Origin of the sequence: Carboxydothermus islandicus (genome assembly GCF_001950325.1) — a bacterium.
GTDB lineage: Bacteria > Bacillota > Z-2901 > Carboxydothermales > Carboxydothermaceae > Carboxydothermus > Carboxydothermus islandicus.
This window is the reverse complement of sequence record NZ_BDJL01000001.1, coordinates 111,658-169,328: the sequence shown is the minus strand read 5'-3', so window position 1 is coordinate 169,328 and position 57,671 is coordinate 111,658. Positions and strand designations below refer to the sequence as shown.

The 57,671-nt window shown below is 39.4% G+C and carries 42 protein-coding genes and 3 pseudogenes (2 of these 45 only partly in view); 11 read left to right on the top strand and 34 right to left on the bottom strand.

Annotated features, from left to right (window positions below; genetic code table 11):
- Together ciss_RS00915 and ciss_RS00910 are read right to left on the bottom strand one after the other, a co-directional pair.
- Positions 1-1,058: the 5' portion of a transglutaminase domain-containing protein gene (locus tag ciss_RS00915; protein ID WP_075864448.1), read on the bottom strand. The gene continues 385 nt to the left of window position 1, outside the view; 1,058 of the gene's 1,443 nt are visible here — the first part of the coding sequence; its start codon is at positions 1,056-1,058; its stop codon lies beyond the left edge, outside the window.
- A 133-nt stretch (positions 1,059-1,191) separates the two neighbouring features.
- The gene (locus tag ciss_RS00910; RefSeq protein WP_075864447.1) at positions 1,192-8,661 is read right to left on the bottom strand and encodes a cytochrome c3 family protein; all 7,470 of its coding nucleotides are present in this window, start codon (positions 8,659-8,661) and stop codon (positions 1,192-1,194) included.
- A gap of 263 nt (positions 8,662-8,924) precedes the next feature.
- Here ciss_RS00910 and ciss_RS00905 point away from each other — a divergent pair, with 263 nt between their 5' ends.
- Both ciss_RS00905 and ciss_RS00900 read left to right on the top strand, forming a co-directional pair.
- Positions 8,925-12,572 carry a 5'-nucleotidase C-terminal domain-containing protein gene (locus ciss_RS00905; RefSeq protein WP_075864446.1) on the top strand — a complete coding sequence of 1,216 codons (3,648 nt, stop codon included), beginning with the start codon at positions 8,925-8,927 and terminating at the stop codon, positions 12,570-12,572.
- A gap of 145 nt (positions 12,573-12,717) precedes the next feature.
- A complete protein-coding gene (locus ciss_RS00900; RefSeq protein WP_075864445.1) occupies positions 12,718-13,038 on the top strand; it encodes a hypothetical protein in 321 nt (106 codons plus the stop codon).
- Between the two features lie 56 nt (positions 13,039-13,094).
- On the opposite strand, the pseudogene ciss_RS00890 reads toward ciss_RS00900, so the two are convergent.
- Positions 13,095-14,609: pseudogene (locus ciss_RS00890) on the bottom strand (HD-GYP domain-containing protein).
- A 97-nt stretch (positions 14,610-14,706) separates the two neighbouring features.
- Positions 14,707-15,948: a methyl-accepting chemotaxis protein gene (locus ciss_RS00885; RefSeq protein ID WP_075864442.1), complete on the bottom strand. Its 1,242-nt coding sequence runs from the start codon at positions 15,946-15,948 to the stop codon at positions 14,707-14,709.
- Positions 15,949-16,255: 307 nt separating this feature from the next.
- On the opposite strand from ciss_RS00885, the gene ciss_RS00880 reads away from it, so the two are divergent.
- Entirely contained in the window at positions 16,256-16,660 is a 405-nt protein-coding gene (locus ciss_RS00880) for a coiled-coil domain-containing protein (RefSeq protein WP_075864441.1), read from the top strand.
- A 126-nt stretch (positions 16,661-16,786) separates the two neighbouring features.
- On the opposite strand, the gene ciss_RS00875 is transcribed toward ciss_RS00880, so the two are convergent.
- The 5 genes from ciss_RS00875 to ciss_RS00855 all read right to left on the bottom strand — a co-directional run bounded on the left by ciss_RS00875 (position 16,787) and on the right by ciss_RS00855 (position 23,545).
- Entirely contained in the window at positions 16,787-18,256 is a 1,470-nt protein-coding gene (locus ciss_RS00875) for an ATP-binding protein (protein ID WP_439951257.1), read from the bottom strand.
- Between the two features lie 344 nt (positions 18,257-18,600).
- Positions 18,601-20,217, bottom strand: a complete 1,617-nt coding sequence (locus ciss_RS00870; RefSeq protein WP_075864439.1) for a S1C family serine protease — start codon at positions 20,215-20,217, stop codon at positions 18,601-18,603.
- 421 nt (positions 20,218-20,638) lie between these two features.
- On the bottom strand, positions 20,639-21,679 hold the full coding sequence (locus tag ciss_RS00865) for an XRE family transcriptional regulator (RefSeq protein WP_075864438.1): 1,041 nt from the start codon (positions 21,677-21,679) through the stop codon (positions 20,639-20,641).
- Positions 21,680-21,859: 180 nt separating this feature from the next.
- Positions 21,860-22,585 carry a DUF5131 family protein gene (locus ciss_RS00860; RefSeq protein WP_075864437.1) on the bottom strand — a complete coding sequence of 242 codons (726 nt, stop codon included), beginning with the start codon at positions 22,583-22,585 and terminating at the stop codon, positions 21,860-21,862.
- A 66-nt stretch (positions 22,586-22,651) separates the two neighbouring features.
- Positions 22,652-23,545: a three-Cys-motif partner protein TcmP gene (locus ciss_RS00855; RefSeq protein WP_075864436.1), complete on the bottom strand. Its 894-nt coding sequence runs from the start codon at positions 23,543-23,545 to the stop codon at positions 22,652-22,654.
- 584 nt (positions 23,546-24,129) lie between these two features.
- Between ciss_RS00855 and ciss_RS13895 the strand changes: the two are divergent.
- Together ciss_RS13895 and ciss_RS00845 are read left to right on the top strand one after the other, a co-directional pair.
- Positions 24,130-24,228: pseudogene (locus ciss_RS13895) on the top strand (type II toxin-antitoxin system HicA family toxin); the annotation flags it as partial.
- 45 nt (positions 24,229-24,273) lie between these two features.
- Complete coding sequence (locus tag ciss_RS00845; protein ID WP_075864435.1) at positions 24,274-24,687, top strand: type II toxin-antitoxin system HicB family antitoxin; 414 nt, start codon at positions 24,274-24,276, stop codon at positions 24,685-24,687.
- 557 nt (positions 24,688-25,244) lie between these two features.
- Here the strand turns inward: ciss_RS00845 and ciss_RS00840 are convergent.
- Both ciss_RS00840 and ciss_RS00835 read right to left on the bottom strand, forming a co-directional pair.
- Entirely contained in the window at positions 25,245-25,823 is a 579-nt protein-coding gene (locus ciss_RS00840) for a Uma2 family endonuclease (protein ID WP_075864434.1), read from the bottom strand.
- A gap of 114 nt (positions 25,824-25,937) precedes the next feature.
- On the bottom strand, positions 25,938-26,117 hold the full coding sequence (locus ciss_RS00835) for a hypothetical protein (protein WP_075864433.1): 180 nt from the start codon (positions 26,115-26,117) through the stop codon (positions 25,938-25,940).
- A 923-nt stretch (positions 26,118-27,040) separates the two neighbouring features.
- On the opposite strand from ciss_RS00835, the gene ciss_RS00830 reads away from it, so the two are divergent.
- From ciss_RS00830 to ciss_RS00815, 3 genes are all read left to right on the top strand, one after another.
- Positions 27,041-27,358, top strand: coding sequence for a hypothetical protein (locus ciss_RS00830; protein ID WP_075864432.1), 318 nt, complete (start codon positions 27,041-27,043; stop codon positions 27,356-27,358).
- A 546-nt stretch (positions 27,359-27,904) separates the two neighbouring features.
- Positions 27,905-29,785 (top strand): hypothetical protein, encoded by a 1,881-nt coding sequence (locus tag ciss_RS00820; RefSeq protein ID WP_075864430.1) that lies wholly within the window; start codon positions 27,905-27,907, stop codon positions 29,783-29,785.
- Between the two features lie 56 nt (positions 29,786-29,841).
- Positions 29,842-30,174, top strand: a complete 333-nt coding sequence (locus tag ciss_RS00815; protein WP_075864429.1) for a hypothetical protein — start codon at positions 29,842-29,844, stop codon at positions 30,172-30,174.
- 140 nt (positions 30,175-30,314) lie between these two features.
- Here ciss_RS00815 and ciss_RS00810 read toward each other — a convergent pair whose 3' ends face one another.
- The 7 genes and pseudogenes from ciss_RS00810 to ciss_RS00780 form a co-directional block, all read right to left on the bottom strand.
- A complete protein-coding gene (locus ciss_RS00810; protein ID WP_075864428.1) occupies positions 30,315-30,788 on the bottom strand; it encodes a hypothetical protein in 474 nt (157 codons plus the stop codon).
- A 226-nt stretch (positions 30,789-31,014) separates the two neighbouring features.
- Positions 31,015-31,243, bottom strand: a pseudogene (locus ciss_RS00805) (IS21 family transposase); the annotation flags it as partial.
- An 82-nt stretch (positions 31,244-31,325) separates the two neighbouring features.
- Positions 31,326-31,700, bottom strand: a complete 375-nt coding sequence (locus ciss_RS00800; protein WP_075864427.1) for an ASCH domain-containing protein — start codon at positions 31,698-31,700, stop codon at positions 31,326-31,328.
- Positions 31,675-32,742: a GNAT family protein gene (locus tag ciss_RS00795; RefSeq protein ID WP_075864426.1), complete on the bottom strand. Its 1,068-nt coding sequence runs from the start codon at positions 32,740-32,742 to the stop codon at positions 31,675-31,677. The genes ciss_RS00800 and ciss_RS00795 overlap by 26 nt, the downstream gene beginning before the upstream one ends.
- A gap of 69 nt (positions 32,743-32,811) precedes the next feature.
- Complete coding sequence (locus tag ciss_RS00790) at positions 32,812-34,659, bottom strand: ATP-binding protein (protein WP_075864425.1); 1,848 nt, start codon at positions 34,657-34,659, stop codon at positions 32,812-32,814.
- A 99-nt stretch (positions 34,660-34,758) separates the two neighbouring features.
- A complete protein-coding gene (locus tag ciss_RS00785) occupies positions 34,759-35,970 on the bottom strand; it encodes an MBL fold metallo-hydrolase (protein ID WP_075864424.1) in 1,212 nt (403 codons plus the stop codon).
- A 367-nt stretch (positions 35,971-36,337) separates the two neighbouring features.
- On the bottom strand, positions 36,338-38,335 hold the full coding sequence (locus tag ciss_RS00780; protein ID WP_075864423.1) for an AAA family ATPase: 1,998 nt from the start codon (positions 38,333-38,335) through the stop codon (positions 36,338-36,340).
- A 319-nt stretch (positions 38,336-38,654) separates the two neighbouring features.
- Here ciss_RS00780 and ciss_RS13760 point away from each other — a divergent pair, with 319 nt between their 5' ends.
- A complete protein-coding gene (locus ciss_RS13760) occupies positions 38,655-38,924 on the top strand; it encodes an IS110 family transposase (protein ID WP_077177378.1) in 270 nt (89 codons plus the stop codon).
- A 366-nt stretch (positions 38,925-39,290) separates the two neighbouring features.
- On the opposite strand, the gene ciss_RS13755 is transcribed toward ciss_RS13760, so the two are convergent.
- Positions 39,291-39,506 (bottom strand): SH3 domain-containing protein, encoded by a 216-nt coding sequence (locus ciss_RS13755; RefSeq protein ID WP_369689000.1) that lies wholly within the window; start codon positions 39,504-39,506, stop codon positions 39,291-39,293.
- Between the two features lie 63 nt (positions 39,507-39,569).
- Between ciss_RS13755 and ciss_RS13145 the strand changes: the two genes are divergently transcribed.
- Entirely contained in the window at positions 39,570-39,812 is a 243-nt protein-coding gene (locus tag ciss_RS13145) for a hypothetical protein (protein ID WP_143298445.1), read from the top strand.
- A 185-nt stretch (positions 39,813-39,997) separates the two neighbouring features.
- Here ciss_RS13145 and ciss_RS00770 read toward each other — a convergent pair whose 3' ends face one another.
- The 3 genes from ciss_RS00770 to ciss_RS00760 form a co-directional block, all read right to left on the bottom strand.
- Positions 39,998-42,709: an Ig-like domain-containing protein gene (locus ciss_RS00770; RefSeq protein WP_075864422.1), complete on the bottom strand. Its 2,712-nt coding sequence runs from the start codon at positions 42,707-42,709 to the stop codon at positions 39,998-40,000.
- A gap of 537 nt (positions 42,710-43,246) precedes the next feature.
- On the bottom strand, positions 43,247-46,216 hold the full coding sequence (locus ciss_RS00765; RefSeq protein ID WP_075864421.1) for a carboxypeptidase regulatory-like domain-containing protein: 2,970 nt from the start codon (positions 46,214-46,216) through the stop codon (positions 43,247-43,249).
- A gap of 396 nt (positions 46,217-46,612) precedes the next feature.
- Positions 46,613-47,416, bottom strand: a complete 804-nt coding sequence (locus ciss_RS00760; protein ID WP_075864420.1) for an LCP family protein — start codon at positions 47,414-47,416, stop codon at positions 46,613-46,615.
- A gap of 163 nt (positions 47,417-47,579) precedes the next feature.
- On the opposite strand from ciss_RS00760, the gene ciss_RS00755 reads away from it, so the two are divergent.
- A complete protein-coding gene (locus ciss_RS00755) occupies positions 47,580-47,831 on the top strand; it encodes a hypothetical protein (RefSeq protein WP_075864419.1) in 252 nt (83 codons plus the stop codon).
- Positions 47,832-47,976: 145 nt separating this feature from the next.
- Here the strand turns inward: ciss_RS00755 and ciss_RS00750 are convergent, their stop codons facing one another.
- From ciss_RS00750 to atpA, 12 genes are all read right to left on the bottom strand, one after another.
- The gene (locus ciss_RS00750) at positions 47,977-48,993 is read right to left on the bottom strand and encodes a rod shape-determining protein (RefSeq protein WP_075864418.1); all 1,017 of its coding nucleotides are present in this window, start codon (positions 48,991-48,993) and stop codon (positions 47,977-47,979) included.
- A 345-nt stretch (positions 48,994-49,338) separates the two neighbouring features.
- Entirely contained in the window at positions 49,339-49,593 is a 255-nt protein-coding gene (gene spoIIID / locus ciss_RS00745) for a sporulation transcriptional regulator SpoIIID (RefSeq protein ID WP_075864417.1), read from the bottom strand.
- 107 nt (positions 49,594-49,700) lie between these two features.
- Positions 49,701-50,000, bottom strand: a complete 300-nt coding sequence (locus ciss_RS00740; protein WP_075864416.1) for a nucleotidyltransferase family protein — start codon at positions 49,998-50,000, stop codon at positions 49,701-49,703.
- A 431-nt stretch (positions 50,001-50,431) separates the two neighbouring features.
- Positions 50,432-51,403, bottom strand: coding sequence for a stage II sporulation protein D (gene spoIID, locus ciss_RS00730; protein ID WP_268874185.1), 972 nt, complete (start codon positions 51,401-51,403; stop codon positions 50,432-50,434).
- 51 nt (positions 51,404-51,454) lie between these two features.
- Entirely contained in the window at positions 51,455-51,871 is a 417-nt protein-coding gene (locus ciss_RS00725) for a putative toxin-antitoxin system toxin component, PIN family (protein WP_075864413.1), read from the bottom strand.
- Positions 51,859-52,140: a type II toxin-antitoxin system Phd/YefM family antitoxin gene (locus ciss_RS00720; protein WP_075864412.1), complete on the bottom strand. Its 282-nt coding sequence runs from the start codon at positions 52,138-52,140 to the stop codon at positions 51,859-51,861. The genes ciss_RS00725 and ciss_RS00720 overlap by 13 nt, the downstream gene beginning before the upstream one ends.
- 132 nt (positions 52,141-52,272) lie before the next feature.
- Entirely contained in the window at positions 52,273-53,532 is a 1,260-nt protein-coding gene (murA, locus tag ciss_RS00715; protein ID WP_075864411.1) for a UDP-N-acetylglucosamine 1-carboxyvinyltransferase, read from the bottom strand.
- Between the two features lie 14 nt (positions 53,533-53,546).
- Positions 53,547-54,125, bottom strand: a complete 579-nt coding sequence (locus ciss_RS00710; RefSeq protein ID WP_075864410.1) for a hypothetical protein — start codon at positions 54,123-54,125, stop codon at positions 53,547-53,549.
- A 74-nt stretch (positions 54,126-54,199) separates the two neighbouring features.
- Positions 54,200-54,604, bottom strand: a complete 405-nt coding sequence (locus tag ciss_RS00705; protein WP_075864409.1) for a F0F1 ATP synthase subunit epsilon — start codon at positions 54,602-54,604, stop codon at positions 54,200-54,202.
- Between the two features lie 2 nt (positions 54,605-54,606).
- A complete protein-coding gene (gene atpD / locus ciss_RS00700; RefSeq protein WP_075864408.1) occupies positions 54,607-56,028 on the bottom strand; it encodes a F0F1 ATP synthase subunit beta in 1,422 nt (473 codons plus the stop codon).
- Positions 56,029-56,045: 17 nt separating this feature from the next.
- Positions 56,046-56,894: an ATP synthase F1 subunit gamma gene (gene atpG, locus ciss_RS00695; protein WP_075864407.1), complete on the bottom strand. Its 849-nt coding sequence runs from the start codon at positions 56,892-56,894 to the stop codon at positions 56,046-56,048.
- Between the two features lie 19 nt (positions 56,895-56,913).
- Positions 56,914-57,671, bottom strand: the 3' portion of a protein-coding gene (atpA, locus tag ciss_RS00690; protein WP_075864406.1) for a F0F1 ATP synthase subunit alpha. Its footprint extends 748 nt past the window's final position; the window shows 758 of its 1,506 coding nt (coding positions 749-1,506); its start codon lies off the right edge, out of view — the gene reads right to left on this strand; the stop codon is at positions 56,914-56,916.

The following is a 57,671-nucleotide window of genomic DNA, read 5'->3' as shown; positions in this document are numbered from 1 at the left end:
TCATGGATAGCTTTAACCCTGGAAAGGTCGTCGGTAAGATCTTTTGTCAATTCATAAGCAATATGTCTTATCGTTTCATTGTCGCTGTCCACAAAGCCAGAAGGCAAAAGATCTCCCTTATCGGTAATGCCGCTTACATTAATTTTAACAACCTTTTCGATATACACTCTTCCCATACTGGCCTGACGGTAAAAGAGAAGATAATAGCTGCCGCTTCCATAGCGGAAGTAAAGTTTTTCCCCGCTTATTGTGGAACCGGAAAACTCCTTAATGGCATATATTTTATCTATGCCCTTCGGCTTAAATCCAAAATCAGCACTCATTCCGGAAGGAATTCCGGTAATTTCCACCGGTTGTATTTCTTCTCCGGGCTTTAAAGCTAAGTTATAAGTGTTAATCTCCGGATAAGCCAAAAGGGCACTATAATCAAACTTCAGTCCTGAATTTAAATTAACGGCTGCATCGGTAACCTCACGGCTAATTTTTATTGTTTTGGTGGAAACATTACCAAAACTATCCCTTGCTTTAATGGTAAAGGTGTTAATCCCCGGGTTTAAGGTAACTTTTATTGACGTTTGATAAGAATAAACCGGGGTTGACAATAAATTATGGCCGCCTATTTCCAGCCTTACTACCCTGGAAGGATCTTTAACGGAAATTTTTATTTCGGCAGTGCTTCCCTTTACCGAATTCGGGGCAGATACCGAAAGCTCCGGAGGAGTTCTGTCAACGTAGGTAATATAAAATTTCTTTACCGTATATTTCCCCCGCCGGTCTACTACTTTAACAACGATTAAGTTACTACCTTTATTTAAGCTTACCTTTACCGTTTTAACTACATTTTTAGTCCCGGGAAGAGCATAATTATTATTATTTACCGTTAAATACTTTAAAGGATAAGGTCCCGAAGCTTTAGCGGTAATAACCGCCGCAGGTGAATAAACAACTTTCGGCGCAGAAATTTTAAGGGTTGGGGTGTCACCGGCATAAGTTACGCCATTAAATATTACCATAAAGGTTAAAACAAGTAGCAACAGGAATCCTAATCTTTTTCTCACCGCCAAACCCTCCTTTCTTATTTATTTTTTTCTATAAAATATTATAATCTTTTCGTCAAATTTCGGCAAAAGCAATATCCGGTAAAAAAAAACGCAGGCCAAAGCCTGCAAAAGCATTCCTTAATTAATTATCTTAGTACCTTAACTCCACCGGCGGATTTAAAATTAACTCGGGGTAAATAAAGCTTTGCATAAAGCGATGGCTTCTTAAAACTGCTCCGGTATCACCATCTATCTGGTAGGTATACGGCATATAGCGGTCTATATCCAGATTGTTTATATGGCAGACGCCGCAAATCGACTTTTTCGAAATCTTCAGCCGGCTCCCATTGCCATGCATATTATGACAGGTATTGCAAGCTACACTGCTCCCCATCTTGCTCTGCAGATAATCGTTGTACTCCATCTGGTGGTACCGGACCGTGCCGTCAGGGTAAAAGAGGCCCGGATTTGCAATAGTTTCGTAGCCATTTATTTGACTACCATCTCTGGTATAAAGGTAAATCTTATCCAGTAAACTCTGGCCCGGAACAAAGTTTATCAGGTAGTTAACACCCTCCGGTGTCTCCCCTCTACTATGGCAACTGCCGCAAAGGTCGTTTTGCCGCAAAAGGGAAAGCCGCAGCGGGTTTACGATGTTTAACGAAGACGGATTTTTCACGTGATTTTCACCGGGACCGTGGCACTTTTCGCAGCCCACGCCCATTTCCACGTACCGGGCAGCCGCACTATTCGTATTCCCATCCCAGCCAGTAACGTGGCAGGCAAAACATTCGGTAACTTCGGTCCTGGTATTATAAGAAATCCAGCCGTAACGCTGTAAGTCTACCAGACCAAACCGGGCTTTATCGCCGAAAGTTAAATACTGCTTGGTACCGTCCGGATAAACATAAGCTTGCTTTTTCTTAAAACCTATAACGTAGCTTACCTCCCAGGGCATAAGGCCATTTTTAAACATTGAGCTTTCGTTCCAGGTTTTTAAAGCCCCGGGTAAAATATTTGTAATAGTATAGGTGATTTCCAGAATCGTATTATTTTTCAAAGTCACCGTAACTTTTTGACCGGCTCTTCCCAGAGCATTCTGGCTAAGCCAGGCTTTATAAAAGTTTTCGTCATAAACCACCTCAAAAACCCCGGTCTCCTTGTGGTATACCACCGTTACCGTTAAATCAAAACTGCTCCAGCCTTCTTTGGCATGGCACTCCAGGCACCTATCACTGCCAACGTATTTCTGCCCTAAAGTAAATACGCCATCTTTAAGGTATGTTACCTGCAAAATTGTTTGCCCGGTATTGGCAAGGTAGCCTTCTCCCGCACTTCCCTTCTGGTGGCAAACTTCGCACACCGCCATATTGGGTGCCCGCTTTAAGGCTGATGATCCGGCAATTTCTTTTAAGTCATTATAGGTAAAGCCTGCCCAGTATTTTTTGGCCTCGTTATTATAAACATTACCAATTAAAGTTTTCTCCCAGAAAGTTCGATTAGTTCCGTGAGCATAATGGCAGGTTTCACAGGTGGCCACTTCCTGCCCATTTTCTTTCTTTTCATAGGTCAAATTAGCAGTAGAAAGGACACCTTTAAAATCCTCAACTTTAAACCCAACCTGATGGCGGTAAGCTTCGGTATAGGTGCCGGTTAACCTGCTCCCTGCACCGGTATTTTGGGCTATATCACTCTGCTCGTTATTATAATCGGTATGACAGGCTCCACAGAAACGGTTTAACCCATCCACATGCTGGATTGTTTCATCGGCCTGCAGGTAGTTACTTATTTTCATTTTTACCACTAAGGCCGGATAGAAATCCGCCGTAACCGTACCCGCAACCGGCTGGCTAAATTTAATTACAGTGTAACCTCCGGTACTGTCAAGAGTATAGTCTCTTCCTTCAACTTTTAGTTCACCATTAACTTTAACCCTTGTACCTTTAAGATAAGGATAGCTCCTAAGCCACTGGTATCTCTGTCCATCGGCAGCTACATAACCCCCTACTGCCCCGCTGTAGATATATTGGATATTTGTTTTGTAGTTTAGTAAAGCATAGTTATTGACATTGGGGTTTAAGATCCGGGCATTACCCGCAAGGCCGTGAGGATTATGGCATGAAGTACAGCCAAACTCTAAATCCCAGGCCAGAACCTTACCAAAATCCGGAGTATCGTTTTCTTCAAAAAATCCTGTGATGTTCCCGCCGGGAGCAGCAAAAATATTTACCGCTCCGATTACATTGTGGTTGGACAGGTCCTCTTCCGTTCCAGTACCAAAGGCCCCGCCGTAGGTAGGATGGCCGGTAGTCCCTATCTCACCGGCAACCACATTGTAAGTGGTGGAAACGGTTCCATCGTGACACGCCATGCAGGTATCATATACCGAAAACCACTGCAACAAAGTTTTGCCCACCGCTGTATGGGTCCGGTGGCAGGAAGCGCAGGCATCGGTATTTTTCGTATAGTTACTGTGAATGCGGTAATTTTCCGGATGCCGTTCGTTGGGTAAGTAAATTTCGTTCCAGTAGCGGGTACCATTATCTACCACCAATTTCTTGTAAGTTGGTGGTGGCATCGGCTTATCGCCGGAAGTTTCAATTGTTCCCAAAATGGTGTACTGGCTAAAGTGGGTTACTTCTGCCGTTACCGTATGATTTTGCTTGTCTACAATGCTATCAAGTTTTTCCCATTGCCCCTTTTCAGGATTAAAATAATATATGGCCAGGCTATCTTCATTGATACCAATGACCTTTTCCGGCTGATAGGCAATGGTCAACTTTACCGGCTGTGCAGGCTGACTGGTTACATTAATGTCGTAGATGGGAACGATATATCTTAGTTCGGCCGAAAGGGGAACTATTTCATCGGGGTATTCCAAAATTAGGACTTTAATGACCTCCAGCGGAGTAAAGGCTCCGGAAATCCCTGATAATTTAAGCTTTCCTGCATCAAAGGAAATTTTATCATCACTACCCATTACGTAAGTTTCATCTTTACGGTCAAAAATCACCACTTCTTTAATGTAAAAACTTCCAAACTCAACTTTTTCCGCAAAAACTACCTTCGGCCAGGAAATTACCGGTGAAAGCAGGGGATTACTTGACCTGTAAAGTTCAACCTTTCCTTTACTGCCCGAATAAAAGTTTAAATAATACCTCTCCTCCCGGTACTCGACAAAAACAATTCCTCTCTCGCTAACTTCAAAACGCGCTGGTCCAATAAAACTTAACTTTATTTCTTCCTTCCCGGAACTGGGTTCCAGGCAAACCACCTCGTTGACATAGGCCGACGTATCCAGATAGTAAAGGTACCCTCCACTAAATTGAGGATATATTTGCTCACCGCTTTGCAGTCTTAAGCTCCGGTAACTCCCGGTATTAATATCTATTGCTCCCAGGTCATATTGTCCGTAATTATCAAAGCTTAAATATATTTCCTTTTCGCCCAGGGCTATGGAATGAATATCAGTAAATTTCTGCTCAAAATTAAGTTTTTGGCCGTTTTCAAGGTTATATATACTAATACTACAGGTATGATCGGCATTTTCTTTTACGTAGGCCACTTTACCGTCCTTTATATCCACGTGAACTTTATCCAGGTAAGCTTTATCCCCGACCGTATCAATTAACAGTTCTCTATCTTTATCTACAAGATATAATTTTCCTGGCTGTCCATAAACCTTTCTTATCACCGCTAATTTTTCTGTTTCCCCGTCAAAAGCAAAGTTTACCACTTCACCGGAAGATATGGAGTTTTGCAAAAGGTCTATAAGTATTCGCTCTCCAAAACGGTTATCGGTAGCAATAATCCCTTCTTTTCCGGCAGTAAGAACTTTTTCTGTGAGATTTCCTGTAAAATCAAACCGGTGGAAATAACCGAGAATCTTTACTAATTCCTTATCCCCTTTAAGAATTTTTTGGTAATAAACGGTCTTTTCGCAACTTTTTTCCTTTCCACTAAAATCACGCAGGATATAAGTGATCTTATGCTCCCCTTCCCGCTCAAAAGCCTCCCGGGGTACGAAAACCGCTTCATTGTCCCCTTGAAAAGATAAGAAAGCTTTTTCCCCATCAACCAGCACTTCCAGCTCTGCAAGGGTCTTTTTTCCGTAATAAACTACTTTAATAAGGGGCTGGTCAAAGCTTGTGTAATCATTGGGACTAACTATAACCGGTAATACGGGATCAAAGTAGACGTTATAACTTACCTTAGCAAAATTTCCCGCCAAATCATAAGCTTCAATATCCACCGTATTTTTCCCGGTAGAAAACTCATCATGGAAAATTTCAAAAATATTTTTCTCTTTCTTTTGGTAAGAACACGGTACTCCGTTTAAGTAAAACTTAAGTTTATTTTCATCCAGGCCGGCAATACTATCATAAACCTTAAACCATAAGGTAAGTAAGGAATTTTTGGTAACACCACCATCCAAATTATAAATATCTTCAATAACCGGCGAAACCGGGTCATAAATATAGCTGATAACTGTTTCGGATAAATTACTTGCTTTATCGTACCCCAGAACCTTAATATTCCCCCGTTCGCCAGGAAGAGGTCGTCCTGGAGCTCCCCCCTTAAGGGTAACTGTTTGTTCAACTCTGTTACCATTTATTACAGGTAAGTAAGGAACTTCATCAACAAATAGATTAATTCCATTTGTGCTAACACCGGAAAAATTATCATAAACGTTAAAAACTATTGTGGGATGAGCAGTATTAAGATAACAGTTTAAAACCGAAGGGTAGATAAATTCTGCCCAGATCCCATCAAAATCAAAGGGAGCTTCTTTTAAGTAAATATCAGTAGAACCGTAAAAAGGTGGAAAAATATCATCAATTTTTCCCGCAAAATAGTTTAAGTTATTTTTGAAGAAAATGTCGGAAACATCGAGGGGATCAATAAGGGTTATATTTCTTGATTTTTTATAAAAACTAAATAGATAGGTGTTATTTAATAATAAGTAATCATCAAAGCGCAAAGCCCCGGCCCCATTGGGCTTCTCTACCAAAAACAGGGGAAAGGAGCTATTCCAGGAATAATTCGTTTGACTAATAATCTTACTGGTGCCCCCGGCTAATAACTTCTTTCCGGGCACCCAGTTATAGTTTAAACTGGTTTCCAGGGAAGCCGCTTGAATCTCAAAGCCAATATTGGCCCCTTCTCCCTGGGAGGTTAATAAGGAAATCCTGGCATAGTTTAAAGTTTTCCCGGAATCCAGAGGAATTTCGGTATAAAAGAAATGTCCATTATAAAGGTCGTTTGCCTCCTGGCGGGTTAAGAAAGAAAACTGCCGGGGTAGGTCAGTACTATGCCGGCAGGCTCCGGCTTTCTCCGGATTCTCATAATCCCACTCCGCCGTATTTACCCCCGCAACAAAATCCACCGTCTGAGCCGTTCCATCGGTGTAATAAACCGTAAACCTCGCAACCGTTGTACCGTTGGGCAGTGAAAATGCCCCAACCAAATTGTGCAATAAATATAGTTTGCTTCCCTGTAAACCACTTAAATTTATATAATCGTTTAAACGTTCCATTTTCCCCTGGAAATACTGTATTTGTTTGACGTTAGCTAAGCTTCTATCAGTTATAAGGTCAAACTTATTTCCACTGGAAATCAATTTTTTTATTCTAAAGGGAATATTGTCAAAATAAAAAAGTTCTCCAGTACCGATGTTAAGAAACTTTTTCTCCCTTGGTCCCGCAATAAGCGGTTTAAAGCTAAACTCCGGAGCTTTTTCCAGGGTTACACCGGTCAAATATAAATTCACATTGGGGTCATTATAGGTATAGAGAATTTCCACTTTTGACACAGGTTTTAAGCTGGTAGAAACAGTGGTTAAATACATCCTTTTTTCGGTAAAATTATTTCCATCAACCACCAAATCCCACCAGAAATTGGGTACCACTTTTCGCTGTTCATCCCTTTGTTTATCTACAAGATAATTTCCGGTATTTTCTCCGGCAATTAAATCCTTTGCTGTAAAAGTACCGTCGGTATAATAAACTCTGAGCTCTCCAACCTTGGTAGAGGTAGGTATCAGCTCACCGTTGTATAATGCGGTCATAAAATGGACGGCAGCGGCAATTTGTCCCTTTAAGTTTACCGTTTGCACCGGTTGTGTTGAACTGGCTTTATAGCTATTCGTCGTAAAGTCCCTACAAAAGTAAAACGGTATGTAGTTAAAATTATAACGAAAATCACTGCTAACCCGGTACATAAAATCGTTAAACCCCGGTAACTGAATAGGTTCATAAGATGGTGACTCTCTAAAAACAAGGTTAACCGGATCGGAAGAATAGGTATCGGTCCAGATATTATAATAGCGTACTGTTACATAGTTAACCCCCTCCACCAGCAGGTCAGAAATATCCAGTGGACCCACTTTGCGCGGTGGCCCATGGACATCAATACCATCTCCCCTGGGAGAGCTTGAGTCAAAATATTTGCACGCCCAGGTATTATCTTTGGGATGAAACACTCTAACTTCGATAACATCATCTACAGTAAATCCCTCGTACCCAAAACTATCTTTACTTAAAACAACATCCTTTTTGGTATCTTTGTCATAAATCAGGTAAAATTCTTTATACAGGAATGTGAAAAAGAGCGCATACGCACCACCCATTGTGCTGCTAATAGAAAAATACTTTTGATCCGGATATTTACTGTAAATAATATTTTTCTGCGGCCCGGTGTACGTAACACCATTATAAATTGCTGTTACGGTAAAAGGATTATACCAGTAATAAAAATTACTTATTTCCGCACTTCCAAAAGCAATGCCATTATTTTGATTTACTGTTACAAGATTAATGCCGTCTAAACTTAAGGTACCATTTCCGGGGTAAGATTCAAAATTTATGTACGTACGGGTATTGTTATCCTCATCTTTTATTTCGGTAAAATCCTTCACCAAAAAATAATTCCAGTCAGAAGCCTCAACATTGGGTTCGATAGTTAACGAATCAATATTTATGCCAAGGTTCTGGGATTCCCGGTCAATTGAATCGTACTTTACCCATAACTCAATTGCTTTAATCCGCCGATTATGTAAATTTAAACTTTCAAGTTCAATAGAATAATAATATTTCCTTGCTATATATGGACTACTGCTATCAATTGTAGTCTGCCATTCCATCCCAACTGGAGCCAGACCATGGGAAGGCGGTGGATCTTTAAGTCTATCGTAAGCCCACTCGGAAATATTTTCCCCTAAATTAATTTTGAATTCCCGGTAATTGTTTAAATTTGCAGGATCATTCGGGTCTTCAAAAATAATTCTAATTTTACCTATTTCCCGTTTTGAAAGATAACCCGACCATACCGAATACCACAAAAAGTGCAGCTTTTTGGCTTTTATGCCTCCTAAATACAGGGAATCGGAAAGCTTGTTCCCGATATTTCCCGCTTCCGCCAGGTAAGTATTTAAAAGAGGATAATTAGTGTTAAACTGGCTGATAAAAGGGATTCCCTGCTGTGAAGTTACGTAATTATTTCCCTGACCAAAATAAATATACCTTACAGTACTCCGGGCAAAAGTTTGTTGATTTAATCCAAAAAGTAAAAGGATAAGAAAAATTAATGACGTTAGAAATAGTTTTACCTTAAATTCCTTCAAAATGATCTCCCTCCACCGCATTTAGATAAAATATATCTCATTTCACCATTTTCCAATATTTCCAGTCTTTTCTCTATTCTGCATAATTTTTCTTTTTCCTTCTACTTAAAGTTATAAAATTATTTTATATAAACAGCATTTGATTAAGTTTTCATCGTTGGTCTAAAAACTTTTAATAATTTTTAATAAATTGACAATGGTAAGAATTTACCTTACAATTAAGCTATCAATTGTATACAAAATTCTTAAAAAGGAGGGTTTTCATGTTAAAATTGCAGAAGCTCCGTTTTCTGGCAACAGTGCTGGTCCTGGCTCTAATCTTTAGTTTTGTAAGCCCAGGACTATCCGTTACCTTTGCCAGCACGCCAAAAACGGTAGATTTGCTGGAAGTCACCGACTTCCACGGCTATTTAAAGTATGACACAACTTTAAACGGCCAGCCATTAGAGCAGAAAATCGCTGCGGTCTTGGCTAAAAAGCTAAAAGACATTAAAGCTTCCAACCCCAACACCGTCATCCTCGCCGGTGGTGATATGTTCCAGGGAACCCCCATTTCCAATGTCCTCAGGGGCAAGCCGGTAGTTGAGTTTATGAACAACGTCGGCTTTGACGCCATGACCCTGGGCAACCACGAATTTGACTGGGGGTTAGACGCGATAATTGATTACAGCACCAACACTATTAAAGGAGCAAAATTCCCCCTTTTAGCCGCCAATATCGTTTATAAGGCCGATAATACCCGTCCTCCCTTTTTCAAACCTTACACCATCATTGACAAAAACGGCATTAAAATAGGAGTAATCGGCCTCGTTTCCACCGAGTTTCCTACAGTAATCATGCCAGCCTACATAGAACCTTTTAAAATATTAGACCCAGTAGCAACGGCTAACGCTTTAATCCCGGAAGTAAAAGCTGCTGGAGCCGATATCGTCGTCATCCTGGCTCACATTGGTGCCTATGATTCCACTCTCACCAAAGCTGACAGCAAAGATAACGAATTAATCTATCTCGCCAAAAACGTCACCGGCGCCGATGTAATTTTCGGTGGCCATACCCATACCATTATCGCCGGCAAAGTAAACGGTATCCCGGTAGCGGTAGCCCAGAACAACGGCAAAGGCTTTGCCCGGGTAACCCTTACTTTAGACGAAAATAACAAAATAATCGACAGCACCGTTAGTTTTGTAAGTATTGTCAACGATTACAACACCCCGACGCCGGTAATTGACCCGGAAGTAGATGCTATCGTGGAAGCCGCCAAGGCAGAAGTTGGCCCCATGTTTTCCGAGATAATCGGTAGAGCAGCTCTTGACCTTACCCGTACCCAGAGTGCCAGCCCCTACGGCGACTCGCTTTTGGGTAACTGGGCCGCCGATGTTACCCGGAAAAAAGTAGGGGCCCAGATTGGTTTTGCCAATAACGGCGGGCTTAGAACAGACTTAAAAGCAGGCAACATTACCGTGGGAGATATCTTTACTTTAATGCCCTTTGACAACACTATCTATAAACTGCAAATGAAAGGTTCCACCATTAAAAAAGTTCTGGAACAAGCGGTCATGGATGGGGGCAAAGGTATTCAGGTAGCCGGACTTAAATTTGAATATCTGCCTACTCTTCCCAGCATGAGCCGGGTCACCAAGGTTACTCTGGAAGACGGCACACCCCTTGACGATAATGCTGTTTACACCGTTGCTACTAACAGCTTTATGGCCACCGGCGGCGATAACTTCACCGCCTTTAAGGAAGCTGTTTCCGCCGAAGATACCTTTATCCTGGTCCGGGATGCTTTTATGGACGACATTCGCACCAAAGGTACCATTACCTCACAGATCGACAACCGCATTAAACCGGCAACCGATATTTATAAAATTTCCATTTTAGCTACCTCGGATTTGCACGGAAATATTTTCCCGCTGGATTACTACCAAAATATACCTTACGACCAGGGATTAGCTAAAGTTTATACTTATGTCAAACAAGTGCGGGCCCAGAATCCGGTAATTTTGGTGGACAACGGCGATACCATTCAGGGAACACCCTTAAACTATTATTTCAATATGATCGATACCGAATCGGAATATCCCATGATGAAAGCCATGGGCTATATGGGCTATGATGCCTGGACCCTGGGCAACCACGAGTTTAACTTCGGATTAAACACCTTAAACCGCATTATTTTGGATGCTACCAATGAAGGAATCGCAGTCTTATCGGCCAATATCGTCTGGGCCAAAGACGGACGGACTTATGTCCGCCCCTATATCATTAAACCGGTTACCACCCCCTTTGGTACAGTAAAAGTGGGTATTCTTGGCCTTACTACCAAGACGATTCCCAACTGGGAAAACCCGGCTAACTACAAAGGCCTGGAATTTAAAGACCCGGTTGAAACCGCCAAGTACTGGATACCCAGGATGAAAGCCCAGGGAGCCGATTACATTATCGTCACCTTCCACTCCGGGGAAGAATCGGCTACCGATGTCATCCCGGAAAACCAGGTTAAAGCTTTGGCTACCAGTGTCGATGGTATCAACGCCATTGTCGCCGGTCACACCCACCGGAATATCAGCATGAATATTTACACCAGCCCCTCGGGTAACAGGGTAATTGTTACTCAGCCCGACCGCTGGGGTCGCTATGTTTCCCATATTGACCTTGTTTTTGTTAAAGACAGCAATGGAAACTATAAATTTGCCGGCACCACTTCCAAAACCGTAAAGATGGACGCCAACTACCCTGCCGACCAGGAACTTTTAGCCGTAATGCAGCCCTATCAGGATAAGGTCTTAGCTTACACCGGCACCAAGATTGGTACTGCTGCCGGCGATTTCCTGGCTACCGGCATCACCACCCAGGATACGGCTTTAATGGACCTGGTCAATGAAGTACAGCGGTATTATGCCAAGGCAGACCTTTCCATCGCCGCACCGCTAAGCACCACTGCTAAGATTTACAAAGGGGATATTACCATTCAAAACATTATGTCGCTCTATATCTATGAAAACTTCCTCTATGGCATCAAGATGACCGGAAAGCAGTTAAAAGACTGGCTGGAATGGTCCGCCCGTTATTACAAGCAGGTAACAAGTCCTACCGATCCGGTAGTCAAAGACCCGGTTTACAATATCCCGGACTACAACTTGGACATGCTCCACGGCGCTACCTATGTCATTGACCTTACCGCTCCGGTGGGCCAAAGAATTAAAAATCTTAAAGTTAACGGCAAACTCGTAAAAGACACCGATGTCTTTAAAGTTGCCATCAACAACTACCGATTCAATGGCGGCGGAGGTTTCATGGCGGCAGCCGGTATCAGCAACACCGACCCCAGCATAGTTTACTTTGATTCCGCCAGGGAAATGGGCGATGACGGACAAATTAGAAGCTTAATCATTCGCTATATCCAGGAAAAAGGCACGATCACTCCCAAAGTCGATAACAACTGGCGAATTTCTACCACACCGGTAGAACAGGAAAAAGATGTCGAAATCAAACCGACACCTACCCCGGCACCGGCACCCCAGTACGCGGTGGTAATAAACTTAAGGGCAAACGTCAAAGCCAATCCTTCCGCCTCTGCCCCTACCGTAGCGGTAGTTAGCGGCGGCAGCAGGTATCAAATCGTAGTTAAAGATGGTTCCTGGTACAAAGTAAAAGTAGGCTCCATCTTTGGCTACATTAACGCCAAAGATGTTCTGGTAACCACCCAGCCCGAGAAAATCGTGGTTTATAAAAAAGTAAAAGTGACCTCCAAATCCGGCGCCTATATCCGGGATAAAGCAGTAGACGGCAAAGTCATCGCCACCGTCCGTTATGGTACCACTTTGGAAGTTATAGGTTTTGCCGGGAACCGCTACAAAGTAAAATACGGCAACAAAACCGGCTACATCTGGGAAAAACTTGTAAGTTAAACGCTAAAAATATTAACGCCTCTGGTCAGAGCAAAGACCAGAGGCGTTTTTGTTAAACCTCCTACGGTTTAATTTTTTTACCAATTTAAATTTTCCCGAAAATATGGTAGGATTATCTTAAAAGCAAAAGGGGAGTGCTGATAATATGTCCGAGGCCCTTCTTCAAGAAATTAAAACCCAGGTAAATCAAATTTCAACGATGTTAGCGGAGCTAATTCATATGGTCGGCCGCAACAACGGAGCTATTGAAGAACTAAGAAGCGATGTCAATGAACTGCGAAGTGAAGTAAAGGAACTAAAAAATGAAGTCAACGAAATAAAAAAGAAAATCACTACCATGGAAAAAGATATTGCGGATATCAAGGCTACCGTTCAGGACCATACCGAAAAACTTGAATTTGCCATGTTTAAGCTAATCAATCACGAAGAACAGCTTTTTGCCCTGAAATGGGCAAAATATAAGTAAAAAAGCAAACCCCTTGGTAAATACTCCAGACCAAGGGCATTTTAGCTAAAGACTTCTTAGGTTTCGCCAATTTCTTTTAAAGTTTGTTCTTTAATTTCGGCAAGCTCCTTTTCTACTCCACTTTTTAAGACCGCAACTACTTCCGGGTCAAACTGGGTCTTACTATTTCTCCTTATTTCTTCTAAAGCAAAGGAAAAATCCCGCCCTTTCCGGTAAATCCGGTCGGACGTAATTGCCTCCAGGCTATCCGCCACCGAACAAATCCTGGCTAAAAAAGGAATCTCCTCCCCTTTTAAGCCATGAGGATATCCTTAGCCATCGTAGCGCTCATGGTGGTAACGGACAATTTCCCGCACCTCCATCGCCACATCCATCTCCTTCACTACCTGGTACCCGTACTCCGGGTGTAAACGCATCACCAGCCATTCTTCCCCGGTTAAGCTTCCCGGCTTAAGCAGGATCATATCCCGAATGCCAACCTTGCCCACATCGTGAAATATTCCGCCGGTTCGTAAATACTCAATCCCTTCCTTATCTACCCCCAGTTTTTCTCCCAGGTAAACCGCATACCTGGTAACCAGCTGGGAATGAAAAGCGGTATAATGGTCTTTTTTCTCCAATAAACTAACCACCACTTTAAGCGACTTTTCCTGCGCACTTTTTAGCAAACAGTAAAATTCCGTTTCCTGGTTTTTTTTATAAGCCGCGATAATTTTCTTCGCCAAATTTTCCGCAAATTTAGCTGCACGGTAATAAAAATCCTCGGGAAATTTTAAAGAAGTCGGAAAAGTTACCACCAGAACCCCTATTTTATAGCTAGTAAATATCACCGGATACAAAACCGCACTCTCTATACCGCATTTATTCCAGATCTCCACAAACGGCCCCAGGATGCCTGGGTCTTTAAAGGGCAAGATTCTTATCTTCTCTTCCCGGTAACAGGTGGGGATAGGTAATCTTCCGGCAAAAGAATAGGAAGTTTTGGGCAGCGACAGACGGGCAAACTCTTCAATTTTTTCCCCAACGCCCGCAATTACTTTAAAAACTCCCAGGGTATTGGGAACTACTAAAGCTACAAAAAGCGGCTCAAGCCAGCGGTAAATTTCTTTCAGGCTTTCTTCGATTACCTCCCGGGAATTGGTTAATAATTCAGCATTGATAATTTCTTTGGGTTCCTTTTCTACCGGTTCATAAATTAACTCCTCAATCAACCGTTTTAAATAAAAAACCGCCGGCAATATTTTATTTACTTTTTCCCGGGAATAATTAGAAAAAACAAATTCAATTATGGTTTCAGAAAAAAGGTCCAATTCGTTTAAAAATATAAATATATTCGCATTTCTCTGAATATGTATACTAATAATCTCCTGTAAAGCTTTAAGATTATTTTGCTCTTTAATGCCTTTTAAAAAAATAACTAATTTTTTTAGAGTTTCCTCAAAAAAAAATTCTCCAAAAGTAGCTTTAAGTTTTTGTTCAAAGCGCAACAGCAACTGTTTTTCAAAATTTTCATCCTTTAAAAGCTCAGAAAAAAACGGTACCGCCAGTTGATAAAGAATTTCCTTTTCCATGATTTTCACCTAAACCCTCGTTTAAATGTTATTTCGACACTTTTTATCTCTTCCTGCTAATAAGAACTATTTTCAAAAATAAAATTTTCCCCTCATTCTATAACTTGTATTTCCCTATTTCCTGATTTAGTTCCTCTACTACCCTGCCCAACTCCGTTATATTCGCTCCCACTTCTTCCACCATAGCGGTGGTTTCCTCAACGAATGAAGACGTTTCCACCGCTGTGTTCGCTAAATGGGTAGCCATATTTTGCATTTGCCCGGTTCTTTCGTTGATTATTTCCGCTCCATGCCTTAAATCTTTGGCTTTTTCCGAAAATTCCCGGTAGTTTTCGGCAGTTTGCCTGACCACTTCCCCGGCCTTGCTGGCGTCTTTGCCAACTTCCTGCAACTGCCGGTGTACGTTTAAAAGTTCCTCTTTTATCTCATTTGCCTTGTTTCTTGTGCTGTCGGCCAGTTTCTTGACTTCCTGCGCCACCACCGCAAACCCCCTGCCGGCTTCACCGGCTCTCGCCGCTTCAATGGCAGCATTTAGCGATAACAGGTTGGTTTGTTCGGCTATTTCGGTAATGAATTCGGCCACTTCCATTAAAGCGTTGCTGGTTTGAGCCGCTTTATTCACCTTGGCTATGAGTTCTTCGATCCTCTTAACGGTTTCCTCACTGGTTTGTCGCCCCTCTTCGGATTTTTCCTGAATATAGCCTGTTTCTTTAAGTGCCTGATTGACTAATACCGCCAGATTCTCGGCGGTTTCTTTCAACTGTTCGGCAATGCTGGTTACGTTGTTAACCAGTTCCGCTTCCCGGATTACGCCGGTATTGATTTGTTCCACCGCCCCCAGTATGCCTTCCATACTGCTGTTAAGTTTCTGGGTTTCCTGCTGCATTAACGATAATATGCTTTTATTTCTGCTAATCATGGTGTTGTAAGCCTTAACTAAATCGTCCAGTTCATCCCTGCCAAACGTAGCTTTTCTTTGAAAAGCGTCCGCGGTTAAATCCCCTGAACTGATTACATCACAGTATTTGGTTAGCCGTTTAACAGGTTCAAACAAGTCCTTGATAATTTGCCGGCTAAAAAAGATTGAAGCTCCCAGCATCGGAATAAACATGGCAACCATAAGCAGAAGTACGTTGTGGGTTGCTTTTTTGGCCGCATCGTGCAAAACTGCAAGGTTTCCGTGGCTACCAAACTGGTTAACGGCATTTACCAGTCCAAAAAAGATAACATACCCGAAAGCTATACCCACGAAGATGATGGCAAAAATACTGCCAAAGGCGATAAAATATTTTGTCTTTAAAGACAGGTAGATATCACGATTGTTCGTAATCGCCGTCAACTTTTATGCCTCCTTTAAGTCTTAAAGTATTCTCATTCTCTTAAATTGGCAAAATAAAGGAATATTTTCACAAAATAAATTGAAAAAAAAATACTTTTCTATTTAAAGTTTTTCGACAAAAATTAAACTTTTCCTGCAATACTTTTTAAAATTTTCGTTTTTATTAAAAAATTAATATCGTATTACCCATCCTATTAGCAAAGACCATAATTTTATACACCTTCACAGCTCTGCCACCTTAAATCCGCTTTAAATTGTTAAGAAATTATGGTAGGATTATACCAAAAGCATAAAGGTGCGATGAAAGATGCCCGACGACCGTCTGGATGAAATTAAAATCCAGATAAATCAAATGTCATCAATGTTAGCCGAACTTATTCATATGGTCGGCCGTACTAATGGCACTGTCGAAGAGCTGCGAAGCGATGTAAATGAATTGAGAAATGAAATGAATGAAATGAAAAAAGAAATAAATGAAATAAAAAAAGAAATGAATGAAATGAAAAATGAAATAAGCGGAATGAAAAATGAAATAAATGAAATGAAAAATGAAATGAGTGAAATGAAAAGTAAAATTACTACTATGGAAAAAGATATCGCTGAAATCAAGACCACCCTTCGGGAGCACACCGAAAAACTTGATTTTGCTATGTTTAAACTAATCAATCACGAGGAACAGCTCTTTGCCATAAAGCGAGCAAATTGGAAATAGACCAGCTTGTGAACAAACCTACTGGGTTTTTCTGGGGGAATAATAACCGGTTCTTTGTAAGTGATATCCTTTTTTGCGGAAAATAGCGTAAAGTTGTTAGGTTTTTGTTTGATAAACAAATTGTACCTACACACCGTTTATCCTCAAAATTTGATTTTTCTCCGTGTGCCCCAAAAGGTATAAAAAAGCAAAGGCAGGTATACGCATTATTGGTACTTTATCAGCAAAAGGCATTAACCCATAATCTTCAGATTTTTTGGTAATAATAAAAGAAGCAATTACATTTTCATTTGCAAGAGACTTAGATACAATGGCATCATCTTCTTTAATTGAAGCATTTTCACGATATTTTACTTCCACAAGAATCTTACCCTGAGGATGGTCAACAACTACATCAATTTCTTTTTCTTTACCTCCAGTTTGCCGGTAATAACCAACTTTAATATTTAAGCGATAATAAAATGCTGCCAAATGCTTATAAATGGCAGTTTCAACCATTATGCCCAATTCTTTTGGATCAGTTAATACGTTATCTAACATTAGAACAGCATTTCTAATTGCAGGGTCAGCAATATATATCTTTGGTCTGGCTTTTAGAATTTTTTTACCATCCAGACTTACCGGGTAACTTAGATAAATTAAGTTTGCCCTTTCAAGGTAGTGAAGGTAATTAGAAATGGTCACTGCGGGAGTGTTATCCAACTCTTTACTTATGGTAGCTATGTTAATTATATTGGAAGAATTAAAACATAAGTAAAGAAAAACCTTTTCTAAAACTACCGCATTCCTAATATTAAACAGTGATGGTATATCCCGTTTTAATACTTTATCAACTACATCTTCTCGTAGAATTCTTTGCGCGTAATAGTCATCTTTACTCAAAGCAAGTTCAGGAAAACCACCAACTATTAAATAGCGATGAAAATGTTTTTGTAAAGGAGCAAGACGATACATAAGGTCATGAAGTTCATAGGCTTTAAGTTTCTGTAAAACTAAAGGTGTAATTTCTGAATCCAATTGGGGAATTTCTTCCACATTAGTTATTTGGCAATATTCATAAAAAGATAAAGTAGGTACCTGAATAACACTCCAACGTCCAACTCCGCTTTCAGTCGCACCTTGCACCAAGACCGGGCTGGCCGAACCGGTCGCGACAACCCGCCAAGCAGGCTTAGTATCATAAAATACTTTAAGCCACTTGTCCCAATCCCCCGTGTATTGAATCTCATCCAGAAACAAATATGTTTCTTCACTTGGTGAAATATTGGTTTCATATATTTCAATAATTTCATTCATGTTACAAAATTTTAATAATGGATGATCAAAGGAAATGTAAATTATTTTTTTAGTATCTATCCCTTTTTGTAATAAGGTTTCTATCATTTGATAAAGGATTGTTGTTTTGCCAACACGTCTTGCTCCCGATAAAATCACAAATCTCCTCAAATCGGGATGTAAAAGCTGTTCCAATGCTTCATAATAGGCAAACCTTTTTATTGGTTTAATAAACTCTCGAGGTAGATTATTATTTCGCCACCAGGGATTGTAGGAATAAAGGATTTTAAGGATATTTTCAGGAGTCGCAATTGACAACATCTTCACCTCCTTTTTAAAAATTATAATCTATATTTTATATTTTTTCAAATAAAATCTAAAGTATACTTATAATTTTTTCTATATTTTTATTAAGTACACCTACTTTTTTAAAATGGTAAGCAGGGTTCAATAATAACCATTTTGAATTTAAAAGAGAAAAGAGGCTCCGGAATCCGGAAAATTTTGAAGCCAAGCAAAAAAGTGCCACTAAACCAATAATTTAAGCGGCACTTTTGGCTATATAAACCAGATAGTTATTTCATTGTTTTACTTTATACATTATTAGATCTACTTCATACCTGCCAAAAAGCTTTGCAGCCGGGGAATTTTCCTGGTTATTAATCTCAATACCATTTTTCACTAAAATCGTTAAAACTGCTTCTCGCCCCGTAAAAATACCAGTCAACAGTATATTTGCCATTATTGGGAGTTATATATTTTGCCGGTACCAAATTCTCGGCAGGCATTTGGTCAAGGTCCTCATACACCCTGAACCAAACATCAAAGGTTGGTGTTCCAAGATAATTGGAAAACTTTTCGGTTATTGTTCTTGCAAAATCGCTCATATCATTGTTAAAATCAGGACTTTCGAGATGATTTTGATAAATTGCTAAAAATTGCCGGTAATTAACAATAACGTCAATTCCATAATGAACTACGCCAGTATTATCTTCTGCCCAGGTACCGTTTTCATACCTAACCCGTCCAAGATTTATCGAACCAATTATTAAAGGATTTAAATAATCGTAATTCCCTTCATTTAAAGTTTTTACCAGCTCATTTATACCAGTTTGGTAGGCTTCATCACTAAAGACTTCCGCTAACGGAGCATTGACCACAAAAGCGGTATTCATATTCTTCACAACCGTATTATAGGGAATAGCAAAATTAAGTCCTTCGCTTCCAATAAGCTTCATGTTGATTATGCCTATTACTTCGCCTTTCATATTGAAAAGTGGCCCGCCGCTATTGCCCGGGTTAACAGGAGCAGTGATTTGCAGGTAAGGTTTGCCGTCTATTACCCGATTATTGCTGCTAACTATGCCGCTTGCCATACTCCAGCTTAAACCCTGGGGATTACCAATGGTAAAGACTTGTTCCCCCACCTCCGGAAGTTTGGTGGTTAACGCCACCGGTTTTAAATTTCGGGCATTGATTTTAATTATGGCCCAGTCATTTTCCGGATCATATCTTTCCAAACTGACAACTTCGTATTTTGTTCCATTGGCTAAAGTAACAAATGCTTGCTTTTCTCCTTTAATAACATGATAGCAGGTTAAAATCCGTCCGTCTGAAGAAATAATAAAGCCGCTTCCCAGGCCTGAACCGGTAGTGACCAAAACAGTACTATCCTTTAATTCTTTAAAAAGCTGGGTTAAAGTTTTAGGCTTAACCTGGATTTTTATGGATTTATAGGCTGCAGCTTTTTTGCTGTCGTAAACTTTTAGCTTAATTGTGAAATATGTATCACCGGTAACCTTAGGGGCTATCCAGGTAACTTTTGCCGCCCTGGTACTGCTGAACCTGCCTTTATCAGAGCTGCTACCAGTAGCCGTCCATTCATAATAAATTTTATCCTTATTTTTATCGTAGGCTTTAGCCGATAAGATAACGGTCTCGCCCGAAGTAACTACCGTTTTGCTGGCGGAAATAGTTAGTATTTGGGGTGGATAGTTTACTGTTTTAGCCAAAACTGGATGATTAAAAAGAACCAGACTTAATAAAAAAACAACGATAAATTTTCCCAGGGATTTCATTTTTACCCTCTCTTTCGTCGAGCTATCTTTATCTTTTTTATTCTCTAAAGTTAGAAAAATTCCTGCACCTTTTAAACAAAAAAGCCCAAGGACACCTTCCCGGGCAATTTTATACTCTAAGGTTGACTTAATTTGCGAACGCTTTAAAAATTCATCATTACTATAAATTAAAAGGTCAACCGGAACTTTAACTGCTGGGGCCATACATTTTAAAGAAAGCAGCTAAGCCAATGCCAAAGATATTTTATATAAATTAGAAAAGGATACCGGCAGCTTGAGGATGTGGTATTATGAACTACTGATTATACTGCTTGCTTTGCTCCTCTTCGTGCGCTTTGGATGCTTCAAAAACAACTTCCGGCTTAATAGAAACAAGAACTGTTCCCGTGGTAATAATATTTACTTATCATGAAATCGTTGCCAAAATTCTTCCCAGGGTAATCTTCTCTTTTTTTCCTGCATCCTTTTCCCAGCACTTCTTACTTCTTGTTTTGAGAGTATACCCCCTTCTATAAGTCTTTCTAAAAGCCAGATTGTGCCATATACTTCTATTTTTTCAGTTGTAGCAGCTTTTCCGGACTATCCATATATTGGCATCTGTAACCAAAATAATGTTAGATGACATCTATTCTTTTTTTCCTCCAGCCAAAAATTCTGAAATGGCTAATAATTCTTTTGCTTTAGTATCCGAAATTAACTCTTCTGCCAATGCCCGATAGACTAAACGTTCAAACCTACTGGGTTTTTCTGGGGGAATAATAACCGGTTCTTGTAAGTGATATCCCTTTTTGCGGAAAATCGCGTAAAGTTGTTGGGTTTTTGTTTCAGAGATTATACCTAAATCCCTTGCCCGATATATCCATGCTTGCATACTCAGGCAATATTTTTTCTTTAAAATACTAAGTTCTTCAAGACTGAGGAATCGCCGTTTATCACCCAGCTCCGCCCTTACTGCTGAGGCAGGGGCGAGGAAAGCTCCTGCAAATCGATTAGCTAACTTTTCTGTTTCAGAAGAATCGGACCAAAGTCCCATTACTAAATGGCCTAATTCATGGGCTATACTAAATCGCTGTCGGTCACCAGGAACTGATTTCGCTACGGCAATGACCGGTGTGCCATCCTCCATGCAAAAAGCTGCTGCATCAAATCCTTTCGCTCCATCTACAAGGCCTACTTTTACTCCCTTGTCTTCTAAAGTTTCTACAAGATTCTCTATTGGATCAAGACCCAAATTCCAAATTTGTCGTAATTTTTCCGCTGCCTGTTCTGCTTCTTCCGGCGTTCGAGCTGGAATCTCCGGTAGTTTATGACGAAATTTTTCTTGAGGAAATAGCTCCTCTAATTCTAGATACCTTTCCAGCCATTCCTCTATCTGAAACAAAATCATCCTCTCATTCTTGACTGTAAGACGTTTTTGCCTCCGATAAGCTGGTTTGAGCTTTCCTACTTGGATAGGACGAAAGAAATATTCCCAGGGAACTTCTAAAGCATTAGAAAGTTTGAGTAAAACATCGGAACTAGGTATATCTTGATTATTTTCGTATTTATGAATCGCTTGGTGGCTTAACCCAACAAGGTTGGCTAAAGTTCGCAAGCTGAAACCTTTAGCTTGACGGGCACGCTTTATTCGCTCACCAATAGCTGATTTAGTTTCTTGTTTTTTCATTTTAAACTCACCTCCTTGTGGTTTACATTTTAACATAAAATATTAGTTTTTGTAAACTTGCTTAATAACTTTTATGATTATTTTCTATAAGACTATCAAAGGGTAACGGCAAAAAATTCGAAAGTCTAGCGCAAAAAACATTAAACCCCTTGGTTTTTAACGAAAAACCAAGGGGGGTCTTTATACGGATACCATTGATAGCTCAGGGTATTGACTCCATATTTTCCCGTCCAACAACCTGCCGTTTTTTCTCTTGTGTTTTCCGCCCCACTGTTTAAAAAAGAAGGGTACATTTTGTTTTTGACATTGTCTCAAAATATCTCTAACCCAGTCAGCTTCAATTGGTCTGGCCCCGGGTCCTGATTCTCCTCCCACAATTACCCAATGAATGCCGGATAAATTTAATTCATATAAGGGTTCAAGTAATGGTTCACAGGACAAAAATCGTATCTTTGCAGGAATTTCTTGTAATATTTTTATTCGGTCTTTGGCTTGAAAATTTTCCACCGTTACCCCAAACCAAATATTTTCCGTCCATTTAAGCCTACCTGCAATTTTTAAAGCTCTTTCCGGCCTCTTCGTTAAAACTTGAAATGTGTGATGAGTTGCAAGATTCATCACGTTAAACACCCGGATGATAAATTCTTCAGGCACTTCTTCGTGAAACAAATCCGACATTGAATTTACAAAAATCATCCGCGGTTTTTTCCATTTTAAGGGATAATCTAAAACATCTTCATGCACCGTAACTTTAAACCCATTTCTATATCTTGGAATCCCTATAATTTTGAGCCTACAAGCTAATCGCTCGGCATAACAGTTTTGGCAACCCGCCGAGATTTTAGTACAACCAGTTACAGGATTCCATGAAGCTTCCGTCCACTCAATTGAACTATTTAATGCCATCCTCTCACAACCTTTTTCTTTTATCTTACTTCATTTTTTTATTTAAAACAAGTGTTCGCTCTTTCATTATTCGCTACTATTTAATATATATTCAGCAATCTTTAATGCTAATTTCTTTCCGTTTGGATTACCAACAGCAAAGCAAAACAAAAATATCGGAACATTTTTCGAGTTTTTAAGTTCAAGGGGATTTTCTGCGACACCTGGAAATATCTCTTTCAATCTTTTTATGAGAAATTTTTTTATAGCAGTAAAATCAGTATTTTTTTGCATACTTTCAATATTCCCAAATAAAGTATAGGAATCTACCGGTGAATAGAATTCCTTGAACCATTCATCAGTACCAAAAACATCATTTAGCCTATTTTTCAAAGAATCACTGATTTGTCCATCACGTTTTAAAAGACGATTTACAGCACTTGCTAAAGGAAATAAATACCATAAATCTATTCCCCGCGTTCTGGCTATCGCCTCAATAGTCTTCCATCTCACTTGTAACCCGTAAGGATCAAGAAAAAGGACAGCCCTACCTTTTCTCCAGTCAATAGTTTTTAACAATTTCAAAAGTGTCTCATTTGCTTCTCCTTGAATAACCTCAATTTTATCCGCTTTTTCCGGAAATTCATTTTTTAATTTCAATAAATCTTCATAATAATCTTGGTTTTTTTCAATAAATATATATTTATGAAAGGAAGGTTCAAGCTGTAATGCAATTCGAGCCGAACCTTCAAAAAATTTCTTTTCAATTTCCGAAAACTCCGGGAATAACATTAATTGCTCGGATTCATTTTCACTTTCATCAACACTCATACGATACCGCGTTCCTGCAAATGCATCTATATAATAAAGCTGAAAACCTGTATTTTTTAAAGCTTTCGTATAAGCCCCTAAATATTTTTTTAAAACTGTTAATTTCTTTTCTGTCCAATCTCCTCCAAAAGAGTGGTGAATTTCATTCATAAAATATTACCTCTTTCTCTTTTATCAGGGTGTTTAAGCGCCATTAAACTTTATAATACTGGCCGCTTCAAATTTGAGATCCCTCCACTCATTTTCTACTGATTAAGCCCTTTTTTCTATTGTCACCTTAATTTTTATAATTTTTTTACAATTTATTCTACATTAATTTTCCGATTCCTTGTTTTGCTTTGCCAAATTTTGTCGTAAAAATTTTACATAATTCGACTTTTTTATCTAAAAAATGGACTTTCTTTTAAAAACTTGAGCTGGTATTATTACCAAAAAATAAACTTTCTTAATTTAAGCCGCAAGATTTATTTTATCTTAGCAAACCGCGTAGATTTAAACAATATTAAACCCATAACTACTGATCCGACAATTTCTTGACACGTGTATATATACGTATTATAATTCTCTTAGGATCAGCTTATTAGAAAATAAATCCTATAGCGCTGTTGATATATAAATTTCCAGGGAGAAGTTAAATGAAGGCATATTCATCGAGAGAAATAATAAAAATACTCAAAGATGATGGTTGGTTTCTCTATGAAGTTCGGGGAGACCACCATTAATTTAAGCATCCTGTAAAGAAAGGAAAGGTTACGGTGCCTCATCCCAAGAAAAATATACCAATAAAAACAGTAAAAAGCATACTAAAACAAGCAGGTATCAAAATTGAATAGTTCACTAATATCCCCTTTCAAAAATCTTAACGGAGGTTTTTATTTATGTATAAAGACTTATATGTGTTCCCTGCCATCTTTGACTATGCCGAAGATGGTATTTCCGTTGAATTTCCTGACCTTCCAGGATGTTTAACCTGTGGTGATAATACGGAAGAAGCTTTAAAAAATGCTAAAGAAGCTCTTGAACTTCATCTGTATGGTATGGAAAAAGATAATGAGCCAATTCCTGAACCAACACCTATAGACAAAATTAAGATTGAACCCAATCAAGTTCTCGTATTGGTAGAAGCCTGGATGCCTTTAGTTCGCAGTGAAATGGATAATAAAGCGGTTAAAAAAACATTAACTATACCAAAGTGGTTAAACGACCTAGCTGAAAAAAAGAAAATTAATTTTTCTCGTGTTCTCCAGCAGGCTTTGAAGGAACAATTAGGTATAAAAGAACGGGAAATATAACCGTAACTTTAATTTAACTATCTCCTGCCAGGCAGTTAGGCTAAAGGAAATTTTCTATAAGATTAGCAAAGGGTAACGGCAAAAAATTCGAAAGTTTAGCGCAAATGACATTAACCCCCTTGGTTTTTAAAGAAAAACCAAGGGGGTTTTTTATACAGATACCATTGATAGCTCAGGGTATTGACTCCATATTTTCCCATCCAGCAACCCGCCGTTTTTTCTCTTTTGCGTTCCGTATAAAATTATGCCAATGGCCTAGCAGTACAAAAGCTCCTTGGCAAAAGATAGTGAGCAAAATTTGCGGACACTTAATTTGAACTAAGTGTGGTCAATTAGCGCGAGCGGTAACATTCATATTCATTAAGTATTTTGCCACATTCAAATCGCTTTCTGCAAAATTAAACCATTCGAAGGCAATATCCCAATTATCCATAAATTTTAATACCTTCCCGGGCAATTTTATACTCTAAGGTTGATTTAAGTTGTGAACGCTTGAAAAATTCATCATTACTATAAATTAAAAGATCAACCGGAACTTTAACGTTGGGGCTATACACTTAATACGCAAATACAAGTTTTAAATCAACGATAAGATCGTCAAAAATGGATACTTTGATTACATCATCATCATCAGTATATATCTCTGGTCTGCCATACCTTTTGTTGGCTTGTAAAGTAAATACACTTATAATTTTGCTGTCCGGCTCTACTATCCAATACTCTTTTACACCGAATTTTTCATATAAATTAAATTTTTCTACTTTATCTTTTCTTGCGGTAGATGGAGATACAATCTCTACAATTAAATCAGGAGCTCCTTTGCATCCCTCAGCATCAAGTTTTGCTTCATCACATACCACCACTATATCAGGCTCAACAACAGTTTTTATATCTTCATCATTTTTTTCATTACTGGAAGGAAGCCTAACACCAAAAGGTGCATGATAGACCTTGAATGGCTTATCTTTAAGATAATTGTAAAACTGATTAAAGATCGCTCCCGAAATTTCCTGGTGAATTCTTGACGGCGGTGCCAGCAAATAAACCTGTCCATCAATTAATTCAATTCTTTCCTCTTCTGGCCAGGTCAAATAATCAACATACGTATATATTTTATCTTTTTCGGGTAATGGCATATTTCCGCTCCCTGTTCCAAGCTTTTGCCCCACCAGTATAAGTATATCCTGTGATACTATTATGTTAATGTTAATTTTTTTACCGGCAATACTCTATATTCGTCTTCAAGTGATTTAATCGGCTGATATACCAGCATCTACCTTATCAGCAAGTCTTGACCTTAAATCCGAAAACACTTCATCATGCGAAAACCGCTTAGTCGTCGTCTTTGCTTCCAGCTCTGCTTCCTTAAGATTGAAATAGATTTCACTTTCAAATAGGATAAAATCGGAAACCGGTCTAATGTGTGGCATGTAACCACCCTTTCTTATTTATCGTAATTTTACCATAATTATGATAATTAAGCACGATCGCTACTTTAAACATTGTGATTATCGTGGGATACTGTCACAAGATGTCTTTATGCTTATAAATACTTGAGCTGATAAAAATTTAACTATCTCATTCCATGCAGTTAGGCCAAAGGAAATTTTCTATAAGATTAGCAAAGGGTAACGGCAAAAAATTCGAAAGTTAAGCGCTAATGACATAAACTTTTAAAATATTCCTTAAAAGCAGATGCAAGGGCACTTCCCGAACTTGTCCCATCTTGCATGTAACCTACAATTTTTTATCTTTGACATTATCCAATTTTAATTTTGACATTTTTGATAACCTGAGCCCTGCCAGAAGTCCAAGGTAGATTATTACCCAAGCAAGCAGCAAATCTTTAAAGGTATTTACACTCGGCCAATCAGCTTAAACAAACCTCAGTTGATTTTATATATTTATCAATTTTACTAAAAATAGCTTTTATTTTAATCAAAAAATTGGTATAATTTACAATAAAACTGAATGGGGGGATATATTTGAAAAGAAACTTATTGATTTTTTTCCTACTGTTTAGTTTTTTATTAACCAATACCGTTACTGTTAATGCGAGTTTATTGACTGATTTAAAAAAGGGGTTATAGGAGGAGTTAATGATTTTTGGAAATACATAACTGGTGAAAAATCTCAACAAGAAACGATAAAACCTGAAGATGCAAAAAAATTAACCCAAAAGGCTAAGGAAGATTTTAAAAGATATTTAAAAAGTGGAGAATTTGTTAATGATTTTAAGCATGCAAAGGTAGTAAACAAAGCTGCACTTATAAAGGTAAAGAATGATCCCAACACAAAGGTACAGTTAAAAAATGCAGCAGGAGTTGTTATTGTTACTAATACGGGTATAGTAGTGGTAGCAGCTAGTGAACTGATTGGTCCAGTAGCTGGATTTTTTGCCTCATTTGCTTCTGATGCAATAAATGAAGCCTCTGGCACAATTATGCAAGATGCAGCTAAAGAAGCTCTTCAATATGCCACATTTGCTAATGCAAAAGATATTCTTTCTAGTTATAAAAATGTTAAAAATACGGCAGAGTTCTTTAAAACAACAGGAAGCAATTTAGTGGATTTAACACTTAAGTATTTTGAAAATAAAAATTTCTATGGTACAGGTGATGTGTTTTACATTATTAATAAATACGGAGAATTGCAAAGAGCATTTAAATAGCAAAAAGTTCTGGGAGCGGTTAAACAGAACCGCTCCCTTTTTTGTGCATTGAAAAAGTGGCAATACACGAATACACAATTTTAAAATCATCGGTCCCTTATATGTGAGAATAGCAAAAAATTACGATAATCATGGATTTTAAAAGATAATTGTAAATCTTTAAATAAAATCGTCCATCTCGGCAATAAAATCATAAATTTGCTTAAATTTCACCTTTTCCATACCTTTTTTCACTCCTACCGGCAAAAGCATATTTCCCCCTCGTGTAATAGTACTTGTCGAGGTTTTTGAAGGTGGGCCCACCGGTCTTCCGGGAGCGGTTCTTTTTAGCCTACCCGGTAGGGTGGTTTTACTGCCTTTTTCCTATCGTAAATCTGCCTTTCTCCCGTTTTTGCTTCTCTTTTGCTTCTGTTTTACTTCCCTTTTTGGGCATAAAAAATTCTGGCAAACAATTTTTCGGAAAGAGGAGGTGGGATACTATAAAATTCATAAAAATGCTTGAAAAAATGAGTATAATATATAAAAAACTAAAAAGGAGATGATGAAGTGCGTAAAAAAGTAATTGCTTTAACTTTAACTTTCTTAATGTTTTTAAGTATTTTCACGGTAGCTTATGCTGCACTGCAGCCGGATTACAGGATTTATGGACTTTATGTAAACGGCAAGAGCAGTCTTACCATTAACTACAAATACTTAAAAAACAAACCTACCTATTATGCGTTGACAGTAACCGTAAAAGCAAGCCGCAGTCCTTACAGCAAAACCTACGAAAGCGTGCCGGTAATAATTCAGCTTAAAGACAGCAAAGGGCAGGTATTGCAGAGCGCTGCAGGCAAAGTTGCTTTGAAATCCACTGCTTCGGCAACAGCTAAATTTAACCTTAAACTGGTTAACGGCACTTACTATGTAGTAGCTTATCTTGACCAGAGAGTAACCAACGGTTTAACTGCTGACCAGTTAAAAACCGTAAACGCCATGAAGTTTTTGCCGGACCGGGACATGAAAAATAACTATAAATCTGTAAAAGTTGTTGTAACCGGTGTAACCGGCAATGACAGCACCTTACCGCCGGTAGCGGAAATGCCAAAAGTGGACGTGAAATCCCGGCAGGAGTTGATTAATGCGGCATGGGAGTTTTATAAGAAAAAATTCAAATATCCTGAATCTATGAGTAGTTGGGCTCCTGAAGCAAGAGATAACTATATTAAATACTTTACTCAAAAAGGAAATAACCCTATTCCTACTGATGAACTAGACAATAAAAAAGCTGTATTTTACCTCTTTAAAGCCAACTACACCATGAACGGCAAACCTTTAACCGATGAAGAAGCACGACTGGCAACAGCTTATGCTACCAATACTTTAAAGTATGACTTTTATCTTTATCAGCATGACCTGTTAGCCAACGATAAAGAACACCTGTTCAAGATATTCGGTCAAGCAGCTTGCGAGGAATATAATGTTTATAAGTGGAATACCAATATTTTAACATTAGACCAGATTAACAAAAATATTAGAGATTTTACCGGGACAAAAACAACTTTCATTCCTTATCCTTATACTGCTACAAATGAACCGGAAACCAAGGCAGAAGCCATTTACAAGGAAAACAGGCTGTGGCCTTTTGGCAAAACCGGCTGGATTTCCCAATACGTGTATGAGCTGCAAAAAGACAACTTACGATTAGGCGATAATCTATTGCAAGATTATGTTTATATCACCGACTACGAATTAACTCCCGGTAAAGACCAGTTGAAATCCATTACCGTACGGGGCTTCTTATCGCCGCACCGGGTAAAAATGGTATTCGATAAACCGGTCAACGTAATTTTAGATTTGACCGATTACTTTGCCGAAAAAACCTGGCAGGATTTAAAGACAAAGCCCAAAAATGAAGTGCTGGTCTATAAAGGTACCGTATATCCATGGGAAGAATATGGCAAACAAGACCCGGATGTGCTGGTAAAAGTCATGGAAACTCTAAAGAACAATAAAGTGCCGGTTTATGTCAACCCATTAACTGCAAATACCAGTGATTTAACAGAAAATCTGCATTATGATTTACAGAACAGCGGATACTATGACAGTGGGCACTTGCGGACTATTTACGACCCAACCGGAACTAAAATCGCTTTAAGTTGGACGTTGAATCAATATGATGGAACTTATGGGCAGTTCAAACGCGGAGCCAACGGTATAGCCATTAAAGTAGGTTTTAACATGACTGCTGGTGGCGGTTACGATACCACCTTCCAGACATTGCATGAAACTTCGGACTTGACCGGTTTCCCTACATATCTCCTGCAGCCCAAAGGCGGAGTAAACTATGTGCAACTGGTTAACGACACTAACCACATTGAATGGAAAGGCAACGGTGGCTATGCTGTCCCGTGGTATGCTGAAATTACAGTATTCAATCCTTATTAATAAAAGCAGGCGGAATATCCGCCTGCTTTTATCTTCTACCGAAAGGGAGTGAGAAATTGCGTAAGATTGCAGTATTAACTTTAATGATATTTGTATGGGCAATGCTGTTTGCTACTCTGCCAGTTAAACCAGCTTTAGCCGCAACAGTAACAGTTTCTACAGACAATAAAGGCGATACTAGTCCAACACTTAGTTCTATAAAAGGTAAGTTTACAACTCCGCCTGCTCCACCAGAAAATAAGAAAAATGTAGCGATAACGTTTAACGTTTATGGCTTTATTAGTACCACCAGTGGCGGAAATAAAATTTATGTTTTATGGGATGGAGCTTTCGCCTACACCACCAACAAATTGAACCTTCACGATATCTCTCATTCTCATCACATCTAATGTGATAATACCACATCAGATGCTTTTACCCATAATATTTAACGAAGAGCCAGAATCTTCTTGTGCTGGCAATGGCTGTTTTTCTGCAGTTTTCTTTGCCATTTTATGCATTTTTATATTGCCAAAAACAGTTTTCTAAGTTAAATTCTCTTTTTTTTATTTATCCAAAGCACTATTAATAAAATAAAAAATAATACTATTCCATAGTACAAACCAAAAAAAATATATAATTTATAAGTAGCATAAATTATTAGCGACCACATACTTACAACTCCACCATAAATACTAAAAATACGAATAAATATGTAATCCTTAAACAATGTATAAGCAACCAACACTACTATCATTGATGCTAAAAATGTTAATACCGTTAAGTCTATCCAGGCAATTTCATAATCTTGTAGGAAGTTTAAAATAGTTTTATTGTATTCTAATATTCTATCTAAATTTGATTGAGTAAATGCTGTGTTATCAATTTTTATTACAAAATCAAATATTGAATTCAAAACAAAATAATAGATTGCAATTACCCATAATAATTGCAATAGCGTATATTCATTTAATTTAGAAACAAAATTTTTAATATAGTCTGCAAAAATGGTAAATACCTCCATATTTACAATCTAACCTCTCCTGTATAAAACATTTACTTTTATTTTTTTTGATCGCTGTAATATTCTTTTTTGCTAATTTAACTTATTTTATACATTTCTAACTCATTTGATAATTTATTAATTTGACCTATTTTTATTATCTTAATTAATTTGTCAATATCGAATTTAAATTGACCCATTTTCATCGAATTTAAATTGATCCACCCTGGCTTTTTTAAAATTAAGCATAACGGCATACGGCAGGAACCTGTTTTGGAAGTCTAAATCGTCTTACATAATCCCTTAAAATAGTGCGACCTCCGGTGTAGCCTTCTTCTTTGATTCTTTCGTAAATGACTTCGCAGTTGAATATCCCAGATTTATGAGCTCTTGAATGGTATCTTTGTATGGGTCGAGTTTTTAACCTTTTTGGGATATGGCTTCTTTTCGGGAATACCCTCTGCTCTGAAGTATTTGGTCAATTATACACCGGCGGTGACATTAGGCTATTTCATTCTTATTAAAATATCAATAACTTCGTTATAGTAATAATTGGCTTTAATCAATGTAAATAAACGACTGAGGAGCAAAATCTACTCCAAGGGTCTTTAATTCTATAGGTGTATTATATTTTCTTATATCTCTAAGTTTATATGCTATCGCTTTTTTACGACCTTTAAAATAATCTTCGAAAAACTCTCTATTTATACCAGCAAAATCTTTTGTAATTTCCCAGACAATATGGGGTTCGTCAATAATTATTTCCTCAATATTAGCCTCACCAACAATCATTTTTATAGGGTGAGTTGAGTAAATTAATATTTTTTCTATATTTTTCCGTTTAAATATTGTTTTCCTGTATTCATATTTCTTAATGCCACTAAATATTTTTTCAACATGTTTTGGATTAATCGATAATAATATTTTGCACATTTTTACCACCTAATTCTAATATTTTTAAAAATTGTTCACGTGACAACCTAATATTATATGGATGTCCTTCAAATAAGCCCATATCTTTTAATTTTTTAAAAGTTATGTTTTTTCCCTTACCAAAAAATCCATTATATATCATTTCAATTACTACTATATTCTCTTGAGTATCATAAAACTCCTCTAATTGGTCATTTGTAAAAACAGTTTTATTTTTAGTCATCAATATAAAATCATTTAAATCTGTTAATTTTTTTCCGTACTGTTTAATATATTTAATTTTAGTAATAGTGCAATATGATGTGGCAACTGATTTATACTGCCTATTTTCACCTGTATGTATCCTATATATTATTACCGGTTCTCCCTCCCTATGGTGAAGTTCACCATAGGGAAAACCTATATAGACTTTTGTAATTCCATTTGTGGCAGCAATTTCCTCAAAATCCTGTTTAGTATTATATAACTCTGAAAAAGGAAACAAAGTATCATGATAATAATCATAAATTGGTATATAACCCGCCTTTGTAAAATTTGATTTAATGTATGGAAATGCAGTATAAGGATTTAAATTTTCAACATTCTTTTTATTTTTTATATATACAAATTCTCCCCGGTAATTCATCCCTACATTTTTGAAGCCAAATTTTTCAATTAGTTCAATAAGCACTTTATGCCTTGGCAATATTGTTAAATATATTTCTTCAGCATCTGATTCCTGCCATTTCCATAATGCAATACCTAAAGCGCCTTCTCCAAGTCTTTGTCCTTGTATTCTATCATCAAGTTTAAAAGTACCAATTTTAATTCTTTTCTTTTGAGGAAGAACTTTATCATTAATTTTAATTTCCTCTTCCTCATCCTTAAAATAAATAAAAGCACAAATACCCCACTCATCTTTGTAAACAAACGCCTTCTCATTATTTTGCACTTTCTTTAAAAACCATTCTGGAAATTCTTCATAATCTTCCTTCAATGACTCAAAAAACGGATCAGCTAAATCACACTCAGAAAACGGCAGCCATTCAAATTTTCTGATCAACTATACCTCCTCCTATTTCCTATTTTCACAATAATAAAGAAAAGCAACGTCACTTTATCAGTCAATCGCTTAAGGATTCTGTAAAACTTTACTGCAAAGTTCATTAATTTTTTCAAACCAACTTTTTACCTCATCCCAAGCATTTAAATCTTCAAGATGTTTTTTAGTTATTTCCTTAGAGCATCTACAACAAAGTTTCATTTTTATATCCTTTTCTTTCATATTTGGAATTTTATTTTGAATTTTTTTCGGAATATCCTCGTAGTCCCAATTTTCAACATCACTTAAATCAATATTAAATTCTTTTTCGACAATTTCCTTAGGGATGTAATTTTCTATTTCTCTTTTTTCTGTTAACCTGCCACAAGATCCATCATTCCTGGAATTTACTTCTTCGATTTGCTTTTTATACTGTTCATTTGTGTCTCTATCATATAAATGAAATTCAATTGCATTAGTGTTTTTCAAAGCATATCTATTTATCCAATCTTTTAAATTTGCCCCACGCATTGGAATTATGCTTAGAATACCTGCTTCTATTTTTGATTCTATATCGATAATTTCTTTCAATTCCGGTATATTTTGGTTAATATTTAATAAAAATTTTTCATCGGTTTCTCCCTCTACACAAACAATTACTTTAGCAATCTCGGGCAAAAGCCCCATATTTTTTATAATTTTGTCCGCAACTTCAACATCGAAATTTTTAACATTTGAACTATGATCTTTTTGTTCAATATATCGAATTGAACTTGTTTCTAATAACCGTATCAACGCTGGGCTATGCGTGGTAATTAAAACTTGGATGTTTGGATATTCAGATAATTCTAAAAGTTGCTCAATTAATTTTTTTTGTAAATCTGGATGTAAAGACGTTTCAGGCTCTTCAATCGCATATATAGTTGAAGCTAAATTTTTATCTCTCTTCAATCTTTCAACCTCTGCAGTAAAGAAGCTTAATAACACTATACGTCGAATACCACTACCCCGTTTATTTAGCGGTATTTCGTCAGTTTTGAAACCTATTGATTTATATACACTTGACCATTTTAACTTATCAATCCCAGGTATCTCTGGCTCTAAATTAAAGTTAGAATCTGGTGAAAAATTTTTAAAATAATCTATTGTTTCTTGGGCGATTTTACTAATTTTCTCGTTTACCTTCTTTGCAATACTCTCAAGATTTTGCTTGACCTCTTCTTCATTAAAGATTTGTTCAATTGCCACTTTAAGAGGATCTTGTACTTCTTCATCTTGGTCCAAATTTTTCCTATCAGAATGGAAAAGGGCATATAAAGGTAAATAGTCTGAAAGCTTTTCCCAAATTTTCTTTGCATCTTCGCTATCAACTTTTACTTCTATTTCATCTAACCTCAACTCACCATCTTTTTGTTGATAATATTTTCTTATAGCCTTTCGCAGAACTGCTGACTTACGCTTATCTTCACAATCAATGTTATTTTCTTCAACAAATTTTCTTAAATCATTTATTTTCTTTCTCAAAATATCTTGCAAATAATCATCATTGGCAGGATGGTAACATTTTAATGCTGTTTCTTGTAGTTTTGCATTTTTAAATGTCTTCCAAATTTCTAAATTGTCATTTCGATTCAATAAATATTCGTCTTTCAAATTGGTGGGATTAGTTTCATCGATAATTAATTCTTCAGGATAGTTTGTAAGCTCTATCCCTATTCTAAAAAAATCCTTACCTTCACTTGCTGCTTTCACATTCAGATCATTTTTATCAATCTTCACATTCCCTTTTCCTTCATTAAAAAAAATATCTAAAGCCTCAAAAATAGATGACTTTCCAGCATCATTCTTGCCAATAAATGCTGTAAAATCTGATATATCAACTTCATGTAATCCATAATAACCTCTAAAATCTTCTAGAAAAATCTTAACTAACTTCATATCTTCTCCCCTTTATTTTTCAATATTATCAATATTTTTATTTTTGACCGGCTACACTTCCCTAAATAGATCATTGAGTTAGAATAAAACCATTTTGGATTAATTACAACGGCATCTTCTTGAATTTGAAACCCATTGCCTATTTTTTAACCTAAATCTGATAGGTTGTTTAGTTATGCCAGGTGATTTACAAATTGTACAAAACCGTTTTCCTGGAGCTGTCAAGAAAGCAGTTCCCGGTCTTTCTCGAAATCTACCGTCGCTTCTAACCCATATAACAGAGGTTCCTTGCGCAGCTGCAGTGATAGCTTTATAAGCATAAGCATTCGCATCTGACCCATGATGCGGCGCTGTTACAATCGAATTTTCTAAGTAAGGAAGTTGGATCCCTTTTAAATCCGAATCTGCGGTAAAAAGAATTCCCGGAATATCACTCGATAATTTTGCAAAAAATACAAGGCTTTCTCGATTTACTGTTGTAAGAGATAAAAGCGCAAACAACATTTCTGATGGACAAGGTTTTACTTGAGTAATTTCCCTTGCATTTAACGGTTGCAAAATCGGGTTTTCATGCAAAAGACCTGGATGAGTATAATTGTACTCGAACCAACGAACAGGAATTCCTCTATGATAGGCTGCTTCTGCAATTCGACGAATGCGCAAACCTGCTTCTATAGCCTGCCAAAAAAGTTCTTTTTCCCAACTCCAGTGCATCCATAACATTTTCCACATACGAATCAATCTCCAATCATAAAGTTCCCAATCTGCCCATAATCCCCTATTTGCCATCCCAATTTTAAATTTAACTGGCCAGTTTTCATTTTCTTCTGCTGGCCTTTCTTTTAACCTCATGTGTTCTAGATTTTTCTCTGCAATGTAATCTCCAAATCTCTCAATTATACTTTTGTCATTGTTAAACTCATTACTCCAATATTCCTCACTTTTGTTTTTGGTAATTCTCAAGACCTGTTCCCAAAGCTCTTCTGCAATAACACTGATTGGTTTAACTAAGTGGGGTAATACCGCAGCCCAACGTCCCGGTAACCATAACTCTTTGCATTTAAGTCCGGATTCAATAAAACCAATTATTCCATTTGCATGGTCAGCATCGTTATGCGTACAAATTATTATGTCTACATTTTCTTTTTTTGTGAATTTACGGAACAAAAAAGCAAAATTTTTAATGGACCGACCACCATCAACAAGGATTGAAACAGTTGGGGTTTCTAAGAAAAACGCATCACCTTGTCCTACAGGAATGGCAATAAATCGCACCTTATCAGTATTTGCAGTTGAAAGCCTTAAATACATAAATTCCACTCCTTTTTGATATTACAACAAGCTCAATCCCCTTTTTTCATACTACATTTACATTAATTGACAAGCCCTCATCCTTCAAAAAAATTAGGGTTCCTATTAAATTACCTTAGTTTTTATAATTTTTTTACAATTAATTCTAAAAACTTTTTCAATTACTATTACTGTCTTACCAAATTTTGTCGATAATTCGACTTTATTGATCAAGTCCAAATTTTTTGTAAAAATCCCTCTGGTTAGAATCTAAGTAATTAATCACAGGCCAGAAAAGTATAAATAAAAGTTGAATTAATCCGGAATGTTTGTGAATTATCTTTGCATCGTTTGAAATGGGAGTTCTAAAAAGTAGAAATTAATTTACCTAATTAATGACTTTTTTCTTACTAGAAAAATAGGCAAATCGATCTAAGAAGTCTAAAATTTCTTTAAAATCATCTGGGCTTGAATATTTAATGTATTCATTTGTTTTATTTTTTAAGTCACCAAAAATACCAAATAAATTATGACCTCTTACATACCTTTTTATGTCTTCTATTTTATCCTTAGTTGGACGACTATCAAACAAAATATTTTTAATTTTTTCAGCCCTTTCATTACTATTCATTTTCTTTAAATAGTCAATAATATTTTCCTTGTTATTTTCAATATACTGTCTTATTTTGTTATAATAATCATCTTCACTTTTTATAATACCAATTTTTTGCAATACTTGAGGATTTAGAAAATAATTATCTATTGAACTATATTCTAAAACCAGTAATTTATTTCTAATTTCATTCAAATACTCTTCCCCTAAATTCTCTCTAAATTTATTTAATAACTTATTTATGATTTCGTTTATATCTTTTGTGTCAGAATCACGTATTATCGCAAACTTATCTTTAAATGAAGTTTTGTTTAAAAATCTTATTGTCGCATAAGTTTCAATATTATTACAACTTTTTGTATCAACAAAATATATTTTTGATACATCAATATTATAAAAATGTGTAATAATATTTGCTATTCTTTCTTTGTCGTCTTTACCTTCAAGGAAAATTACAAAATCGGTATGAAGGATATCTTCTGTAGAATAACCCAAATCAAATAAAATTTCACCTAAGTCTGTTTTTTCTATAACTGTTTCATTGTTACCATTAATAGTAACTTTTCTTACTTGCTCTAATTCAAAATCTTTAAGTAATAGTGGTGAGTGGGTTGTAAAAAAGACTTGTTTAGTTAATGAAATATCATGTAATATTGCTCCCATCAATTTTTGTAGAGAAGGATGTAAATATATTTCAGGTTCCTCTAACAAAAATATAACATTGTCATTGCTATTCATTTCTTGATATGCTTGCAATAATGATAAAATGTAGATACTTCTTATCCCTGCCCCAACATTTGATAAATCCAATTTCTTACCCAAATTGGAATCAATTATTTTTGTTTTAATTGATAATGACTTCTCTAAATTGCTTGTTGGATCAATAATTATTTTAAAATTTTGTTGAGAATAGTTATTTTGAAAAAATCTATTTATTGTTTCAGAAACTCCTCTTGAATTTATATCCATTTTATTTTTTATTAATTTTTCCAAATCTCTGAGGCTTAATTCTTGTATATTTTTCCTATGTATTTCATCAATACATTTTTTGCAATTGTCTAAAACACAAGAATCGCAAGAAATTTCTTCGTTAGCTCTATTTATATTTAAAATGAATTTTGAAAATAATTCATTTGTAAGCGTTTTTGCTTTTCCATTACCTTCTTCTTCAAAATTCCTATCATCATCAGTAAATGCTATTCTTGGTAAAAATTTTTTTAAATCACTAATATTATTTAAATCAGCATCATAATAATTAGACTCCATATTATTTTTATTAACCTTACAAATTATTGTTATTTCATTTTCTACTATTTTAAATTTGTCTTTTATTGCCTTTAACCATATATTGTATACTTCCCTGCTTTCTTCATCACTTTGTATTTCTTTGAAACTTTTTCCAGATATTAACTCTTCTCTTTTTGTTTTGAAATCATTAAAGCTATACTCTTGGAAATTAGTCCCAGCCTTTACATGATTAAAATCATTAGCATTTGATGGTATTTTTAGTATACCTATCTTGTTATCAAAAATAAAATTTTTAAAATCATCTTCTTCAAAATAAATTATTCCTTTTACCTCAATTTCACCAGAATCTTTGTGAAAATCCTCAGGTTTTACTTGATAATCCCCGGCTAGTAACCTTATTGCATTAATTATTGCACTTTTGCCAACGTTATTTTTTCCAACAAAAATCATGGCATTTGTAATTTCGTTTATATTTAGTTCTTTAATGGAACGAAAATTTTTTATTTTTAATTCTTTTATTTTCAAATTACCTTCCCTCCCACTACACTTATAATAGATGAATTTTGTTTCCTCCCTTATATGTTAAAATGGTTTATAGCAAGACAAGAAAATCATTCATGCCAACGTAATAAAATGATATAAAGCTAAAGTTTTTCTGGAAAAGACTATCTCCTTCTAGTCAGTTCGACTGCCTATACGAAAGTCGCCCTTCCTGACATAAAACTGTGGCCGGTCACGGTCGATAGAGTGGTCGTGCTTCGAGTACCTTAGTTAGATAAGGCTGACCGCCGAGTTACAGTATTTAATCTCCAAAATAAGTTAGGATGGTAGTAGATGCCCGTATCTGGCAGAACTTTGGAGAACCGATATTCACCATTTACGCCAACTTAAGCCAGACTCAGATCTAATCCAAGAATTTAAAAATTTAACCCGTGACCAGGATTCTTTAATCCAAGAAGCTACTCGTTTAACAAATCGTTTAATTGCTTGTTTAAAAGAATATTATCCGGTAGCCCTGGAGCTTTTTTCTAAGCCTACTGCACAAGTTGCTACAGATTTCTTGAAGCTTTATCCTACTTTGGAACTTGCCCAACAAGCTTCTGTCCGGAATTAGCGGCTTTCTTAAAATCTCATAAACATCCAAAACCTAATCAAACATCTATAGCAATTTATCAAAAAATTTTTTTAAAAATTTATTCTACATCATTTTCCCAATTCCTTGTGCTATTTTGCCATTTTTTGTCGTTAAAATTTTACATAATTCGACATTTTAAAATTTGCCTTATGTTGTAAAAACTTGAGCTGATATCATTTCCAAAAATAAACCTTCTTGATTAGTCACTTTTTTAGTCACTTTCTACAAAATATCTTTTTAAAAAATTAAACCGGCAGGAGACAGCACGGTTTGGAAATTAGAGATTGAAAGTTAGAAGCTCGAAAAAATAAAAGCCCCGGGTAAATCCAGGACTTTCTTCTGTATTCAGGCGTTGGTTAACGCACAGAAGTTTGTGTCATAGATATTGCCGGTGTAGGTCTTATAGCCGCCATTGCTCCAGATGGATACCCGTACCTTGTTCCAGACCCCTTCCCGGCCGAGGTAGCGCAACTTATAGCCTTTCTTCAAGGTTGCCAAGATCTTAGCATTGGCCTGCGGCGTTACCCGGAGGTTGGTGTTGGTGTAGGTGAGTTGCACCATCTTTTCTACGTACTTGCCGTACCTGTCGCCGGTGGTGTCGTTGTCGGGAAGGGAGGATATTTTTTGAAGGTTATGGTCATGACTTTTTCGGTGATGTTGCCGGAGTTATCTTTTACCTGTACCTTAATCGGATTGGAGCCTTCCGATAGTGTTACGATAATGCTCACCTCAGCATTTTTTGTTCCGACCGCAATAACTTTACCAGCGGTTGTCACACTGTCAGTTTTATCGTTATCGGTGACTTTTACGGTTAGGTTACTGAATTCTTACTTACGATGCTACCATCTAACGGCAAAAATTCAGTGATTAACGGGTTTTCGGTACGGCAACGGGATTTCGCTGACAGAAAATGAGGCATCTAAAACCCTTTGCATTTGATACTTAAAAAGGAGCGGGTTTTTAACCGCTCCTTTTTAAAATTTCCTTGTTTCAAGACCATAATTCAAATTTACTTTGTAAAAAACCCCGGGAATTAACCCGGGGTTTTGGTGTTACTGGATGGAAGTTAAGGCCCAGAAGTTGGGGTCGTAGATGTAACCGGTGTAGGTCTTATAGCCACTCTTGGTCCAGATGGATACCCGTACCTTGTTCCAGACGCCTTCCCGGCCAAGATAGCGCATCTTGTAACCTTTTTGTAAGGTTACTAAGAGCTTGCCGTTAGGTGCTACCCGGAGGTTGGTCTTGGTGTAGGTGAGTTGCACCATCTGTCCTACGTACTTGCTGTACTTGTCGCCGGTGTTGTTAGCAGGCGGTGTTGCAGGCTTTTCATATTTTACGGTAATGGTCTTGGTTGCTACGTTACCAGCAGCATCAGACGCTTGAATTACAACTGGATTGTCACCTTCAACAAGGTCGATTTTTACAACAGTATTTACTTCTTTATTTGCCAAAATTGAAACTGCTTTTTCACCTACAATCAGGTTTGTAACTTTATTATCATCAGTTGCTTTGATGTTAAGTAAGATGTAGGAAGTATTTACAGTAAGACTGCTGTTCAATACCTCAATTGTTGGTGCAGTTGTATCATTAGCAGTTCCTGGCGGCAATACCTTTACTTTAGCAACAACGTTGTCATAGCCAGCTAATTTCACTATTCTATCGGCGGTTGACTTTTCTGCTGTATAGTAGACAACTACACTTCCGTCATCTCCAAGAGTATATGATTGTCCATCAAAGGTTATAGTTTTGTTTGCAACAGCTTTACCATGTGCGTCTTTAACAGTTACAGTTATAAAGCTCGGTTTATTTAATTCGATAGAGGTTTTATCAAGGGTTATAGTATGTGGTTTAACGTCTAAGGTAGACGCAACAACACCATTAACTTTAATCTGAACTTGAGGAGCAGCATTTACAGTTGCCACATCACTTGCAATTACATAGAACATATAAGTTGCAGCAGTTACAGAATTAGATGCAATCAAATTTGAATAATCCTTATCCGAATATGTCAAAAGGTTTACAGTATTAGCATTGTTGCTATCCTGAACTGCAACAAGTTGAATATTAGCAGTTAATTCTTTATCATTTCTTGGATCATAAACCCGAACTGCAACAGTTTCTTTGAATCCATCGGTAAGGACATTATCTGCCGGAACATCAACATAAACTTTTGGCGCTACAGCATTAATCGTAAGTGTACCTAATTTTTTATTATCTGTTGTGGAAACTGTTAGAGTTAAGGTACCAACTTTATTTATATTTAGACCTTGAATCGTAAATTTGCCATAGGCATCAGTTGTATAGCTTGAATTAATATTTTGAACAGTTGCTGATGTATCGCTAAATTTGGATGTTATATTAAATTGCTTATTACTTACTGCAGAGCCATTTTCTTGTATAGTTATAACAACATTATCAGAATTCCCAACAACAACGGATGCTTTGTCGGCTGATACTGAAAGAGTATTTAAACCTAATACTTCAAATGGTACTTTAGCCATTACGGTACCATCTAATTTTTTGATCTCAAATCCAAACTTGTCTACTAATACGCCCTTTAATGTGGCATTATACTCGCCATTATTTATATTTGTATTTTGAGCACTTACAATCACACTAGTTGCCGGATAATATTTACCATCGCTCGCTTTATAAACAAACGCTGCTGTACTTGAGCTATTTACAACAACTTGTGCATTGTTTATAAAATTACCGTTTAAGTCTTTGACAATGAACTTAATTGGGAATTCAGTATCATAGGTAGCAGAAGTTACCGACGGAGTTACCACATAACCATCAACAGACATTGTCGCTGTTTTTACATATTCAGTTGCACCTTTTTTGGCTTTGACAGTTAAAGTTAAAGTGCCACCTTGAGTAATACCTGCAAGATCATAATTGCGTGGATTACTTACTGAGGTTTTATTTGTACTTAGGGCAATATTTAAATCATCATTTCCTGCAACTGTCAAGTTAGCAGAACCAACATATTCAGGATAAGTAAAATCCATGTTTTGAGCACCAACTGCAATTTTTACAGTTACTGTAGCAGTGCCAGTTTCAGTAAATTTAATTTTTCCATCATCAAAATTAATGTTTATTTTACCGTCATTTAAAGCACTACTATCTACACTTAATGTAAGTTCCTTCTTAGTGGGATCATAACTTTCATAAGTTACCTCATCAACCGTACTACCAGCTGCGTTACCATATACTGCCGCAACACCGGAAATAACAACTTTAGCATTATAAGCTGTTTCAGTTACAGTATTTGCTGGAATTGAGATGTCAAAAGACTGATATGCCCCTTTTAAAACGGTAGTAGTTGAAAGAGTTGGTGTAAAAGTAACTGGATTAACTAAAACATACCCTAAAGCTTGCTTGTTCGTATCATCATACACGAAATATTTTGCCGAATAAATAAATTTAGGTACAGTTAATGAAAAGTTCCCAGCATCATCAGTTTGGACTGGTGCATATGTTTCATAGGTAACACTTGCTATTGTACCATCTTGTTCATTATAAACACCGAAAATAATTGTTTTGCCTGTTAGAGGATCCCCAGTAGTATCATCAACCAATCTTCCTTTAATTATTGCTCCCTCACCTTTTTTGACGGATGTTATCGGCTGATTGTCAAGGTTGTATAGTGCAATGCCTGTTGCAAGTTTACTCCCAGCAAACGCCATAGCCGGCAACATGCTGAGAAGAAATGCTACGATGGTCAGAATTGCGATGGGCTTTTTGTGTTTTAATTTTGCCATCTTCTAAATTTTCCCTCCTTAAAAAATTTATTTTGGGCTTAGGCCCATTTTTGAAACCAGAAAGGTATATTTAATTGTTCTTCCCTTTCCCGGTCTTTCCCCCCTCTCATATGTAAACTTTCTATTGTTTACACTGTTAGGAACCCTTGAAAGATTTTTCAGGGTTCGAAACCTTTTAGACAATTTAAATAAATCGTTACCAGTATATGCCTGGAAATTGTATTTATTACCTATTCGCCATGTTTTCTAATTTTCCTTCTATTTTATAACAAATTTTTTATTTTTTTCTTTGTGTAGAATATTTTTCTTTTTTGCCAATTGCGTGGAGATTTTGGAGACAGTTCATCTACTTATTAATTTTATGGCTTCAATCCTTAGATGTCAACCATTTTCTTGTATTTTTGTATAGGATTTCCTTTATCTATTTTATCAATAAAATTATTTTTATCTTATTTATCTAAAATAAAAAATCCCCAGGTGTGAACCTGAGGACTAAAGCAGTAAAAAGCCCCGGGGGTTACCCGGGGCTTTGTGGTTTTAGGCATTGGTTAATGCCCAGAAGTAAGGGTCGTAAATGTAGCCGGTGTAGGTCTTGTAGCCACCCTTGGTCCAGATGGAAACTCTTACTTTATTCCAGACCCCTTCCCGGCCAAGGTAGCGCATCTTGTAACCTTTTTGTAAGGTTACCAGAAGCTTGCCGTTAGGTGCTACCCGGAGGTTGGTCTTGGAGTAGGTGAGCTTGACCATCTGTCCCACGTACTTGCTGTATTTATCTCCAGTTGTCACTACCGGTTTGTTGTAAGTTACGTCGGAAGTAGCTGTGGCAATATTTCCGGCAACGTCGGCAGCTTCAACGGTAATAGTATTCTTTCCTTCTTTCAGGGTTACGGTTACTACTTTATTTACTTCAACCATAGGTGCTACCAGTTCGATCCGCTGGCCGTTAACCAGCAGTCCGGCGACCTTACCTTCGTCGGTAACTTTGATGTTTACATCAACGGTTTCCTTATCGGTGGTAACCGGAGCTTCGATGGTGATTACCGGCTTCTTATCGTCTACAACAAATTTAGCGGTGATTTCCGGTTTGGTGATATTGGCATAAGCCGGTGCATCAACTACAATCTTACCGGTAGCAAAGGGCATTACGGTAAAGATTACTTTGCCATCGGCATCGGTGGTACCGGTGAGAGCAACTCCGGTGCCGTTTAAGGTTACGGTAGCGTCTTTAATCGGGTTGCCGTGAGCATCTTTTAAAGTAGCTTCAACGGCATTGTCGCTTCCTACCGCTACTTCGGTTTTATTCACGGTAAGGACAGCAGGTTTTACGGTAAGTTCGGAAACCTTAATGCCGTTTACTAAGAGTTCAAGTTTGCCGTCAAATTTGTAAGTAGAAGCTTTGGTTGCTATAACTTTAACTGTAGCGGATGCACCAGAGATCAAATAAGTATTACCATTCACAGTCTTTAAAGTATTGTCATTTAAGTCATAGACTCCAAAGGTTGCGGAATTGTCATATACACTAAAGGTTACCGTAGTGTTTGCAGTGAGTTCTTTGTTGTCTACCGGGCTGTATACGGCATAGCTTACCGCTTCTTTCTGGCTGTCGGTGAGGATGCCGTCCGCAGGTGCAAAAACTTTAATTACCGGAAGTTTGACTGTTACCGCAAAGGTACCATACTTTTTGCCGTCGGTAGAAATTACCTTAAAGTTTATGGTACCCGCTTTGGTTAAGCTTCCCAGACTTATGGTGTATTTACCGTTGATATAGGTGACACCGTTTACAGTCTGGTTGATGCCGTTTAGATCGGTGTAAGCGACATTTACATTATCGGTTACTCCGTAGGCACCTTCTTTAACGGTAAAGGACACTTCGGTATCATAACCGGCTATTAAGGTTGCTTTTTCCGGCGTTACGGTATAGACGTTGCTTCCCAGAACCGGATAGGTAAGCCGGGCTTTCTTGCCGCTGGGGTCAACCACATTTACCACAAAGTTTGTTACATCGGTTAAGGCGCCGGAAGTAAAGTTATACTGGCCATTGACGATGTTAGTAATTTTGCCATCAACAGTTCCGGAATACGGACCGGAAATAGTAACAGTTGCGTTGTTGATCGGAGTACCGTTTTTATCGGTAACGGTTACTTTGGGAGTAACAGTAGCACCATAGACCAGGTTGGCTACCGTTGCGGCATCAAGGGTTGCTTTTAAGCCATCGACCGGAATGGTCAGAGTCTTTGTTTCCTGAGTGTTGTCGGTTAAGGTCGCCACAACGGTTACGGTAACATCTCCCGCCTGGGAGGGGTTGATGTTAAAGGTATATTCGGCTTTATTGCTATCGCTGGCGTTGACGTCAGGACCGGTTACGGTAACCTTAACGTCTTTCAAAGTAGAATTGGTATCGCCATATACTTTATTGTTGACATCCTTTACATAAACCGCAAGGGTTGTGGTTGTATCCGCAGCCAGTGAAGTCACATTGGTAAAGACATTTACTTTGGCAGCCGGGTTTACCGGAATGTTTAAAGTCCCCAGAAGCTCAGCGTTGTCCGCATAAAGACCATTGGCAAAATCTACCGCATCTTTTTGATAGTAAGCTTTGACCGTTAAGGTTCCGCTGGTGTCCAGTACTTTTAAATTGGCAAGATTCAAGACACCATCGGAATCAGCAACGGCTACTTTGGTGTAGTAGGTGCTATCAATCACAGAACCGTATATAGTTCCGGATACACTGCTCTGGTCAATTTTTACACCGCTAAATTCAAAGTAATAGGTTCCGTTAGCCACGGTAACCGCAGGCTTGGCGGTAAAGGTAACGTTGTTGTCAAAGCTGCCACCGGTAAGAGCGGTTTTGTCAGCGGTTACCGTCAGGGCTTGTGGAGCTACGGTAATCTCTTCGTATTTAACGAAGCTGTTGCCATCGGTATTAGCGGTTCCCAGGGCATAGGTGCCGGCATAGGTGAATACGGGAACGCTGATGGCAAAACGGCCGGTGTCGGTAACGGCACTGGTATAGTAAACACCAGCAACCGATTCATGCTTTAAAACCATTTGCCGGCCTGCCGGTAGGCCTTTGATGGTCCCCCCAAGAATTACGCTGGTGTCTCCCACTTTGTAGCTGCCCCGAGCATCGGGGGTGTACTCGTAACGCGAAAGAACGTAAACTACATTGGAAACATCGATACCATCGGTAGCCTGGAAGGCGTAGTCCCCTTCCTGACCAAACACATAGTTCTTAGCAAAGGTACCATCGGCTAATGTAGCAGTTAAAGTGTCCGAAGTACCTGCTGGAGTAGTATAAACGATGTTCACTACTCCTTTGTTGCCGTAAATGTCCACTACGCTACCGGAGACCAGGGTAGCAGTAGTGCCCGGCCTTACCGTAGTCGGGCTAAGGGTTAAGACGTACTTAGCCGGCGTACTGGCCAGGACAAAAGCGGGGAGCATGGTGAGTAAGAAAGCTGCCATCGTGATAATCGCAATGGCCTTTTTCCCCTTGAGTCTTATCATTTCTTTCCCTCCTTAAAAATTTTATATATTTATTTAAAAAAATACGGAACCCTATGTAAGATTTTAGATATTTTGGACATTAAGGCTATTATAGATTTTTTAGACTATTTTTATCACATTTAAATTTTAAAGCATCCTCCAGTAGACTGTCAATTGTTTTTAGGCCCTATGGCTTGTTTTTCGTTATTACTTATCAGGATTTTACTTTAGATTTCTTCTTTTCCCTCTTTATTTGTTTTACAAATTTTTTCGGGGAAATGGTAATCGACACCATTTTTAATATTTCGACATATTTAGACATTTACTGCCGCTGGTTTTCTCTTCCAACATAATATTCGTAAGCTTAGAAAATTTTCGGAGGGTCTCAGGGGAAAAAGTTAAATTTTGCAGTTGTTTTCAGGGGAGACTTTCCTGGGTAATCCGGGAGAGAATCCGTCCGGTTACCTGCGGGGATGGAAGAGATACTTTGGTCAGGTAATTTAACTTCATTGCGGGAAGCTTAGAAAAGATATCCAGGAAAGCAGGTAAAGTAAGGTTGGTTTTTATATTGTGAACGAGAAAGGTAAGATGTCCCGGAACTTTCCACATTTCTCCGGGCAACAATAATTTTTGGACCAGGGCCTTTACCAGGTCGGTATCGTTGATTCGTTTGCCGGCAAGGGTATCTTCAAAGATGGCAATGACCGGTACCGTTTCGCCCTGCAGGTTTACGCTGCCCAGGCGGCGGGAAAATTGTTCGACTACCGTCTGGTCGATGATGATATAATGCGGGATTTTAGTATTAAAGGCTTTCTCCAGGGTTTTGGTAAAGGTGGACAAACCCTTTTGGGTATAGATTTCCCCGGTGGTAAGGGTTTCTCCGGGCAACAAGGTGCAGGTAGGTACGGTAAGAAGGGCCGGGATTCTGGTTCTGGGATTGTAGGTGATGACGGTGATAGCTTTTAAGCCGCCTTTTTCGGTCCAGAGGAGAAGGATGTTCTGGTTTGGGCAAAAAGGGGCCGGAGGGGTAGGTTCGGCACTGGGAGCAATGTAGTTTTTAATCCCTTCCTTAACGTGAAGAGGGATGGCAAGGGTAATGCCGGTGGTTTCTTCTTCATAGCTGTTTTTTATAATAGTTTTTTTAAGTTCACCGGTTTTTACAGGAGTAGTAATAAATATGGTAATGAACAGTACCGCTATGAAAAAGAAAAACCTTTGCAAAATAAAAACCCCCTTTTGGCCTCTAAGTAATAGTTTGGGCCGGAAGGGGGGAAATATACGTTGACGGTGGTAAGTGGTAGGTGGCCTTTTTGAAATTGGAAATTAGATGTTGGATGTTTGAAATGCCATATTTATGGTATTATTAAATCAAGAGGTGATTACCATGAAAAAAAGCGTAAAAATATTGCAACTAAAGCTTCCTTTTGACCTTGATAAAAAGTTAGCTGAACTTGCAAAAAAGAATCAAACCAGCAAGAATAAGATAATTGTAGATTTACTCAGTAATCAAATAACGGGATTAGAAGCGAGAAAATTATTAGATGAAATTAAAAACGAAATAAAACCAGAAGACGCACCAGACTGGTTTAATAAGCCTGCTTCTGAATATATTAAGGAGTTAAGGAGTGATGGATAGTTGCCGCCTCAGCTCAAATTAATAATTATTGGGTTATAACAAATAATAAGAAAGATTTTTCAAGTGTTAAAGCTATAACTCTTCTTGAACTAAAATAATTCTACAAAAAAATCTGCCAATGGTGGCAGATTTTTTATTTTTCATCTCAGTGCTGATTATTTCTTTTGCTGAGCATGTCCCACATGGCCAGGGCTTTACCGGTACCGAGGGCCACACAGGATAAGGCATCTGGAGCTACAAAGGTAGGCAGGCCAGTTTCTTTGGCAATTAGCCGGTCAAGACCGTTAAGTAACGAGCCACCGCCGGTCATGACTATACCGCGATTGACAATGTCAGCAGCAAGTTCCGGGGGGGTGCGCTCAAGGACTTCTTTAACGGCATTGACCACAGCAACTAAGGGCTCGGTTATTGCCTCGTGGATATTAAGGCTGGTTACTTCCACATTTTTAGGAAGGCCGGTTAAGAGGTCGCGTCCGCGAATTTCCATTTTTTTAATTTCCGTTCCTTCGGGAAAGGCAGTACCGATTTCGATTTTCACTTCTTCCGCTGTTTTTTCCCCGATTAAGAGGTTAAACTCTTTTCTGATGTACTTGACGATGGCATCGTCAAACTTATCGCCGCCCACCCTTAAGGATTTGCTTACCACAATACCTCCAAGTGATAACACGGCCACGTCGGTAGTCCCGCCGCCTATGTCCACAACCATAGAACCGTACGGCTCGGAAATGTCAAGCCCCGCTCCCAGGGCTGCAGCGATGGTTTCCTCGATGACTTCCGCTTCCCGGGCGCCGGCCTGCTTGGCTGCCTGCTTTACCGCCCGCTTTTCCACATCGGTAACACCGGCAGGGATACTGACCATGATCCGGGGTTTAAAGAAGAGGGGCCGACCGCCCAAAGCTTTGGTAATAAAGTAACGGAGCATTTTTTCGGTGGTATCGTAATCGGCAATCACCCCTTCTTTAAGGGGGCGGATAGCGACAATATTGCCCGGGGTACGGCCAAGCATTTTTTTGGCTTCTTCGCCGACAGCGATGATCTGTCCCGTATCCCGGTTTACCGCTACAACGGAAGGTTCCCGTAAAACAATTCCTTTACCTTTTACATACACAAGCACATTGGCAGTACCGAGGTCTACCCCGATGTCAGTGCTCCAGTTAAACATTTATATAAAACCCCTTTCGGTAGAATAATCCATTTGCCCCTACATAATAATAAAACAGTAGGGTCCGGCTCCTGCCGGCGATTATGCAGCATCGGGAGATGCTCCTACATTTTTTCAAATCGTAGGGCTGACTCCCTTCAGCGTATGTTTTTTGGGCAGCAGGGGATGCCTTAATGGTGGTAGGTCGTCAGTCGTAAGTGGTAGGTAAAAGATTTAATACCGAACGCCAACCACATACCACTTACCACAGTTCAATCTGCTTGTCTAATAATGAGCTAAAAAATAGGATTTTGTCAAATATTATTTTATTCTACCTCCAGGGGAAAAAATCCTGCAAATTTAGAGTTATTTGGCCATATTTTTATATTTTTTGCGGGTAGCCTCACCTCCCCGGATGTGCCGCTCCGCTTTGTTCTGCTCGAGAATTTTTTTTATTTCCCCGGCCAATCTTTTATCTAATGCAGGGAGGCGTTCGGTTAAGTCTTTGTGAACGGTACTTTTACTGATGCCAAAAACTTCGGCGGTTTTTCTAACGGTTGCCCTGGTTTCTAAGACATAATAAGTAAGCTCAAGGACCCGCTTTAAAATGTATTCCTGCATTAAAAAACCTCCCGCGCATGGCATTGGTTAGTAAATACTATGCGGGGAGGGGAGGATTTAGAAGTAAAAACAGTTGTAAGTGTTAGGTGGTTGGTGGTCTGTATAATTTATAATCTCTCAATTATAATTGCCTCTCTGAAGATTTTATCCCTAATGACCGGTTTTACCGCAGCAAAAGTTCCAAGGTCGACTTTCCTTTTAAAAATTTCTTCGAGGGCGTTTTTTAATTCAACAAATTGAAAGATAGTAACTGGCTCAGCGAAATCAATCAATAAATCAACATCACTGGCTTGACCTGCTTCATCCCGGACAAAAGAGCCAAAAAGTCCAATTTTGGATACATGATAGGTTTTTAGTAATTTTTTATTTTCAAAAAGCTTATTTATAATAAAATTTTTATCTTCCATAACTAATCACCTGCTTATAATTATAAACCCAACTTATTAAATAACTCTTCAAGGCTTTCCGCCTTTATTATCTTCCCATTTATAATGTCTTGGGAAACTTTTCGTTCCTCTTCTTGCCAGGTTTTGCTCCAAAAGTATAGTTGAGATTTCGAAATAAAGTTTTTACTTTTTTTAGACAAGGTGATATGAAATTTTGAAAGCAAATTTAGTTTCATAAAATCACCCTACTGTATTTTTTTTCTTACTTTTAGTATATTTTTAAGCCGGATTTATGTAAAGCTGTAAGATTTATTTTTTCGCAGCTTTTATTGGCACCAGGGCCTCTTAACTTAAAATCGGCGCACAGGAGTGCGCGCCCTTTATTTCATCATAAAAGTAACAGGAGTTGCCCTGCCGGAAATACAAAAAAAGCAGGCTGAAGCCCGCCGTACCTATTTATATAAAATAATTTTAGTCCCGGGGTAGTAGTGGCTTAAGATTTCCCGATAGTTTTGGCCCTTATCCGCCAGAGCCGCCGCTCCCCGCTGGCAGAGGCCAACCCCGTGGCCGTAGCCCCGGGTGGTGAAGATGATTTTATCACCCCGGGTGCTTACGGTCATTATCGTTGATTTTAGCCCCAGGCGGTAGCGAATTTCTTCGGCTAAGAAAATACGGCTGCCAAGTTTAATCTTCTTTACCCGGCCGGTGCCGGTTCGTTCGCTGATTTTAACCGGCTTTGTACCTGTAGATACGGCCAGGGCCTGGAGGTCCGTTCCCAAAACTTTATCGATATAAGAAATTTTAAACGTTTTCGTTTCTACCGGATAGTCGTTTTCCTGACACGTTACCGATTTTAAATAAGGAACATCGTAACCCCAGACATCTTTGGCCGCTTCCGTCTTTTTACCGCCGCAGGAAGCGTGGTAAACCGGATCAATTAGCTCACCGTTATATACCAGCACTTTACCCTTCGTGGAGTTGACCGCCCACTTAATGCGGGATAAATAATAGTAGTATTTTACCCCCCAGCGCTTTCTCAGCTCTTCCCCGGAAAGATAAGCCTGGCTGTGGGTCGGATCGGTACACAGGTCCGCCCCGGGATGATATCCCCTGGTGTTTTGCGGGGATAAAATCCGCTTCAAGGTATAAGTTCGCGCCGCTATGGCCTGGGCTTTTAAGGCTTCCAGGGGATAATTCGGCGGCATTTCGCCGGCAACAACCCCTACCAGATATTCTTCCAGTTCCACCGTCTCGATTTTCCCGGTTTGGTGGTTGTACAACTTTAAGGTTATCCCTTTTTCCGGCTTGATCCTGACCGGCTTCTCCTCTTCCTTCTCCTGCCTAACCGTATAAGCTGTCCACGCTACCAGCAAAATTAATATGGCAATTGCAATTTTTTTCATAATACTCACCCGATTTGGCATATTTTGGTTATTAATAGTTTATACGCCAGCGGGTGAGTTTATACATCTTAATCACAGTGCGATTTCTATAAACTCTTCAGGTGTAACAATTTTAATATTTTTATATGCTTTTAATTCCAGTAAATGCTGATCCCCGGTAACGATAAAGTCAGCTTCTCCGGCTTCAGCGCATTCCAATACTCTGTTGTCTGCCGGGTCATTATCGATTATTTCAATTTTTTCCAAAGGATAGACAAAATAAACCCAAGGAAGCTCTACAAATTTTTGGATGATTTTCAGCCTTTTATCAACACTCCCCAATATTTTAAATTTATCCCGAACCAATACCCTGGAGTATTCACCTACAATTTCTTTGCTAACCAGTGGATAAAAACGGTTAAACACCCAGGCATCAAGAACTTTTGCAGGATAAGTGTTTCTCTTTAAAAGTCCAGATATAAATACATTGGTATCCACTACCGCCCGCATTTCCTTACATCCTCTATTTCTTTTAATACTTCTTCTTCCGAGATTTCATAATTTGCCGCCTTTTCCCGTACTTCCTCTAACATAGTTTTTAGTTCCATCATTTTTACTTTTTCCTGTACTTTCTTTAATTGTTCATATTGCTTGTAACTCATTATGACCCCTTTTGGCGCAGAACGATAGGTGATAACTATTACATCACCCTTTTCAATTTCTTCTAAATATTCCCCTAAACGCGGTCTTAATTGATCAACTCCAATAATTTTTTCCATCCAAAACACCCCAACTGAAGATTTATTTTAACATTAATCTTAACTTTTATTTTAAGTGTTTTTTTAAATTTAAGCAAGCCAATTAACAATTTTTGCTGAAAAATAAAAACGCCGGTAATTTATACCGACGTTTTAATCCCCAACCCTGTAAATTTTCGCTCCCAACCCCCGGAGTTTTTCTTCAAACCGCTCATAACCCCGGTCAATATGGAAGATATGGCCTACTTCGGTGACTCCATCGGCTACAAGGCCGGCTATAACCAGAGCGGCTCCGGCGCGTAAGTCGGTAGCTTTGACCCGGGCACCGGTCAGGCTTTCTACCCCTTCAATGAAGGCGGACCGGCCTTCGATGCGAATTTTGGCTCCCATGCGGTTTAATTCGGTAACGTGCATGAAACGGTTTTCAAAGACCGTTTCGGTTACCACGGAAATTCCCGGCACGGTAGCCAGCAATGCCATCATCTGAGCCTGTAAATCGGTAGGAAAGCCGGGATAAGGCAGGGTTTTTATATCAAGAGGTTTTAATTTCCCCTTACTTCTTACCAGCAGGGCGTTTTGGTCTTCATCTTCAATAACTTCAGCTCCGGCTTCAATAAGCTTGGCGATAAGCGGGGTTAAGTGGTCGGTAATAACGTTTTCTACAATTACTTCTCCATGAGTGGCCACCGCCCCGATCATGAACGTTCCGGCTTCAATGCGGTCGGGAATTACGGTGTGGTTAACGCCATCTAAATCCTTAACACCGGTAATCCGGATGACTTTGGTTCCCGCACCCTTGATTTTGGCTCCCATGTTGTTTAAAAAGTTGGCCAGATCCACTATTTCCGGCTCTTCAGCAGCGTTTTCAATGATGGTTTGCCCTTCCGCTAAAACCGCGGCCATCATAATGTTTTCCGTAGCTCCCACCGAGGGAAAGTCGAGATAAACGGTATTCCCCTTTAACTTTGGTGCGGTAGCTTCGATGTAGCCATGTCCCATTTCTATTTTAGCTCCTAATGCTTCAAAACCTTTTAAATGAAGATCAATGGGCCGAGCGCCAATGGCACATCCTCCCGGCAGGCTTATCCGGGCCCGTCCGGTTCGGGCTAAGAGCGGTCCCATTACCAAAAAAGACGCCCGCATCTTGCGCACCTGCTCGTAAGGTGCTTCCGCCGACGTTATTTCCGGAGTATGTAAAACCACTTCTCCCTCGGAAAAGGTATATTTCGCCCCCAATGCTTTTAAGACCTCAAGCATCGTATAGATATCGGTAAGCTCCGGGACTTCGGTAAGGCGAACGGTACCTCCGGTTAAGAGGGCTCCTGCTAAAATGGGCAATGCTGCATTTTTGGCGCCGCTTATTTTTACCCGTCCCGTAAGACGCTGTTTTCCTTCTACGACAAACTTTTCCATCCTGTTCCTCCTGCTTAATAGTTACCAAGCCACGCGGGAATGCCTAATTTAATCGCCGCACCCCCCGGCTTACTGTTTATAATAAGCTGATAGTTTACTTTTTCTCCATTTATCATTATAGCGGTATTTAGAGCCGGCGTATAGCCCAAAACCACGGTGTTTTCGCCATTTTTTTCGATTTTTTTCACCGTTCCCCCGACTATTTTTTCCGGGTTCCTGCCGGTATAGGTAAACTCTAACAGGTAATAGCGTAGCCCCCGTTCTTCGGGTAAAAAAAGGTCCGGCCCGGCAATAAGACGTTCGTACCGGTTTTCCCCGGGCTGATACAATACCCAGTATTTTTTCCCTTCAGCAAAACACTCGGTACCGAGATCAGCAAAGGTAAAGCTGTCATTCAACAGGTATGCGAGCTTTTTTAAATCATCTTCGGGCCTTTTGTTTATTTTACTGCCAAAAATAATTTTTAATTCCGGATTCCTTACTTCCGCTTTGCCCATGATTTTCTGGCAGAGTACGTACTCCGGGTAAGAACCGGTAGAAATAAAACTTACCGCCAGTACCGTTAGTAAAAAAGCCGAAAGGATTTTTTTCATCGGTATCCCTCCGGCTAATAGTTTTGCCAAAATTAAGTAATAATAAAAAAGCGCACCTTTTTTGGTGCGCTCTTTTACATTTTTCCCGCTGCTTTTAAGCGGTTTAAAGCCCGGCGCATGGCCAGTTCCGCCCGGAGCACATCAATATCGGGAGTGCGCTTGGTGAGGCGCTCCCGGGCCCGCTCCAATGCTCTCTGGGCCCGCTCCACATCGATCTCCTCACCCCGCTCGGCGGCATTGGCCAGAACCACTACTTTGTTGCCCTTTACCTCTAAAAAGCCACCGGTAAGGGCAATTTTTTCCGTTCTCCCCTCCACCGTATACCGTAATATTCCTATATCGAGGGAAGTAATTAACGGGGCGTGAAAGGGTAAGATGCCGATTTCCCCTTCCACGCCGGGAGCAACCACAAACTCCACGTATTCGTTCGCCACTACCCTCTCGGGGGTGACTACCTCAAGCTTGATTTTATCCGCCATGTTTATGCACTTCCTTCAAGCTCCCGGGCCCTTTCCACCACTTCGTCGATGGTGCCCGCCATGTAGAAGCAGGTCTCCGGAATATCGTCGTGCTTGCCTTCCAGGATTTCCTTGAAGCCCCGGATGGTTTCTTTCACCGGCACGTACTTACCGGGCCGTCCGGTAAACGCTTCGGCCACGGTGAACGGCTGGGAAAGGAAGCGCTGTAACTTCCTGGCCCGGGCCACGATCAGCTTGTCTTCGTCGGAAAGTTCATCCATACCTAAAATGGCAATGATGTCCTGCAGTTCTTTGTAGCGCTGGAGTACCCGCTGTACGCCCCGGGCTACCTGATAATGTTCCTCCCCGACAATGTGCGGGTCTAAAATCCGGGAAGTGGAGTCAAGGGGGTCCACCGCCGGATAAATCCCGAGCTCGGCAATTTGCCGGGAGAGAACGACGGTAGCATCCAGGTGAGCGAATGTTGTTGCCGGCGCCGGGTCGGTCAAGTCGTCCGCCGGCACGTAAACCGCCTGGACCGAAGTAATGGAACCCTTCCGGGTTGAGGTAATCCGCTCCTGGAGCTGACCCATCTCGGTCGCCAGGGTGGGCTGATAACCCACCGCCGAAGGCATCCGGCCCAGTAGAGCGGACACTTCGGAACCGGCCTGGGTGAAGCGGAAGATGTTGTCGATAAACAGGAGCACGTCCTGCCCCTCTTCATCCCGGAAGTATTCCGCCATGGTAAGCCCGGTTAAACCTACCCGCAAACGTACCCCGGGGGGCTCGTTCATTTGCCCGAACACCATGATTGTTTTATCCAAAACACCCGCTTCTTTCATTTCGTGGTAAAGGTCGTTACCTTCCCGGGTCCGCTCGCCTACACCGGCAAACACGGAAATACCCCCGTGCTGCTTGGCAATGTTGTTGATAAGCTCCATCACGATAACGGTCTTGCCTACGCCGGCACCGCCGAAAAGCCCGATTTTACCACCTTTTAAGAACGGCACCAAAAGGTCGATAACCTTAATTCCCGTTTCCAGGATTTCCGCCCGGGTGGACTGTTCTTCCAGCGGAGGTGCGGGACGGTGAATGGGATAGCGGTGTTCGCTTTCCACCGGTCCCTTGCCATCAATGGGTTCTCCGAGCACGTTTAACAGACGTCCCAAAACAGGACGCCCTACCGGAACGGTAATGGGTGCTCCGGTATCCACCACCTTCATACCCCGAACCAGACCATCGGTAGACGACATCGCTACCGCCCGGACCCGGTTGTTGCCCAGGTGCTGGGCAACTTCCAGCGTCAGGTCAATGGGCACTTCGGTGGGTGTGTCCTGGTCTTCGCTTCTTATTTTTAAGGCGTTATAAATGGGAGGAACCTTACCCGGTTCAAACTCTACGTCCACCACAACGCCGATAACCTGCACTACCCGACCTACGTTCATCAAATAACCTCCTTCTTTTAGGCCTCAAGGGCAGCAGCACCGCCCACGATCTCGGCAATTTCCTTGGTAATTGCCGCCTGACGGGCGCGGTTAAGCTGCAGGGTAAGCTTGGCAATCATCTCCGTCGCATTTTCCGTTGCGGTATCCATGGCGGTCATCCGGGCTCCGTGTTCGGAAGCCTTGGATTCCAGGAGAGCCCGGTACACCTGAACCTCAACGTATTTCGGTAACAGGGTGTTTAACACCGCATCGGCCGACGGTTCGAAAATATATTCACCACCCCTGGTCTCCTCGGCAGGAGCTTCCAGCGGCAACAGCTTTACGGTCTGCGGCCGCTGCACCAGAGGGTTTACAAATTCCGAAAATACCAGATAAACTTCATCGAAGGTGCCGTCTAAGTACTTTTCCATGATAAAGCCAGCTATCACCCGAGCCGCATCAAAGGAAATCGACTCGCCAAGGTTTGTAAACTCGCCGACGATCTCAAAACCCCGCTTTTTAAAGAAGTCCCGGCCTTTACGGCCAACGGTAATAAGCTTCGGATTGGCAAATTCTTTTAACTCCACGGTAGCTTTTCTTATAAGGTTGGCGTTAAAGCCACCGCAGAGCCCGCGGTCCGCCGTAATGAGCACATAGCCGGTAGCTTTGACTTCCCTTTTTATTAAAAGCGGGTGAGTTGTTTCGGTGGTGGCCGCCGCGGCTCTTGCTAAAACATCTTTAATTCTTTTCGCATAAGGCCGCGACGCCACCACCATTTCCTGGGCCCGGCGAAGTTTTGCTGCTGCGACCATTTTCATTGCTTTGGTTATTTGCTGGGTATTTTTGATACTTTTGATGCGCCGGCGTAAATCCCGCATGCTTGGCATTTTTTCTCACCACCTTCTCTTAAGCGAAGGTCTTCTTGAATTCTTCGATAGCTGACTTTAGACGGGCTGTCAGTTCTTCCGTTAGTACTCCTTTAGTGCGAATTTCTTCCCCAATTTGCGGGTAGTTGGCCCGCATGAATTTTAAAAATTCAGCTTCAAAAGGCCTTACTTTTTCTACCGGAAGATCATCTAAATAGCCGTTAACCGCCGCAAAAATCGCCATGATCTGTTCTTCTACCGGCATCGGTTTGTACTGGTCCTGCTTTAAAAGCTCTACCAAACGCTCACCGCGGGTAAGGCGAGCTAATGTAGCTTTATCAAGGTCCGAGCCGAACTGGGCAAAGGCAGCCAGCTCCCGGTACTGGGCAAGGTCCAGGCGCAAGCTTCCTGCAACCTGCTTCATGGCCTTAATCTGTGCCGCCCCACCGACCCGGGAAACGGACAAACCAACGTTAACCGCCGGCCGCACCCCGGCATAGAAAAGGTCAGACTCCAGGTAAATCTGCCCGTCGGTAATGGAAATCACGTTGGTGGGAATGTAAGCCGAGACGTCACCGGCCTGGGTTTCGATGATCGGCAGTGCCGTTAAGCTACCCCCACCGTACTCGTCGGACAATTTTGCTGCCCGCTCCAAAAGACGGGAGTGTAAGTAGAAAACATCTCCCGGATACGCTTCCCGACCGGGCGGACGGCGCAGCAACAGGGAAAGCTCCCGGTAAGCTGCCGCTTGCTTGGAAAGGTCGTCATAGACCACCAGGACGTGCTTGCCCTGCTCCA

Coding starts and splice junctions, on each gene's coding strand:
- ciss_RS00800 (WP_075864427.1), bottom strand. CDS start 31,700: ATGTGCAAAATATTATTATCGATTAATCCAAAACATGTTGAAAAAATA.
- ciss_RS00860 (WP_075864437.1), bottom strand. CDS start 22,585: ATGGCATTAAATAGTTCAATTGAGTGGACGGAAGCTTCATGGAATCCT.
- ciss_RS00905 (WP_075864446.1), top strand. CDS start 8,925: ATGTTAAAATTGCAGAAGCTCCGTTTTCTGGCAACAGTGCTGGTCCTG.
- ciss_RS00740 (WP_075864416.1), bottom strand. CDS start 50,000: ATGGAAGATAAAAATTTTATTATAAATAAGCTTTTTGAAAATAAAAAA.
- murA (WP_075864411.1), bottom strand. CDS start 53,532: ATGGAAAAGTTTGTCGTAGAAGGAAAACAGCGTCTTACGGGACGGGTA.
- spoIIID (WP_075864417.1), bottom strand. CDS start 49,593: ATGCAGGAATACATTTTAAAGCGGGTCCTTGAGCTTACTTATTATGTC.
- ciss_RS00870 (WP_075864439.1), bottom strand. CDS start 20,217: ATGGCCCCAGCAGTTAAAGTTCCGGTTGACCTTTTAATTTATAGTAAT.
- ciss_RS00810 (WP_075864428.1), bottom strand. CDS start 30,788: ATGGAGGTATTTACCATTTTTGCAGACTATATTAAAAATTTTGTTTCT.
- ciss_RS00845 (WP_075864435.1), top strand. CDS start 24,274: ATGTATAAAGACTTATATGTGTTCCCTGCCATCTTTGACTATGCCGAA.
- ciss_RS00880 (WP_075864441.1), top strand. CDS start 16,256: ATGCCCGACGACCGTCTGGATGAAATTAAAATCCAGATAAATCAAATG.
- ciss_RS00725 (WP_075864413.1), bottom strand. CDS start 51,871: ATGCGGGCGGTAGTGGATACCAATGTATTTATATCTGGACTTTTAAAG.
- ciss_RS00750 (WP_075864418.1), bottom strand. CDS start 48,993: ATGTTTAACTGGAGCACTGACATCGGGGTAGACCTCGGTACTGCCAAT.
- ciss_RS00855 (WP_075864436.1), bottom strand. CDS start 23,545: ATGAATGAAATTCACCACTCTTTTGGAGGAGATTGGACAGAAAAGAAA.
- ciss_RS00840 (WP_075864434.1), bottom strand. CDS start 25,823: ATGCCATTACCCGAAAAAGATAAAATATATACGTATGTTGATTATTTG.
- ciss_RS00790 (WP_075864425.1), bottom strand. CDS start 34,659: ATGAAGTTAGTTAAGATTTTTCTAGAAGATTTTAGAGGTTATTATGGA.
- ciss_RS00900 (WP_075864445.1), top strand. CDS start 12,718: ATGTCCGAGGCCCTTCTTCAAGAAATTAAAACCCAGGTAAATCAAATT.
- ciss_RS00865 (WP_075864438.1), bottom strand. CDS start 21,679: ATGAAAAAACAAGAAACTAAATCAGCTATTGGTGAGCGAATAAAGCGT.
- ciss_RS13755 (WP_369689000.1), bottom strand. CDS start 39,506: ATGGTGCAACTCACCTACACCAACACCAACCTCCGGGTAACGCCGCAG.
- ciss_RS00765 (WP_075864421.1), bottom strand. CDS start 46,216: ATGATAAGACTCAAGGGGAAAAAGGCCATTGCGATTATCACGATGGCA.
- ciss_RS00710 (WP_075864410.1), bottom strand. CDS start 54,125: ATGAAAAAAATCCTTTCGGCTTTTTTACTAACGGTACTGGCGGTAAGT.
- ciss_RS00875 (WP_439951257.1), bottom strand. CDS start 18,256: ATGTTGTCAATTGCGACTCCTGAAAATATCCTTAAAATCCTTTATTCC.
- ciss_RS00755 (WP_075864419.1), top strand. CDS start 47,580: ATGAAAAAAAGCGTAAAAATATTGCAACTAAAGCTTCCTTTTGACCTT.
- ciss_RS00835 (WP_075864433.1), bottom strand. CDS start 26,117: ATGCCACACATTAGACCGGTTTCCGATTTTATCCTATTTGAAAGTGAA.
- ciss_RS00720 (WP_075864412.1), bottom strand. CDS start 52,140: ATGGAAAAAATTATTGGAGTTGATCAATTAAGACCGCGTTTAGGGGAA.
- ciss_RS00770 (WP_075864422.1), bottom strand. CDS start 42,709: ATGGCAAAATTAAAACACAAAAAGCCCATCGCAATTCTGACCATCGTA.
- atpG (WP_075864407.1), bottom strand. CDS start 56,894: ATGCCAAGCATGCGGGATTTACGCCGGCGCATCAAAAGTATCAAAAAT.
- spoIID (WP_268874185.1), bottom strand. CDS start 51,403: ATGCCAAATCGGGTGAGTATTATGAAAAAAATTGCAATTGCCATATTA.
- ciss_RS00785 (WP_075864424.1), bottom strand. CDS start 35,970: ATGTATTTAAGGCTTTCAACTGCAAATACTGATAAGGTGCGATTTATT.
- ciss_RS00705 (WP_075864409.1), bottom strand. CDS start 54,604: ATGGCGGATAAAATCAAGCTTGAGGTAGTCACCCCCGAGAGGGTAGTG.
- atpD (WP_075864408.1), bottom strand. CDS start 56,028: ATGAACGTAGGTCGGGTAGTGCAGGTTATCGGCGTTGTGGTGGACGTA.